This window comes from Aquitalea sp. (assembly GCF_030150775.1).
Taxonomy (GTDB): domain Bacteria; phylum Pseudomonadota; class Gammaproteobacteria; order Burkholderiales; family Chromobacteriaceae; genus Aquitalea; species Aquitalea denitrificans.
This window is the reverse complement of record NZ_JASLFG010000013.1, coordinates 114,904-172,574: the sequence shown is the minus strand read 5'-3', so window position 1 is coordinate 172,574 and position 57,671 is coordinate 114,904. Positions and strand designations below refer to the sequence as shown.

General features: G+C 58.9%; 46 protein-coding genes and 2 tRNA genes (1 of these 48 running past the window's edge). 32 read left to right on the top strand and 16 right to left on the bottom strand.

What is annotated here, in order from left to right:
• The first annotated feature begins 246 nt into the window (after positions 1-246).
• Positions 247-1,212, top strand: coding sequence for a LysR family transcriptional regulator (locus tag QVF59_RS04950; protein ID WP_159874844.1), 966 nt, complete (start codon positions 247-249; stop codon positions 1,210-1,212).
• Positions 1,213-1,282: 70 nt separating this feature from the next.
• On the opposite strand, the gene ubiT is transcribed toward QVF59_RS04950, so the two are convergent.
• The 4 genes from ubiT to QVF59_RS04930 form a co-directional block, all read right to left on the bottom strand.
• Entirely contained in the window at positions 1,283-1,717 is a 435-nt protein-coding gene (gene ubiT, locus QVF59_RS04945; protein ID WP_287877725.1) for a ubiquinone anaerobic biosynthesis accessory factor UbiT, read from the bottom strand.
• Positions 1,704-2,633, bottom strand: coding sequence for a U32 family peptidase (locus tag QVF59_RS04940; RefSeq protein ID WP_287877723.1), 930 nt, complete (start codon positions 2,631-2,633; stop codon positions 1,704-1,706). Before QVF59_RS04940 ends, ubiT begins: the two co-directional genes overlap by 14 nt.
• A gap of 51 nt (positions 2,634-2,684) precedes the next feature.
• Positions 2,685-3,701 (bottom strand): ubiquinone anaerobic biosynthesis protein UbiU, encoded by a 1,017-nt coding sequence (gene ubiU / locus QVF59_RS04935; RefSeq protein ID WP_287877721.1) that lies wholly within the window; start codon positions 3,699-3,701, stop codon positions 2,685-2,687.
• A 161-nt stretch (positions 3,702-3,862) separates the two neighbouring features.
• A complete protein-coding gene (locus tag QVF59_RS04930; protein WP_287877719.1) occupies positions 3,863-4,246 on the bottom strand; it encodes a SirB2 family protein in 384 nt (127 codons plus the stop codon).
• Positions 4,247-4,338: 92 nt separating this feature from the next.
• Here QVF59_RS04930 and recC point away from each other — a divergent pair, with 92 nt between their 5' ends.
• From recC to QVF59_RS04875, 11 genes are all read left to right on the top strand, one after another.
• On the top strand, positions 4,339-7,533 hold the full coding sequence (recC, locus tag QVF59_RS04925) for an exodeoxyribonuclease V subunit gamma (RefSeq protein WP_287877717.1): 3,195 nt from the start codon (positions 4,339-4,341) through the stop codon (positions 7,531-7,533).
• Complete coding sequence (gene recB / locus QVF59_RS04920) at positions 7,530-11,093, top strand: exodeoxyribonuclease V subunit beta (RefSeq protein ID WP_287877716.1); 3,564 nt, start codon at positions 7,530-7,532, stop codon at positions 11,091-11,093. The genes recC and recB overlap by 4 nt, the downstream gene beginning before the upstream one ends.
• 108 nt (positions 11,094-11,201) lie before the next feature.
• Complete coding sequence (gene pap / locus QVF59_RS04915; RefSeq protein WP_159874851.1) at positions 11,202-12,686, top strand: polyphosphate:AMP phosphotransferase; 1,485 nt, start codon at positions 11,202-11,204, stop codon at positions 12,684-12,686.
• Positions 12,676-13,407, top strand: a complete 732-nt coding sequence (locus tag QVF59_RS04910; protein WP_502866794.1) for a substrate-binding periplasmic protein — start codon at positions 12,676-12,678, stop codon at positions 13,405-13,407. The genes pap and QVF59_RS04910 overlap by 11 nt, the downstream gene beginning before the upstream one ends.
• Positions 13,404-15,119 (top strand): exodeoxyribonuclease V subunit alpha, encoded by a 1,716-nt coding sequence (gene recD / locus QVF59_RS04905; protein WP_287877714.1) that lies wholly within the window; start codon positions 13,404-13,406, stop codon positions 15,117-15,119. Before QVF59_RS04910 ends, recD begins: the two co-directional genes overlap by 4 nt.
• A 126-nt stretch (positions 15,120-15,245) precedes the next feature.
• Positions 15,246-16,127 (top strand): NUDIX hydrolase, encoded by an 882-nt coding sequence (locus QVF59_RS04900; protein WP_287877712.1) that lies wholly within the window; start codon positions 15,246-15,248, stop codon positions 16,125-16,127.
• A 140-nt stretch (positions 16,128-16,267) separates the two neighbouring features.
• Complete coding sequence (locus QVF59_RS04895; protein WP_159874855.1) at positions 16,268-16,459, top strand: hypothetical protein; 192 nt, start codon at positions 16,268-16,270, stop codon at positions 16,457-16,459.
• Positions 16,460-16,794: 335 nt separating this feature from the next.
• A complete protein-coding gene (locus QVF59_RS04890) occupies positions 16,795-20,430 on the top strand; it encodes an ATP-binding protein (protein WP_287877711.1) in 3,636 nt (1,211 codons plus the stop codon).
• Between the two features lie 286 nt (positions 20,431-20,716).
• Positions 20,717-21,187: a bacterioferritin gene (gene bfr, locus QVF59_RS04885; protein ID WP_159874858.1), complete on the top strand. Its 471-nt coding sequence runs from the start codon at positions 20,717-20,719 to the stop codon at positions 21,185-21,187.
• A 9-nt stretch (positions 21,188-21,196) separates the two neighbouring features.
• On the top strand, positions 21,197-21,670 hold the full coding sequence (gene bfr, locus QVF59_RS04880; protein ID WP_159874859.1) for a bacterioferritin: 474 nt from the start codon (positions 21,197-21,199) through the stop codon (positions 21,668-21,670).
• Positions 21,671-21,743: 73 nt separating this feature from the next.
• Positions 21,744-22,439 carry an MFS transporter gene (locus tag QVF59_RS04875; protein WP_287877710.1) on the top strand — a complete coding sequence of 232 codons (696 nt, stop codon included), beginning with the start codon at positions 21,744-21,746 and terminating at the stop codon, positions 22,437-22,439.
• A gap of 71 nt (positions 22,440-22,510) precedes the next feature.
• Here QVF59_RS04875 and acnA read toward each other — a convergent pair whose 3' ends face one another.
• The 4 genes from acnA to QVF59_RS04855 form a co-directional block, all read right to left on the bottom strand.
• A complete protein-coding gene (acnA, locus tag QVF59_RS04870; RefSeq protein WP_287877709.1) occupies positions 22,511-25,204 on the bottom strand; it encodes an aconitate hydratase AcnA in 2,694 nt (897 codons plus the stop codon).
• A 117-nt stretch (positions 25,205-25,321) separates the two neighbouring features.
• A complete protein-coding gene (gene fumC / locus QVF59_RS04865; protein WP_159874862.1) occupies positions 25,322-26,707 on the bottom strand; it encodes a class II fumarate hydratase in 1,386 nt (461 codons plus the stop codon).
• Positions 26,708-26,903: 196 nt separating this feature from the next.
• On the bottom strand, positions 26,904-27,104 hold the full coding sequence (locus tag QVF59_RS04860) for a hypothetical protein (protein WP_287877707.1): 201 nt from the start codon (positions 27,102-27,104) through the stop codon (positions 26,904-26,906).
• Positions 27,105-27,247: 143 nt separating this feature from the next.
• On the bottom strand, positions 27,248-27,904 hold the full coding sequence (locus QVF59_RS04855; RefSeq protein ID WP_159874864.1) for a BON domain-containing protein: 657 nt from the start codon (positions 27,902-27,904) through the stop codon (positions 27,248-27,250).
• A gap of 196 nt (positions 27,905-28,100) precedes the next feature.
• On the opposite strand from QVF59_RS04855, the gene QVF59_RS04850 reads away from it, so the two are divergent.
• Positions 28,101-28,814, top strand: coding sequence for a Crp/Fnr family transcriptional regulator (locus QVF59_RS04850; protein WP_287877706.1), 714 nt, complete (start codon positions 28,101-28,103; stop codon positions 28,812-28,814).
• A 62-nt stretch (positions 28,815-28,876) separates the two neighbouring features.
• Here QVF59_RS04850 and QVF59_RS04845 read toward each other — a convergent pair whose 3' ends face one another.
• Positions 28,877-29,269, bottom strand: coding sequence for a hypothetical protein (locus QVF59_RS04845; RefSeq protein WP_287877704.1), 393 nt, complete (start codon positions 29,267-29,269; stop codon positions 28,877-28,879).
• A gap of 289 nt (positions 29,270-29,558) precedes the next feature.
• Here QVF59_RS04845 and QVF59_RS04840 point away from each other — a divergent pair, with 289 nt between their 5' ends.
• The 4 genes from QVF59_RS04840 to QVF59_RS04825 all read left to right on the top strand — a co-directional run bounded on the left by QVF59_RS04840 (position 29,559) and on the right by QVF59_RS04825 (position 35,509).
• Positions 29,559-30,305 carry a Crp/Fnr family transcriptional regulator gene (locus tag QVF59_RS04840; protein WP_287877702.1) on the top strand — a complete coding sequence of 249 codons (747 nt, stop codon included), beginning with the start codon at positions 29,559-29,561 and terminating at the stop codon, positions 30,303-30,305.
• 197 nt (positions 30,306-30,502) lie between these two features.
• Positions 30,503-33,046, top strand: coding sequence for a chemotaxis protein CheB (locus QVF59_RS04835; RefSeq protein WP_287877701.1), 2,544 nt, complete (start codon positions 30,503-30,505; stop codon positions 33,044-33,046).
• A 131-nt stretch (positions 33,047-33,177) separates the two neighbouring features.
• Positions 33,178-34,950, top strand: a complete 1,773-nt coding sequence (locus tag QVF59_RS04830) for a putative bifunctional diguanylate cyclase/phosphodiesterase (RefSeq protein ID WP_287877699.1) — start codon at positions 33,178-33,180, stop codon at positions 34,948-34,950.
• A 241-nt stretch (positions 34,951-35,191) separates the two neighbouring features.
• Positions 35,192-35,509, top strand: coding sequence for a hypothetical protein (locus tag QVF59_RS04825; protein ID WP_287877698.1), 318 nt, complete (start codon positions 35,192-35,194; stop codon positions 35,507-35,509).
• 397 nt (positions 35,510-35,906) lie between these two features.
• On the opposite strand, the gene QVF59_RS04820 is transcribed toward QVF59_RS04825, so the two are convergent.
• Positions 35,907-36,689, bottom strand: a complete 783-nt coding sequence (locus QVF59_RS04820; RefSeq protein WP_287877696.1) for an AraC family transcriptional regulator — start codon at positions 36,687-36,689, stop codon at positions 35,907-35,909.
• 101 nt (positions 36,690-36,790) lie between these two features.
• Here QVF59_RS04820 and QVF59_RS04815 point away from each other — a divergent pair, with 101 nt between their 5' ends.
• Entirely contained in the window at positions 36,791-37,549 is a 759-nt protein-coding gene (locus QVF59_RS04815) for an alpha/beta fold hydrolase (RefSeq protein ID WP_287877694.1), read from the top strand.
• 322 nt (positions 37,550-37,871) lie between these two features.
• Here the strand turns inward: QVF59_RS04815 and QVF59_RS04810 are convergent.
• Positions 37,872-37,948 (bottom strand) — tRNA-Arg (locus QVF59_RS04810).
• Positions 37,949-38,088: 140 nt separating this feature from the next.
• Here QVF59_RS04810 and QVF59_RS04805 point away from each other — a divergent pair.
• The gene (locus QVF59_RS04805; protein ID WP_287877692.1) at positions 38,089-38,829 is read left to right on the top strand and encodes a c-type cytochrome; all 741 of its coding nucleotides are present in this window, start codon (positions 38,089-38,091) and stop codon (positions 38,827-38,829) included.
• A gap of 78 nt (positions 38,830-38,907) precedes the next feature.
• On the opposite strand, the gene QVF59_RS04800 is transcribed toward QVF59_RS04805, so the two are convergent.
• Positions 38,908-40,926 (bottom strand): UvrD-helicase domain-containing protein, encoded by a 2,019-nt coding sequence (locus QVF59_RS04800; protein WP_159874873.1) that lies wholly within the window; start codon positions 40,924-40,926, stop codon positions 38,908-38,910.
• Positions 40,927-41,085: 159 nt separating this feature from the next.
• Between QVF59_RS04800 and QVF59_RS04795 the strand changes: the two genes are divergently transcribed.
• A complete protein-coding gene (locus QVF59_RS04795; protein ID WP_159874874.1) occupies positions 41,086-41,907 on the top strand; it encodes a symmetrical bis(5'-nucleosyl)-tetraphosphatase in 822 nt (273 codons plus the stop codon).
• On the opposite strand, the gene QVF59_RS04790 is transcribed toward QVF59_RS04795, so the two are convergent.
• Both QVF59_RS04790 and mutM read right to left on the bottom strand, forming a co-directional pair.
• Positions 41,834-42,664, bottom strand: coding sequence for a lysophospholipid acyltransferase family protein (locus tag QVF59_RS04790; protein ID WP_159874875.1), 831 nt, complete (start codon positions 42,662-42,664; stop codon positions 41,834-41,836). The genes QVF59_RS04795 and QVF59_RS04790 overlap by 74 nt on opposite strands.
• A gap of 42 nt (positions 42,665-42,706) precedes the next feature.
• Positions 42,707-43,522, bottom strand: a complete 816-nt coding sequence (mutM, locus tag QVF59_RS04785; protein ID WP_287877690.1) for a bifunctional DNA-formamidopyrimidine glycosylase/DNA-(apurinic or apyrimidinic site) lyase — start codon at positions 43,520-43,522, stop codon at positions 42,707-42,709.
• 87 nt (positions 43,523-43,609) lie between these two features.
• Between mutM and QVF59_RS04780 the strand changes: the two genes are divergently transcribed.
• The 8 genes from QVF59_RS04780 (at position 43,610) to ychF (ending at position 50,405) form a co-directional block, all read left to right on the top strand.
• Positions 43,610-45,364, top strand: coding sequence for a tetratricopeptide repeat protein (locus QVF59_RS04780; RefSeq protein WP_287877688.1), 1,755 nt, complete (start codon positions 43,610-43,612; stop codon positions 45,362-45,364).
• Positions 45,361-45,912 carry a lipoprotein insertase outer membrane protein LolB gene (gene lolB / locus QVF59_RS04775; RefSeq protein ID WP_159874878.1) on the top strand — a complete coding sequence of 184 codons (552 nt, stop codon included), beginning with the start codon at positions 45,361-45,363 and terminating at the stop codon, positions 45,910-45,912. Before QVF59_RS04780 ends, lolB begins: the two co-directional genes overlap by 4 nt.
• Before the next feature lie 42 nt (positions 45,913-45,954).
• Positions 45,955-46,806, top strand: coding sequence for a 4-(cytidine 5'-diphospho)-2-C-methyl-D-erythritol kinase (gene ispE / locus QVF59_RS04770; RefSeq protein ID WP_159874879.1), 852 nt, complete (start codon positions 45,955-45,957; stop codon positions 46,804-46,806).
• A gap of 8 nt (positions 46,807-46,814) precedes the next feature.
• Positions 46,815-46,889: transfer RNA gene (locus tag QVF59_RS04765), tRNA-Gln, on the top strand.
• A gap of 88 nt (positions 46,890-46,977) precedes the next feature.
• On the top strand, positions 46,978-47,961 hold the full coding sequence (locus tag QVF59_RS04760; RefSeq protein WP_045846690.1) for a ribose-phosphate pyrophosphokinase: 984 nt from the start codon (positions 46,978-46,980) through the stop codon (positions 47,959-47,961).
• 60 nt (positions 47,962-48,021) lie between these two features.
• A complete protein-coding gene (locus QVF59_RS04755; protein WP_159874880.1) occupies positions 48,022-48,582 on the top strand; it encodes a 50S ribosomal protein L25/general stress protein Ctc in 561 nt (186 codons plus the stop codon).
• Between the two features lie 88 nt (positions 48,583-48,670).
• Complete coding sequence (pth, locus tag QVF59_RS04750; protein ID WP_197715605.1) at positions 48,671-49,255, top strand: aminoacyl-tRNA hydrolase; 585 nt, start codon at positions 48,671-48,673, stop codon at positions 49,253-49,255.
• 58 nt (positions 49,256-49,313) lie between these two features.
• A complete protein-coding gene (ychF, locus tag QVF59_RS04745; protein WP_159874881.1) occupies positions 49,314-50,405 on the top strand; it encodes a redox-regulated ATPase YchF in 1,092 nt (363 codons plus the stop codon).
• A gap of 72 nt (positions 50,406-50,477) precedes the next feature.
• Here ychF and QVF59_RS04740 read toward each other — a convergent pair whose 3' ends face one another.
• Entirely contained in the window at positions 50,478-52,145 is a 1,668-nt protein-coding gene (locus QVF59_RS04740; protein WP_287877683.1) for a DUF945 family protein, read from the bottom strand.
• Positions 52,146-52,349: 204 nt separating this feature from the next.
• Between QVF59_RS04740 and QVF59_RS04735 the strand changes: the two genes are divergently transcribed.
• The 3 genes from QVF59_RS04735 to QVF59_RS04725 all read left to right on the top strand — a co-directional run bounded on the left by QVF59_RS04735 (position 52,350) and on the right by QVF59_RS04725 (position 54,795).
• Positions 52,350-53,126: a sulfite exporter TauE/SafE family protein gene (locus QVF59_RS04735; RefSeq protein WP_287877682.1), complete on the top strand. Its 777-nt coding sequence runs from the start codon at positions 52,350-52,352 to the stop codon at positions 53,124-53,126.
• A 113-nt stretch (positions 53,127-53,239) separates the two neighbouring features.
• A complete protein-coding gene (locus QVF59_RS04730; protein WP_287877681.1) occupies positions 53,240-54,022 on the top strand; it encodes a transporter substrate-binding domain-containing protein in 783 nt (260 codons plus the stop codon).
• 113 nt (positions 54,023-54,135) lie between these two features.
• Complete coding sequence (locus tag QVF59_RS04725; RefSeq protein WP_287877680.1) at positions 54,136-54,795, top strand: amino acid ABC transporter permease; 660 nt, start codon at positions 54,136-54,138, stop codon at positions 54,793-54,795.
• A gap of 63 nt (positions 54,796-54,858) precedes the next feature.
• On the opposite strand, the gene QVF59_RS04720 is transcribed toward QVF59_RS04725, so the two are convergent.
• On the bottom strand, positions 54,859-56,613 hold the full coding sequence (locus tag QVF59_RS04720; protein ID WP_287877678.1) for an AMP-dependent synthetase/ligase: 1,755 nt from the start codon (positions 56,611-56,613) through the stop codon (positions 54,859-54,861).
• 221 nt (positions 56,614-56,834) lie between these two features.
• Here QVF59_RS04720 and QVF59_RS04715 point away from each other — a divergent pair, with 221 nt between their 5' ends.
• On the top strand, positions 56,835-57,671 hold the 5' portion of the coding sequence (locus QVF59_RS04715) for a trans-sulfuration enzyme family protein (RefSeq protein ID WP_287877676.1). The gene runs 309 nt beyond the window's last position; 837 of the gene's 1,146 nt are visible here — the first part of the coding sequence; the start codon lies at positions 56,835-56,837; its stop codon lies off the right edge, out of view.

Genomic DNA, 57,671 nt, shown 5'->3' with positions numbered 1-57,671 from the left:
TTCGGAAATGAATGGTTTTTTTGTCTTGTACAGATAGTGGCGGCACCGGTTTGTGAAATTTGAAACAGATTGCTGGTATTTAAGGCCAGAAACATAAGTCAAACTTCATTATTCACTGGAACTGGTGTACGCTTTTTAAAGAAGATCTACTTAATAATGAAGCTGGCAAATCGTGTGGCTGGGGCGGGGATGTCCTACATCAAGTCAGCTGCATGGGTTTAATGCCGCTCAGGGAACGTTTCAGCTATGGATACTTTAAAAGCCTTGATGGTCTTCATGACCACCGCCGAGAATGGCAGTTTCTCGGATGCTGCAAGAAAACTGGGGGTGTCTCCGGCGGCTATCAGTCAAAGCATTGCCCGACTGGAGCAGGAGCTGGAAGTGCGCCTGTTCAACCGCACCACCCGGCAGCTGACGCTGACTGAGGATGGGCGCCGTTTTTATGCCCAGTGCCGCGGACCGGTGAACAATCTGGACTCGGCCATCAACCAGCTCAAGGCCAGTCGTGACGAACCGGCCGGGCATCTGCGTGTGAGCATGCCCAATTCCTTTGGTCGGCGTTTCATCCTGCCCATCATGGGTGAGTTCTGCGAACGTTATCCCAAGGTACGTGTGTTCTTTGGCCTGGATGACCATTTCAGCGACCTGATCGAGGACGGCTACGATGTCGGTGTGCGTATCGGCATGATGCCGGACAGTCGCATGGTGGCTCGCAATCTGGCGCAGATTCCGCAATATGTGGTGGCATCGCCGGACTACTGGGACAAGAATGGCCGCCCGGAAACCACGGAAGAGCTGAGCAATCATGATTGCATCAACTTCCAGTTTCCGACTTCCGGTCGTTTGTACAAATGGGAATTCGACCGTCGCGGCGAGCGTATCCCGCTGGAAGTGACCGGCACCTATACCCTGAACGAGATGGAGGCCGTGTGCGAACTGGCGCGTCTGGGCATGGGTGTGGCGCAGCTGCCGGGGCACGAGGTGGTGCACCTGATCCGCAGTGGCGAGCTGGAGCCGGTACTGACCGATGTGGTGTCGCTGGAGCGCTCCATTTACATCTGCTTCCCGCACCGCGACCATATTGCCCCGCGAACCCGCGTGTTCGTGGATTTTGTGGTGGAAAAACTGGCGGATCACCCGGATATCATGGCGGATCTGCCGGGGCTAGATCTGTCGGCCAAGCGCAAGGCTGCTGCCCAGCTCATGAGCTGAGGTTCAGCCGCTACTGCATGTAAAAGCCCGGCCAGATGCCGGGCTTTTTGCTTGCCGGTGCGGGGGCGGTTTATACCGCCATGAAGCGTTGTAGCGGAGTAGTGCTCCAGTCCACGCTGTCCAGCAGGTTTTTCACGATCAGCCCCAGCTCGGTATCACCTTCGATAATCAGCTTGCGATTGAAGAACAGGGTGTCCGGGTCTTCTTCGCGCAGCATCATGCGGGCAAAGTCGGCCAGATTGGCGCTCAGGCGCAGATCAGGCTCCCCCGTTGTGCTGCCTACGCTGAAGCGTTCCGTGTCAGCAACAAAATGCAGACGCATGTCGGCATCCAGAATGTGTACCTCGAAGCTGTGCCCGGCCAGCAGGCTCATGTCCACCGGCAGGATCTCGCGCTTTTTCAGCTGGTTCAGGGTGGTAACCAGTGCCCAGCAAGGTGGCGAGCTGGGCAGCTTGCCCAGGACGCTGGCAAGGCTGGGGGGCAGGGTAAGGTCAGGAATGCGCATGGTGGGTTTCTCCTATGGCGGCAATGCCGGCAGTGCCGCGCCAGTAGCCGTCAACCAGCCGGCTGTCGGAATACGGACTCAGGTCCACCACCGGTTCTTGCCGGGCGGTAATGGCGTCGATGGCCTGCCGGTAGCCGCTGACTACATTGGCGGTGTGCTGCCATTGCGGGCTGATGCGCAGGGCGCTTATGCCCATGGCGCTGATGTCGGCCAGGTGCGGCAGCAAGGAGTGGCAACCATCGGACATGGTCTGGATGCCGTTGATGGTGAGGAAAGCCTGTTGCTCGCGCGTGTTCAGGCGCAGCCCGTCCGGGTGTTCCATGCAGCGGAACTGGCAGTCGTCCTTGGACAGATTGTAGTGGCGGGCGGTAAAGCAGCGGGCAGACAGGGCCAGTGGCAGCCGGCCCCAGGCAAACAGTTCGGTTTCGATCTGCACGCCATTGGCGCTGGCCTGTGCCAGTACCGCAGACAGGGTGTCGCGGTCCATTTCAACCGGCGGAATCCAGCGCCGCGCGCCCAGCGACTGTAACAGTGCCAGGGTGTCGGCATTGTAGATGTTGAGGTGATGGCCGGCGACAAAGGACTGGCCTTGCTGATGGGCCAGCCGGGCCGCGCCCAGATCGTTGGCTTCCAGCTGTAGCTCGCCGTTTTCCACCAGCTTGCGCAGCCGGCGCAGATCGGATTCGCTCTCGATCAATGCCTGACTGGACAGCACCACCTGGCGGCCGTTCTGGGCCAGCTCCTGTCCCAGGCTGATCCAGTCCTGTCCGCGCAGTTGCTGGCGGCGCGAACAGACGGCTTCGCCCAGATAGATGGTTTCCAGCGGCCAGTCGGCGGCTTCGCTGTAAAAACGCAGGATATCGTCACGGGACCAGTAGAACAGCACCGGGCCCAGCGTCAGTTGCAATGTTTTCATATCAGGCCTGCTTGTGGGGCCGGCAAGGCAGGCCTGCCGGCGCACGGTATGTCATTTCCAGGGCCGGTTGTAGGCACCCAGCGTCTGTTGCTGGCCTTCCGCCAGTTTGGACAGCGCCTGGGTCCAGGCCGGTTTTACGGCAAAGCGCTGGTGTTCCCTGCCGGCAGCATCCAGTGCCTCGCGAAGGGTGCGGGTAACCTGTGCCACGTAGGCCGGGCTGCGCTGGCGGCCTTCTACCTTGATGGCGGCCACACCAATGTCGATGATCTGCGGCAGCATGCTCATCACATTGAGGCTGGTGGGTTCTTCCAGGGCGTAATAGGTATCGCCTTCCACTTCAAAGCGACCCTTGCACAGGGTGGGGTAGCCAGCGGGTTCACCTTGCTGGTATTCGTCGATCAGAATGCCGCCCAGGCGCGCGCCCAGTGCCTGCGGACCATGTTCCCAGCGTACGTATTTGGCCGGGGAGCATACGCCGTGGCTGTTGGGCGATTCGCCGGTGGCATAGCTGGACAGCAGACAGCGGCCTTCCACCATCACGCACAGGCTGCCAAAGCCGAATACCTCGATTTCCACATTGGTATGGTCGATGACCTGCTTGACCTGGTCCAGCGTTAGCACCCGTGGCAGCACGGCGCGGCGGATGTCGAACATTTCCTGCGCCAGATTGATGGCTTCGTAATTGGTGGCAGAGCTTTGCACCGACATGTGCAGGCGCAGGTCCGGGTAGTGGTCGCGCGCGTATTTCATCAGGCCGATATCAGCCAGGATGATGGCATCCACCCCCAGTGCTGCGCCTTCGTCGATGGCGCGGTGCCAGCGGCTGATGTCACCACCCTGGGCATAGGTGTTGATGGCCAGCAGCACCTTGCGGCCATGCTGGTGCGCGTAGTTGATGCCGTCGCGCGCAGTGCGGTCATCAAAGTTCAGCCCGGCAAAGTTGCGGGCATTGGTGTCGTTTTTCAGGCCGAGGTAGACGGTGTCGGCACCGTTGTCAACGGCTGCCTTGAGGGCAGGCAGGCTGCCGGCCGGACAAACCAGCTCCGGCAGGGGGCGTGTGGCAGGCATGATGGCATGTTGTCAGCAATTGAAACCGCCAGACATTAGCAGAGCAGGGCAACGCTGGACTTGTTCTGGGTCAAGCGGCTGGATGGGGGGACGAGGGACGGGGAGTGGGGAGTGGGGAGTCGCCGGGACGGCGCAGGCCGTCCCTCATCCGGGAATCCGGGTCAGAAAGGCAGCACCAGCTTGGTCTTGGCCACCAGCACGATATACGCCACCACCAGCAAGGCCGCCAGCAGAGCAATACTGCGTATCTGTTTGGTTCGGCCCCGCTTTAGTGCAATGGTGCCCAGCGCCACATAGGCCAGCAGGCCGGCTATCTTGGCCAGCAGCCACGGCGTTTGCAGCAGCGGCCAGCCGCCCAGCACCACCAGGGTGATGCCCAGTGCCAGCAATGCGGTATCGATGGTATGCGGCAGGATGCGCAGCAGCTTGCTGGCCAGCAGTTTCTGCTTGTCGGCCAGCATCAGCCCGCCACGCAGGGCGAACAGGGTAATGGTGAGATAGGCCATACCCATGTGGGCATGTTTGAGAATCTGATAGGTGCTCATGCATTTTCCTAGCGGTTATGCTTTCAGCATCGGGTGCTGGCGCTCAAGGGCTGATGGTACACTGAAGCCTTCGTTTCATCAGCGTTCCTGCCATGCTTTTTCTCTATCAGTCCAATCGTCTGGAGCAACTGGGTCAGCTGTATGCCGCCATGCTGCAGGCACAGCCGCTGAGCGACCCCTTTGCCGCCGAAACAGTCATTGTGCAAAGCCGGGGCATGGGACGCTGGATGACGCTGGACCTGGCGCAGCAATGCGGCATTGCCGCCAATATCGATTTTGTGCTGCCGGCTGCCTTTGCCTGGCGGCTGATGCAGCGGGTGATGCCGGAACTGCCGCGCAAATCCTCCTTCAGTCCTGAAGTGCTGAGCTGGCGGCTGCTGGAATTGCTGCCCACCCTGCAAGGCGAGGTGTTTGCGCCCCTGCAGCGCTATGCCGCCGGCGGCGAGGCCGCCGCCTTCGAGCTGGCCGGCAAGGTGGCCGACATCTTCGACCAGTACCTGGTGTTCCGCCCGGACTGGATTCGTGCCTGGGAGGCAGGAGAGCGGCTGGAGCTGGGGGAGGACGAAGCCTGGCAGGCGGCGCTGTGGCAGCAACTGGCAGCGCAGGACCCCAGCCGCCACCGCGTGCGCATGCTGGACGAATTCTTTGCCGAACTGCAACCGCAACATCTGCCGGAGCGCATTACCCTGTTCGGCATCGCCAGCCTGGCACCGATGTATCTGGCGCTGATCAAGCGCCTGGCCGAACTCACCGATGTCTGCCTGTTCACCCTCAACCCCTGTGAAGCCTACTGGGGCGACATCGTCGATAACCGCCGCAAGCTCAAGCTGCGTGAGAAGGGCGATCTGTTTGCCACCGAGGGCCATCCGCTGCTGGCTTCGCTGGGCAAGCAGGGACGTGACTTTTTTGAATTGATTGCCGCCGATGCCGAGCTGGATGCCCGCCCGCTGTTTGCCGCGCCGACAGGCGACACGCTGCTGGCCCGCCTGCAGCGCGACATCCTGCAATTGCAGATGCCGGGTGAGGATGGCCAGTGGCTTGCGCCAGATGATTGTTCGGTGGAACTGCATGCAACCCACGGCCCGATGCGCGAGCTGGAGGTGCTGAAGGACCGGCTGCTGGCCATGCTGGCTGACAACCCCGCGCTCAGTAGCGCCGACATTGCAGTGCTGACGCCGGACATCAACAGTTACGCACCGTATATCGACGCGGTATTTGGCAAGCGGGATGATGCCCCCAGCCTGCCGTATGCCATTGCCGACCGGCAGGTAGAGCGTGAAGAACCGCTGCTGGCGGCCATCAGCACCTTGCTGCAGCTACTGGATTCACGTTTTTCCGCCGATCAGGTACTGGCCTTGCTGGACAGTCCGGCGCTATTGCAACGCTTTGGCTTGCAAGCAGAAGACCTGCCTTTCATCCAGGACTGGGTCAGACAAAGCGGCATCCGCTGGGGCCGCGATGCCGCCCACAAGGCAGCGCTGGGCCTGCCCGCCGATCCCTTGTTTACCTGGCGCTGGGGGCTGGACCGGCTGTTGTTGGGCAGCATCCTGCCTCCGGCGATGGCCGGGGACGATAGCGGCCTGTTTGCCGGCCTGCTGCCACAGGGCGGGGCCGGCGGACAACTGGGCGAGGTGCTGGCGCGCTTTGCCAGCTGCTATGCGGTGCTGGACGCGCTGGCCACTGGCTGGGCCATCCCCACCGATGCCGCTGGCTGGGCGGCACGCCTGCTGGAAGGCATCGACCAGCTGTTTGAGGTGGATGATGAGGCGGAACTGGCGCTGGATGTGGTGCGCGACGCCCTGCAGGAACTGGTGGATGATGCCGCCATGGCCGGTTTCACCCAGCCCTTCAGCCTGCAGGTGCTGCGCGACTGGCTGCAGCGCAAGCTCACCGTGGCCTCACCGCTAGGTTTTTTGTCTGGCGGCATCACCTTCTGCGCCATGGTGCCGATGCGTTCCATCCCCTTCAAGGTGCTGTGCCTGATCGGCATGAACGATGGTGCGTATCCACGCGATGAGCGTCCGGTCAGCTTCGACCTGGTGGCACGTCACCCGCGCCGGGGCGACCGTTCGCGCCGCTTTGACGACCGCTACCTGTTCCTGGAAGCCATTCTGTCAGCCCGCCAGCGGCTGTATCTGTCTTATGTCGGCCTGTCTGCGCGCAATAACGAGCCGTTGCCGCCATCTGCACTGATTGCCGAACTGCTGGATTGCTTCCAGGCCATGTGTGGCGATGAGGCCGCGGGGCAACTGCTGGTACGCCATCCCTTGCAGCCCTTTTCACCGCGCAGCTATGACGGCAAGGATACGCAGCTGGCCAGTTTCGACCCCAGCTTTGCCTCCGCCCTGGCGGCACCGCCTGCTCAGCCGCAGCCGTTTGCCGGTGTCTTGCCGCTGGCTCAGACCAGCAGTGTGGTGCATGTAAATGACTTTATCCGTTTCTGGAAAAACCCACCGCGTGCCTGGCTGGCCGAGCGCCTGGCCATACGCCTGCATGGTGAGGCAGAAGAGCTGCCGGTGCGCGAACCCTTCAGTGTGGACCGGGACGCCAGCCGCACCATCCGTACCCAGTTGGTGGAACGCATGCTGGCTGGCAAGCCGGTAGTTCCTGTCCGGCAGCGGCTGGTCGGTGCCGGCTTGTTGCCACCGGCACAACTGGGGCTGGCCTGGCTGGACAGTGAAACCGCCAGCTCAGCGAGACTGGCGCACCGCCTGCCCGCGGTGCTGACCGAAACTACCCTGCCACCGGTGCCAGTCAGCCTTACCTTGCATGGCACCACGCTGGCTGGTGAGCTGGGTGGCCTGCGGCCGGAAGGGCAGATCCGGCTGGTGATCGGCAAGATGAATGCAGCCGAGCGACTGGAATGGTGGCTTGTGCACCTGCTGTTGTGCGCAACGCGCCCGGCTGGCATCGCCTGCCAATCAATATTGTATGACGACAGCGGCCACTATCATCTGGATGATGAGCCGGATGCCACCATGCTGCTGGAAGCCTGGGTGGTGCGCTGGCAGCAGGGGCAGCAGCAGCCACTGCCATTTTTTGGCCGTACCAGCTGGGCTTATGCCGAGCAGCTATACAAGCAGGAGGATGCCCCGCAACTGGCGCTGGAAAAGGCGCTGGACAAGTGGGACCCTAGCTTCGTCGCTGACTTTGCCACCCCGCAGGGTGAAGAACCGGTTAATCGGCTGGTGTTCCGTCATCTGGACCCGCTGGCAGATCCGCTGTTTGCCCAGCTGGCACAAACCCTGTTGCTGCCGCTGGTAGCTAGGCTGGAGGGGCAGGCATGAGTCTGCAAGCACTGGACGCACTCAACTGCCCGCTGGCGGGCGTCAACCTGATCGAAGCCTCTGCCGGTACCGGCAAAACCTGGACCATCGCCGCGCTTTATCTGCGCCTATTGTTGGAGGACGTGGACAACGAAGCACCGCCCGGCATCGACAGCCTGCTGGTGGTGACCTACACCAAGGCTGCCACCGCCGAACTGCGCGAGCGCCTGCGTCAGCAACTGAGTGACTTTCTTGCCGTGCTGCAGGGCGAGCCCACTTCCAACCCATTCCTGCAGGCCCTGGCCGCCCGTTTTGTGCCGGGCAGCGGGCGTGATCTGGCGGTACAGCGGCTGCAGGCGGCCATCAGCGGCTTTGACGCCGCCGCCATCTACACCATCCATGGTTTCTGTCAGCGCGTGCTGACCGATGCCGCCTTTGAAAGCGGCCAAACCTTTGCTGCCGAGTTGGTCAGCGACGACGACCGCCTGCTGGTGGAGGTGGTGGATGATTTCTGGCGGCAACGGGTGGTAACCAGCCCCTTGCTGTCGCAGGTACTGGCCGAAGCTGGTGAAACGCCGGATGGCTGGCTGGCGGAGATCCGCCCCTGGCTGGCCAAGCCCTATTTGCAGCTGGTGCAGCCCTCTGCTCACGATCTGCAGCAGGCACTGCAGCTGGTGCAACAGCATTGGCACAGCCTGGCCGGCGATGCCCTCACCATCCAGACCGGTTGTGAGCTGCTGTTGGCGACGGAGGGCTTCAAGGCCACCAGCCACAGCCCGGCCCAGCTTGAGCGCAGTCTGGCCGAGCTGCAGCAGTGGCTGGCCGAGCCGGACAGCCTGCCCATTGTCGGCAAGGACGCACTCAAGCAACTGACACGGCTGACCCCGGCCGCACTGGCCAAGGGCATGAAGAAAGGTTTTGTCGCGCCGGAACATGCGCTGTTCCAGCGCATCGGTGACTGGCTGGAGGCCTGGGACGGCTATCTGGCGCAGCTGCAATTGTCGCTGGCCGGGCTCAAGCTGGAGCTGATTGACTGGGTCAACCAGGAACTGGCCCGCCGCCGCAGCCAGGAACGGGTGCGCAGCTTTGACGATCTGCTCACCGAACTGGGCAATGCGCTGGCCGACCCGGTTGGCGGGGCGCAACTGGCGGCCGCCGTGGCGCGCAGCTTCCGCGTGGCGCTGATCGACGAATTCCAGGATACCGACCCCATCCAGTACGACATCTTCCGCCACTGCTTTGCCCTGCAACAGCGGCCACTGTTTCTGGTGGGCGACCCCAAGCAGGCCATTTACAGCTTCCGTGGTGCCGACATTTTTGCTTATCTGGATGCACGTGGCGATGCCCCGGCTGCACAGCAGTACTCACTGGACACCAATCGCCGTTCCGATGCGCCGCTGGTGGCTGCCGTCAACCAGCTGTTCAGCCGCAGCCGGCCATTCCTGCTGGATGATATCGGCTACCAGCCGGTACATGCTGCACCCAGCTCCGGTGCAGTGCTGGAGGTGGACGACGACGACGCAGCCTTCACCGTACTGTGGCAAGCGCCTGAGAGTGAAAAACCGCTGAACAAGGACAGTGCCGCCCGCGCCAGCGCCCAGGGCTGCGCCCATGAAATTGCCCGCCTGCTGACGCTGGCCGCACAGGACCGGGCGGCCATCATCAAGACCGAACAGCGCCGCCCCTTGCGCGGGGGCGATATTGCCGTGCTGGTATCCACCCACCGTCAGGGCGACCAGATGCGCCAGGCATTGGCCGAGCGCGGAGTGCCCAGCGTGGCACTCACCCAGGAAAGCGTGTTTGCCAGCCGGGAAGCCGGCGAGATGCTGGCCCTGCTGCGCGCCTGGGCCGAACCGGCCAGCGAAAGCCGCCTGCGTATTGCGCTGGTTACCGAACTGTACGGCCTGGATGCAGCCCGGCTACTGGGCGATGTAGAAGACGAAGCCCGCTGGGAAGCCCGGCTGCTGGCCAATGCTGCCGACCACCAGTATTGGCTGGAACATGGCTTCATGCGTGCCTGGCGGCAGTTCATGGCGCGCGAGCAGCTTGCCCTGCGCCTGCTGCCCTTGCCTGATGGCGAACGGCGGCTGACCAATCTGTCGCATCTGGCCGAGCTGCTGCAAAGCGAAAGTGACAGCCGCCACGGCATGGCCCCCTTGCTGGCCTGGCTGGAAGCCAGGGTTGCCCGCCCGGCAGGAGGCGAGGACGCCATGCTGCGGCTGGAGAGCGATGCCGCGCTGGTGAAAATCGTCACCATCCACACCTCCAAGGGTCTGCAATACCCGGTGGTGTTCTGCCCCTATCTGTGGGATGGCGCACTGGAGCGCCGTAATACCAGCTTCTGGCGCTATCGTGCTGAAGACAGGGCCATGCTGGCTCCAGACGTACTGGCTGATGCCGCAGTGCGCCAGCAGGCCGGCAGTGAAATGCTGGCGGAAAAACTACGCCTGCTGTATGTGGCGCTGACGCGTGCCCAGCATAGGCAGTACCTGGCCTGGGGCTGGGTCAAGGACATGCAGACCGCAGCACTGTCCTGGTTGCTGCATGCGCAGGACTGTCCCGATCTGCCTGCCTTGCGTGAGCTGGATTTCAATGCCGCCCAGCTGGAAAGCCAATTGGCACAATGGCAGCAATCCCTGCCACCGGCGCTGACAGTGCGGGCGCTGCAGCAAAGCGTGAATCCACTGCCTCTGGCGCAGGAGGCAGAGCAGGACTATAGTGCGCGCCTGTTCTTGCGGACGGTTTACAGCCCGTGGCGTGTTGCCAGCTTTACCTCACTCACCCATGGGCAGGCCAGCAAGGCCACGGAACGGCCAGACCATGACCGTAGCCAGATGGCATTGGCGGAGGAACAGGATGAGGTACCGCCGGCCGACAGCCCGTTTGCCTTTCCGCGTGGTGCACGGGCCGGTACTTGCCTGCATGCCATGTTCGAGAACATCGACTTCGGCATGAGCGATGCGGAACTGCAGGCCCCGGTGGCCGAACAATTGCGCCGGCACGGCTTTGCCGAGCAATGGCAAGCAGCGGCCATGCAATTGCTGCGCCAGACGCTGGATGCCGAGCTTGACCCTGGCGTTCGCCTGTCCGCAGTAAGGCCGGGGCAACGGCTGGTGGAGATGGAATTCACCCTGCCGGTGCAGCAGCTGGATGTGGCCCGCCTGCGCGCGGTGCTGGCCGATCCCGCCTACGGCCTGGCCGAGCCCTTGCGCCAAGCGGCTGCCGGGCTGGATTTCTACACGGTGCATGGCTACCTCAAGGGTTTTATCGACCTGGTATTCGAAGCCAGCGGCCAGTTTTATCTGGCGGATTACAAGTCCAATCATCTGGGTAACCATGCAGAGGACTACGCCCCGGCAGCGCTGCTGCAGTCGGTTGCGCGTGAGCATTACTATTTGCAATACCTGATTTACTGCGTGGCCCTGCAGCGTTATTTCACCGCCCGTGGTCAGGATTTTGCCAGTCGCTTTGCCGGTGTGCGCTATCTCTATCTACGTGGCATGGGTCAGCCAGGCATGGGGGTGTGGCACGACCGCCCCTCGGCCGGTTTGCTGGCAGCGCTGGATGCTTTGCTGTGTTGAGGATGCTGGGCATTGCCTTGCCATTGGCATAGAGTAGACTGCTAAAGATCAGACCTGCCCGGCGTGGCAGGATTGCATAATGGCTGCGGGTCAGCCCAGGAGACAGGAATGTTTGAATCGGCAGAAATCGGCCATGCCATCGATAAGGACAGCTACCGCGAACAGGTACCGGTATTGCGTGAGGCGCTGCTGGATGTGCAGTACGACCTGAAAGAAAAGGCCGATTTTCCGGTGTTGATCCTGATCCACGGTTTTGACGGTGCTGGTCGTGGCGAAACCATGAACTTGATCAACGAGTGGCTGGACCCGCGCCTGATCGACACCGTGGCCTTTTCCACGGCCAACGACGAAGAACGCGCCCGGCCCTGGATGTGGCGCTATTGGCAGAAACTGCCGGCCAAGGGGCGTATCGGCATGTTTTTTGGCTCTTACTACTCGGATGCCCTGTTCGACCGGGTGTACGAGCAGATCGACCACGACGCCTTCGACCGTGAAATCTTCGACATCATGCGACTGGAACGCATGATCAGCCAGGATGGCGCGCTGATTCTCAAGTTCTGGTTCCACCTGACCAAGGACAAGCAGCGCAAGCGCCTGAAGGAGCTGGAAAAAGACCCGGCCACCCGCTGGCGCGTGACGGCCGACGACAAGGCCAATATGGAGCGCTACGACACCATACGCAAATATGGCGAGCACATGATCCGCCTGACCAACACGGCCTATGCGCCGTGGATCGTGGTGGATGGCGAGGATGCCAATTTCCGCAGCCTGACCGTGGGTCAGACCATCCTCAAGGCCATCCGCAACCGCATGAGCCAGAACGGCCATACGGCGGATGCCTCCGAAGCGCCGCCGCTGCTGGCACCGATCGACGACAAGGTGATTCTGGACACGCTGCAGCTGGACCAGAAAATGGACAAGGTCGAGTACAAGAAGCGGCTGGCGGAACTGCAAGGCAGGCTAAACAGCCTGACTCGGGACGAGCGCTTTCGCAATCACTCGCTGGTGCTGGCCTTTGAGGGCAATGATGCCGCTGGCAAAGGGGGCACCATCCGCCGCATTACCCAGGCACTGGATGCCCGTAGCTACCGGGTGATTCCGGTTGCCGCCCCCACGGAGGAAGAGCGTGCCAAGCCCTGGTTGTGGCGTTTTTGGCGCCAGGTACCGGGCAAGGGCGGCATCACCATCTTCGACCGCACCTGGTATGGCCGCGTGCTGGTGGAGCGGGTGGAAGGTTTTGCCCGCGAACCGGACTGGATGCGTGCCTATTATGAAATCAATGACTTCGAGCACCAGCTCAGTGAAAACGGTGCCATCGTGCTCAAGTTCTGGTTGGCCATCAGTAATGAAGAACAGATGGCCCGCTTCAAATTGCGCGAAGAAACCGGTTTCAAGCGCTTCAAGATTACCGAGGAAGACTGGCGCAACCGTGAAAAATGGGATGCCTACAAACTGGCGGTCAGCGACATGGTGGATCGCACCAGCACCAGCAAGGTGCCGTGGACGCTGGTGGAAGCCAACAACAAATATTACGCCCGCATCAAGGTGCTCAGCACCATCTGCGCCGCGCTGGAGGCCAGGCTTGGTGCGTAGTTTCCTGCTGCTGTGCAGCCTGCTGCTGTCCCCGGCGCAGGCCGCCGAGGTGAATTTGCGGGCAGGCGTGGTCGTGGACAATGCCGGTCCCTACAATTTCACGCCGGACAGCCCGATGGCTGGCATCTACCGCGAAGCGCTGGAGCAGATCGGCAAGCTCAGCGGCGTGCGTTTCGAGATCGAATACTATCCGGCGCTGCGTATCCAGCAGCTGTTTGAAATCGCAAGGCTGGATGTGGAGGTAGGGGTCAATCCCGCCTGGCGCAGTCTGTCGCCGGTGGGCGGTTTTTATACCCAGCCCATCGGTACGCTGGACTACCAGCTGTGCACCCGCGCCGGCAGTAGCCGTGCCGCGCGCACGCTGGAGGATATGCATGGTCAGACAATTGGCCTGCTGCAAGGGCAGCCCTTGGTGGCATTCGAGCCCGACCTGCAGCGTAATGGTGTGCGCTACGAACTGTCGCAGGGTGAAAACGAGGCGCTGGGCAAGTTGCGGCTGGGCCGCTTGCAGGCCGTGGTGCTGGAGCGGCGGCAGATTGAACGGCTTGGCATGCTGCCGGAAGAGTTGCGCTGCGAACCGGGTGGCATGATCAGCGTGCAAGCGGTGATGCTACGGGTTCACCCGCAATATCGCCACTGGGTGCCGGCCCTTAACCGGGCCATTAGCCAGTTACAAGCCAATGGCAAGCTCAAGGCCATTTTCCAAAAGCCGCGCGGATGAACCAGCCAGCCAGCGAACCATTGCTCCCATCCCAGCTGGCACAGCTGTTTTTGCGGCTGGATCCGTCACTGGATGACAATACCCTGGCTCTGGTGAGCGAACTGACAGCAGCCAACCAGTCCGGCCATGTCTGTCTGCCCATCGGCCACCGTCCGGAGCGGCGGAACCTGCAAGCCTCGCCCTTGCTGGGTGCGCCGGGCAGTTATGCCCCGCTCATCCTGGATGCGGCTGGCCGTCTGTACTTTGCCCATCACTGGTTTGACGAACAAAACCTGGCCCGCCGCCTGGTTCAGCTGGCCTCAGCCACTTTGCCACAGGATGCCACCAAGGTCGGGCAGGTGCTCGATACCTTATTTCCTGCCAGTCAAAACCTGCAGCCAGACCGGCAGAAACAGGCCGCGGCACTGGCAGCCCGGCAAAGGCTGCTGGTGGTATCTGGCGGACCGGGAACCGGCAAGACCACCACCGTGGTGCGCTTGCTGGCCATGCTGGCCACGCTGGCTGAACGCCCGCTGGTGATGGCCATGGCAGCGCCCACCGGCAAGGCTGCCGCACGTATGAGTGAGTCGGTTCGCAGCGCGCGTGACACACTGCCTGTGGCCGATACCGTCCGCAGCCAGCTGCCGCAGCAGGCACAAACCCTGCATCGCCTGCTGGGCCTGCGGCCTGGTGCGGCACAGGCCCGTTTCCATGCCGGCCAGCCCTTGCCACTGGATGTACTGGTGGTGGATGAGGCTTCGATGATAGATCTGGCCATGATGGCGCGTCTGCTCGAGGCCCTGCCGTCACAGGCCAGGCTGATTTTGCTGGGCGATCGCGACCAGTTGGCCTCGGTGGATGCCGGTGCGGTGCTGGGAGATCTGTGCAGCCAGCTGGCCTACCTGCCGGCAACACGGGCCTGGATGGAGCAGGCTGGTGCCGGTACGCTGCCGCCTGATGAAGGGCAAGTTGCTGCACTGGCCGATAGTGTTGTGTTACTAACGCACAGCCACCGCTTCCGTGCTGATTCCGGCATCGGTGCGCTGGCCGGCCTGGTCAACCGAGGTGCCGCTTTACCCGCTTTGCAGTTGCTACAGGCTGGCCAATATACAGATATCTCGCAGCTGCAGGAGCTGGCAGAGCATGCCTTGTGGCAGCAGTATCGGCCTTATCTGGATGCCATTGCGGCAGACAGGCCGCTGGATGAAGTGCAGGCTGCGTTTTCCCGCTTCATGCTGCTGGCAGCCGAGCGCAGTCAGGTGGCACAGGTGAACCTGTGCATGGAAACCCAGCTGGAACAGCAAGGACGCAAGCAGGCCGGGCGCGACTGGTATGCCGGCCGACCGGTGATGATTACTGCCAATGATTACGGTGTCGGCCTGTTCAACGGCGATATCGGTTTTGTGGTGGAACGTACCCAGGGCCTGCGGGTGGCTTTTCCTGCCGCAGATGGCAGCTGGCGCGAGTTTGCTCCCGGTCGTCTGCCACAGCATGAAACCGTGTTTGCCATGACCGTGCACAAAAGCCAGGGCTCGGAGTTTGATACCGTGTGGCTGCAATTGCCGGCCAGCCCCGCGCCGGTACTTAACCGGGCACTGGTTTACACCGCCATTACCCGCGCGCGCAGCCGCTTTGCCGTAGCAGGCAGCGATGCGGTCTGGACCCATGCCGTGCAGCTGGCGCCGGAGCGTCATTCCGGGCTGGCAGATTTGCTGGGTGCAGTGCGCAGGTGAATTTCTGCAACACTTCCAAATGGAATATCCGTTTTCAGCACGCAAGATGCTGAAAAAGTTGGGCAAAACCGGTTCTGCATCCTATGATGGCGCCTTCCCGCAATAGGCAGTCTGTTCGGAGTCATCATGCAAGTGGATGGAGTTCTGGGGTATCTGGCCAAGATCACCCGTTTCGATCGCAGCGCATTCACCCCGTTGTTTATCGCAGGCCAGCATATGGGCTGTGTCAACCAGGTCTGGCTGGCGCGTTTGCTGGAAAGCGAAGCCGATTTGTTCGGTTTGCAGCCCGAAGGACTCGTCTGCAAGGTGGCTGGTGACTATGCCGCCATCAGCATCCAGTTGAACCAGGCCGCACGGCGCTGGCAGGCTGCCGGCTGGCTCAATGGCTGGCGTAATGAAAACTTCACCGCCTTCCTGCCGGATTCCACCCCCCTGTTTGAACTGGAGCGCGCCGCTTTTCGTCCGCTGGGGCTAACCAGCCGGGCCGTGCATCTGAATGGCCTCACCCGCACCGCTGCCGGTGAGGTGAAAATGTGGGTGGGACGCCGCAGCCCGGACAAGGCGGTTGACCCCAACCGCATGGACAATCTGATGGGCGGCGGAATTGCCGCAGGCGAATCGATTGAACTGGCATTGGAGCGCGAAGGCTGGGAAGAAGCCGGCATTCCGGCAGATAGGCTGGAACTGCTGCCGCAAACCGGTTTGCTGCTGGCGGAAAGACCGGTACAACGTGGCCTGCATCGCGAATGGCTGCATGTCTACGACTTGTGGCTTTCCGGCAGCGAACAGCCCTGTAATCAGGATGGCGAAGTGGCCGAGCATGTTTGCCTGTCTCTGGCGGAGGTCGAAGATCTGCTGGTGGCTGAGCGTTTCATGATCGATGCTGCCCTGGTGGCGATTGACTGTCTGCTGCGGCTGGGTTACTGGGCTGGGCGTGAAAGCGAGATTGCCGCGGCAATAGCTGCGGTCCGTTTCCCGCTGAACCATTCCATCCACGTGCAGAGCTGACTGAATCCTTGTGGCAGATATGACCAGAAAGCCGGCATTGCCGGCTTTTTCTTTGGCGTTTTCCCGCGTGGCAGGGGTTTTCTGGCATCATGCAATCAAATGCACGCATGAATACGTAAAGTTGAGTAAACGGAGGCAAAATGTATCGATTGCGCCTGATTTCACCGGAATTCGGCGTTGATGACAGCGGGCCATGGCATACCACGCACGACCAGGCTCGCAAGGCAGCAAAGCTGATGTATCTGTTGTACAAGAAAGAAATCCGGGTAGAAATTCACCGGGTAGTGGATATCCGAACCCGCAAAATGGAAAAAGTTGAGGATCTGCAGTAAGGCTGTTGTCGTATCCTGTAAGAATCATTTCTTGATTCTGCCTTTGCCCTCTTGAAGTTGCTCCCGCACCTGACGCCTCCCACGGCAGTACCGACCCCATCTCGCTGTCAAAATGCAACTGTCTAAAAGTCATACTTAGTGTTTTTGGGAAATTTCACCAATACTCTCCAGAAGATGTTTGCTAGAAAAATACTAGCGTCCACGTATCTTTTGCAGGAAGGCCAGATTGCCTCTATCTGGTCTTCCCGATCGCAGAGCCCCGGGCTTTATGGGCACTACACACGGATGAATAAAAACAGACGGGGGCATTCCAACCCCTAGGCAGCGGGAAATTCATGCACTTATTTTTACGCGGGTTTATCGTGTGGTGTTGTCTGCTGGCCATTCCTGCCATGGCCGCTGCAGTGCTTGCGCCGCAGTCATTGTCATTGCAGGCCCAGCCACTGAATATTCCTGGCAACCTGAGCCTGACTGTGGAAGATGAGCAATGGCTGCAGTCGCGGCCAAGCTTGCGACTGGGTGTTGCCAGGGATTTGCCGCCCCTGGATATCAGCAGCTCGAGTGGCACATTTCAGGGTGTCAGTGCGGATGTTTTCGGCTATCTCACCCGCACACTCAAGCTGAAGCCGCAGGTGCTCCACTACGCCAGCCGTCAGCAAGCTCTGGAGGCGCTTGCCCGCGGGGAAATTGACCTGGTCAGTGCAGTTACGCCCTTCGAGTTGCAGCTTCACAAAATGCACCTGAGCAAACCTTATCTGCGCGATATGCCGATCATGGTGGGGTATGAGGAACCTAACCCGCACAAGGTACGCATTGGCATGCGGCCGCTATACCATTCCCCAACGCTTGTGCGGGAGATTTATCCCGAAGCGGACCTGGCCTATTTCGACTCGGTAGCCAAAGGATTGGCCGCACTGCAGGCACACCAGATCGACCTGTTCATGGGTGATGCCACCGGTGTCAACTATGAAGCCAACCAGAACCTGGTGGATGACTTGCGCATCATCCGGCGTGCACGCTGGGACAGCAATTGGTCGTTTGCCATGCCGGAGGGCCAAGGCCGGCTGCAAAGCGTGGTGGACAAGGTGTTGGGGCAATTGGGCGAGCAGCAACAGCAGCAGTTGATCCAGCGCTGGAGCGGTGGGGCCATGTTCTTGCAGCCTTACGCGTTTCCCATCGCCTTCACCGCAGAAGAGCGGGAGTGGCTGAAACAACATCCGGTCTTGCGGGTGGCCGCCAGTCATACGCTGGCACCGATTTCGTTTTTTGATGATCAGGGCGTATGGCGCGGGGCGACAGCCGAACTGCTGGATCTGATTGCGCCGCGTATCGGAGTGCGTCTGGAAGTAAAGAAATCCCATTCGCTGGAGAATACCCTGGAGTTGATGCTGCATAACCAGGCTGACCTGGCGATTGTGTCCGTCCATGGTAGTGGCAGCCGCAATAACTTGTTGCTGTCCGAGCCGGTAACGCCGCTTTCATACAATCTGGTGGTCCGGGTAAATACCGATGCCCCCAGAGATGTATCTGACCTGCGCAACAAGGTTATCGCAGTAAGCCGGGGGCTGATTGCCAGCCTGGATTGGGAGAAGGTTCTGCCGGGTGCCGTTTTCAAGGAAGTGAACAATCCGGTTTCTGCTTTTGACATGGTGGAAAACGGTAAGGCAGACATGGCGCTGGTGGCCACCATGAACAGCCGCTACTACCTGCCCTTGTTGTTCAATGGCAAATTGCGTGAGGTAAACATCACCGGTCTGCCCACCAATGTCTTGTCACTGGCCATGCAGACGGACGAGGTCATTCTGCGTTCCATCATCAACAAGGCCCTGTTCAGCATTGGCCCGGAAAATCTGGATAACCTGTTCAACGAACGCTGGCGTACCAATGTTGGTGCCAGCAATCAGAGCTGGTATGACTACAGCCTGGGACTGATCTATCTGGTCATCGCCGTGGCCAGTATTCTGCTGCTGGTTTCACTGGTATGGAATAACCGTTTACGCAAGCAGATTGCCAAGCGGCAGACTGCGGAAAAGGCCCTGAACGACCAGCTCAACTTCATGACCACGCTGATTGATGTCACGCCCTATCCCGTTTATGTGCTGGACCGGAAAGGCCAGTTGCTAAGCTGTAACGAACACTATCTGCAAGCGCTGGCCCTGACGCGGGAAGAGGCCATGAGCCATCGCGACAATATTGGCGGCCTTATCGATATTGACGACAAGACCCGCACCACGCTGGCACAGGATTATCAACTAGCGATCGAGTACGGAGTGCCGATCCAGCGTGACCGGGAGGTAATGCTTAACAGGCAGCATGTGTCGGCCTTTCACTGGATACAACCATTCCGGGATACCGAAGGGGTGATCCGTGGTGTCATCTGCGGCTGGATAGACATCAGCGAGCGTCGCCAGCTGATTGAAGAACTGCAAGCCGCCAAAGAGCAGGCGGACAAGGCCAGCCAGGCCAAAACCACCTTTCTTGCCACCATGAGCCATGAAATCCGTACGCCGATGAGCGCCGTGATCGGCATGCTGGAACTGGCCCTGCGTCAGGCCGACCATGGCGTGGTAGATCAGCGCTCGCTGCAGGTGGCTTATGATTCGGCGCAGGGCTTGCTGGGGCTGATCGGCGATATTCTGGACATTGTCCGCATCGAGTCCGGGCACCTGAGCCTGAATCCCGAGCCATGCAATCTGCTGGAGCAGGCCAACTCGGTGGTGCGCATCTTTGATGGTCTGGCACGGCAAAAGCAGCTGGGCCTGTTTCTGGATGTCGATCCGGCTACGCCGGTTCAGTGGCAGGTCATGCTCGATCCACTGCGCTTCAAGCAGATTCTGTCCAATCTGCTCAGCAATGCCATCAAATTTACCTCCCAGGGCAGCGTGACGGTACGAGTCCGCCAGAGCGTGCTGCCGGATCAGCAGCTGCTGGTGCAGATCCGGGTTACTGATACTGGTATCGGTATTTCCGAGGAAGATCAGCAGCGTCTGTTCCTGCCCTTCGGCCAGGCGCGCGGTGTGGCGCGCGATGTCCACAGCGGTACCGGGCTGGGACTGGTCATCAGCCGTACGCTGTGCGAAATGATGCAAGGATCGCTTACGCTTAGCAGCCGACCCTATGATGGAACCCGGCTGGATATCGAATTGCGCTTGCCGGTATCTGATCATCCCTATGTCGAACCGGTCGCTCCGGATGCCGGAGTCGCCCAATCGCAGGCCGACAAGCTCAGGCTGCGTATCCTGGTGGTGGACGACAATGCCGCAAACCGTCTGCTGCTATCCCAGCAGCTGCGCTACCTTGGGCATCAGACCGCGGTCGCACCGCATGGCAGGGAAGGGCTGATGATGTGGCAACAGGGTAGCTTCGACGTGATATTCACCGACTGCAACATGCCAGAGATGAACGGCTACCAGCTGGCGCAGGCAATTCGCCAGCAAGAGGAACAGGAACAGCGTTCGCCTGTTTTGTTGCTTGGCTTTACTGCCAATGCCCTGCCTGACGAAAAGGAACGCTGCCGCGCTGCCGGCATGGATGACTGCCTGTTCAAGCCCATCAGCCTCTCCGGTCTGCGTGCCTGTCTGCAGCAGCATATGCTCGGGCGCGACAATAAAGTGGCTGGGGATGGCAGCATCAGCTATAGCCTGGATGAATTGTCCTTTATGGAGGACGAGCAGCTGCAGCAGTTGCTGGAGCACCTGCTGCAGGGCCTGCGCGATGATATGGAGTCATTGCAGTCCCTGGTATTGCTGGGCAATGCCGCCGGTGTTGCGCGTGTGGCGCATCAGATAAAGGGTGCGGCCCGCATTATCAACGCCGGCCAGCTTATAAACAGCTGCCAGGCACTGGAGGATTATTGCCGTCAGCATGAGGACATCAGCGAGCAGCACCCGCTGGTTCAGGCACTTTGCACGGCAGTTTCCGAGCTGCAGACCGCGTTGATTCGCCTGATGGGCAGTCCACGGTTATCCTGAGCGGCTGCGCATGGCGGATGCCTGCGTGGTAAAACCCTGCGAAAATGGCTTACTTTCCAGTATTTCCCGGCTAGGCTGACAGGGTAAAACCACCCGGCAAATATCGGTAAATACTGGCATGCAAAATTGATCATGTAGCGGCCATGCACAGCGCGCTGTCATCGCCGCTACAATTCATCTTGACGCATCAAGGCCGGGAAGAGGCCAGCCGACCGGGCTGTGATGCCGGACCCAGCCCTGCCACTTCGCGGTGCTGTCATATACAACTATTGGAAGGATTGTTCACATGCAAGGCAAACAAGACATTATTGATCTGCTCAATACCCTGCTGGCAGGGGAGTTGACTGCCGTCGATCAGTACCTGCTGCATGGAGAGATGTATGCCGACATGGGCTTGCAGAAGCTGGCTGAGAAAGCACTGCACGAATCCGCCCACGAGCGCGAACATGCCCAGGCCATCATCCAGCGTATTCTCTTTCTGGAAGGCAAGCCGGATCTGAGCAAGCGTGAAGCCCTGCAAATCGGCAGTACTGTGCCAGAAATGCTCAAGTCCGACCTGGCGGTGGAGTACAAGGTAACGCGCGAACTGAAAAAAGCCATTGCCCAGTGCGAGCAGGCCGAAGACTATGTCAGCCGAGAAATGCTGGTGGTCCAGCTGGATGATACCGAAATGGATCATGCCTATTTCCTGGAAAAACAGCTGCGACTGATCGAGCTGACCGGCCTCCCCAACTACCTGCAAAGCCAGATGGCGTAAGGAATATCCATGAAAGCAGACAAAACCGTCATCAAACTGCTCAACCATGTGCTGCGTAACGAGTTGACCGCCATCAACCAGTATTTCCTGCATGCGCGCATGTTCCGTAACTGGGGCTTGGAGCGGCTCAACGACTATCAGTACAAGCAGTCGATCCGGGTGATGAAAGAAGCCGACGAGCTGATAGAACGCATTCTGTTTCTGGAAGGGCTGCCCAATCTGCAGGATCTGGGCAAGCTGCACATCGGTGAAACCGTGGAAGAATGCCTGCGCAGTGATTTACGCTACGAAGAAGAAGTACAGCGCCCGCAACTGGTGGATGGCATTGCCCATTGTGAACAGAAGCAGGATTACGTCAGCCGCGAACTGCTACAGGAACTGCTGGAACACTGCGAAGAAACCATAGACTGGCTAGAGACTCAGCTTAGCCTGATCAAGGATGTCAGCCTGGCCAACTATCTGCAAAGCCAGATTCAGTCCTGATACGGCGCACGAATGCGCTGACAGGGTTTTGTTGCACATATCAGGGCTTGCGTCCAATCGGTAGAATAACCGCATGAGCAAGCCCCTCCCTCCTTCCCAAGTATCAAACCATCCACTGGCAGGCCTGCAGCCAGTCCTTCTGCGTCAACTTTCGATTACCCACCCATGGTGGTTTGTATGCCTGGGCACTGGAGAGGGACGGCCATGCAGTCAAGGTGCATGTCAGTGGGCAGCTCATGTTGATCTGCAGCAATTGCGCCACCGTCGACTACTGGGCTATGCCGGAACAAGGGCTTGCTTCTATGGCTGCATTTTTGCCTACATTACCGGCTATGGCATCTCGCCACCGTTGTATGGCCTACTATTCGGCATAGCGATGATCGACATCATGCTGACCAATCAAATCAACGCGCGATTGCTCAGTCGGATTGGCAGCGACCGGCTGATGTTGCAAGGAGCCATGGTGGCCGCCGTAGCCGTGCTGGCCATTGATGCGAAAACCGGCCGGGGAGCATTGCCTGGCCTGGTTATTCCGCTTTTTCTGATCATTTCTTCAACAGGCTTTATTGTGGCCAATGCGATTGCCGGTGCACTGGGTATTTACCCTGAGCAGGCTGGTACTGTGTCCGTACTGACTGGCTCTATCCAGTATGGTGCTGGAACCATTGGATCGGCGCTGGTGGGCATCTGTGCTGATCAAACACATGGCCAATGGGAGCCATCATCGCGACTTGCACAATCGTTAGCATGCAGTGCGCCCGCTCTGTGACCAGACTGGTTGTTATCAATAGCACCGCCGGTAAGGCGGATGCACTCCTGCGCGCTTGGATCTGCGCGACTTCATGCATTCAGCAATTGATGCAGTACATAAGGCAATACCCCGCCATGCAGGCAGTAGTCGACTTCGGTCGGCGTATCAACACGTAATTGCAAGCTACAGACCCGGTGGCGACCATCAGGGTAGTCGATATGCAGTTGCACCGGCTGTGCAGGGGTCAGCTGATCCTCCAGCCCTTCAAGCGTGAATAATTCACGGCCAGTCAGACCGAGGGAGCTGATGCTGTCGTCTTCCCGAAATTGCAGTGGCAAGACGCCCATGCCAACCAGATTGGCGCGGTGAATGCGTTCGAAGCTTTCGGCAATGACAGCACGTACTCCCAGCAGGGCGGTGCCTTTGGCTGCCCAGTCACGGCTTGATCCGCTGCCGTATTCCTTGCCGGCAATCACCAGCAGTGGCACGCCTTCTGTCTGATAGCGTTGGGCCACGTCGTAAATGAAACCTTGTATGCCATCAGGCTGATGCAGGGTATAGCCACCGGTGATCGGCCTGCCGTCTGCATCTGGGGGTAACATCAGGTTGAGAATCCGGATATTGGCAAAGGTGCCGCGCACCATGACTTCGTGGTTGCCCCGACGCGATCCGTAGCTGTTGAACAAGCGGGGCGTGATACCCAGTTGTTGCAGATAGCCTCCCGCACAGGAGTCAGGAGCAATGCTGCCGGCTGGGCTGATGTGATCGGTGGTGACTGAGTCGCCCAGCAGCGCCAGGGCTCTGGCTTGCCGTATCGGTGGCAAGGGTGGAAGGCGGTGTAGCGTGACATCATCCAGAAATGGAGGGCGGACAATATAACTGGAGCGTGGCCAGTTATATGTCTGCTGTGTCTCAAGCGGCAGGTCCTGCCATAAGGGGTCATCCGCTATCTGGTACAGGCGTGGGTAGCTGGTCGGATTTTCCGCCGCGTGAACGGCCCGGTCTATTTCCTGCGGACTTGGCCACAGCATGGACAGATAGACTGCATTGCCCTGTTTATCCTGACCGAGTGGCTCACGAGTCAGATCTATGTCTATCCGCCCGGCCAGCGCAAAGGCCACGACCAACGGTGGGCTCATCAGGAAGTTGGCGCGTAGTGCCGGATGAATGCGCGCTTCAAAATTGCGATTGCCGGACAGGACGGAAGCGCAGATGAGATCACCCTCGGCAATTTGTTGCTCCAAGGCCAGATCCAGCGGTCCCGAATTGCCAATGCAGGTGGTGCAGCCATAGGCGACCAGGCGAAAGCCAAGCTGTGCCAGTGGCTCCAGCAGCCCTGCACCTTGCAGGTAGTCGCGCACCACTTGCGAACCGGGGGCCAGCGAGGTTTTGATATGGGATGGCACCGCCAGTCCCAATGCCACCGCCTTGCGGGCCAGCAAACCCGCAGTCAGCATGCTGCCCGGATGCGAAGTGTTGGTACAGGAGGTAATGGCGGCAATCACGATGTCGCCATGAGTCAGTTGCTTGTCTGCCGCCGATCCGGCTGGCCGGACCGGGGCTGCAGCGCCCTTGCCGAAGCCGCCACGCTCGGTGGGTGCGGACAGGGTGGTGATGAAACTTTGCTTCAACGCGTCCAGTGGAATGCGATCCTGCGGCCGGCGCGGGCCGGCCACGCAGGGCTTGATGTCTGCCAGGTTTACATTGATGACGCGACTGTAGTCGATCTCTCCCAGTCGTGGCATGCCAAACATTTGCTGCGCCTGGAAGTAGGCCTGAAACGCGGCCACCTGTTCGCCATCCCGGCCCGTGGCCGTCAGGTAGGCCACCGTCTGGTGGTCGGGAGGAAAATAAGCCACGGTGGCTCCGTATTCCGGAGCCATGTTGGCAATGGTGGCGCGGTCCGGAACGGTGAGCCGGGCGGCCCCGTTGCCAAAGAATTCGACAAAATCCCCCACCACATCTGACTTGCGCAGCAATTCGGTCAGGGTGAGGACAACATCGGTGGCGGTAACTCCCGTGGACAAGTGCCCGTGCAGGTGTACGCCAAGCACATCCGGCTGCAGCAGGAATACCGGCAAACCCAGCATGGCTGATTCCGCCTCAATGCCGCCCACTCCCCAGCCCAGCACACCCAGGCCATTGATCATGGTGGTATGCGAATCGGTCCCAACCAGGGTGTCGGGACAGTAGATTTTGCCTTGTCGGGTCAGGCCGGGTGCCAGGTACTCCAGATTGACCTGGTGGACAATGCCCTGCCCCGGCGGGGTGACGTGCAGATTGGCAAAAGCGTGCTGGCCCCATTTGATGAAACGGTAGCGCTCGGCATTGCGTTCGTATTCCAGTTGCAGATTGCGCTGCAAGGCATCGGGCTCACGGAAAAAGTCCACCTGCACCGAGTGATCCACTACCAGATGCACCGGAGTTTTCGGTGTGATCAGCGCCGGGTCCCGGCCCAGACGAATGGTGGCATCGCGCATGGCGGCCAGATCGCATAGCAGGGGCACACCGGTGAAGTCCTGCAGCAGAATGCGCGCCACCACAAAGGGAATTTCCGTCTCGCGTGGTGCTTGTGGCTGCCAGCTGGCGAGCTGGCGCAAATGGGCCTCGCTGACATATTGGCCACCCACATGCCGCAGCAGAGACTCCAGCATGATGCGCAAGGAAACCGGTAGTCTGGAGATGGCACCGAAGCCCTGCTGTTCCAGCAAGGGCAGTGCGTAATACAAACCGATCTGCCCGTTGCCAAAGGAGAATTCACGTAAATAACTGGCGCTGCGCATGGTGTGGCCTCCTGCAGATGGGGCTTGCCGTTCCGAACATGGAAAACAATCTTGGCAACGGCAGTGCGGATGTACTGTGCGCAAGCGCACATTCGGCACGATAGTGTTACCAAGCACTTACACCATATTGCCAGGCTGCACCCAGCTATCGAATTGGGCCTCACTGATGCTGGCCAGTTCCAGCGCTGCCTGCTTCAGCGTACAGCCGGTCTGTTGTGCGTGGCGGGCAATACGGGCCGCCTGGTCATAGCCGATGTGAGGGCTGAGGGCGGTGACCAGCATCAGTGAGCGCTCCAGCAACTGGGCGATGCGTTCGCGGTCGGGCTGCATGCCGGCAATGCAGTGTTCACCCAGGCTGTCCATGCCATCACTCAACAGACGCAGGCTTTGCAGAAAATTGTAGGCAATCAGTGGCTTGAAGACATTGAGTTCAAAATTTCCCGAAGCGGCACCGATAGACAGCGCCACATCGTTGCCCATCACCTGGCAGCACAGCATGGTGACAGCCTCGCACTGGGTGGGGTTTACCTTGCCCGGCATGATGGAGCTGCCGGCTTCATTGGCCGGCAGGATCAGCTCCCCCAGCCCGCAGCGCGGGCCGGAAGCCAGCCAGCGGATATCGTTGGCGATTTTCATCAGCGTCGTGGCCAACATTTTCATCGCACCATGCGTCATCACCATGGCATCGTGTCCAGCCAGTGCGGCAAACTTGTTGTCTGCGCTGCAAAGTGGCAGGCCGGTTTGCGCTGCCAGGATGGCAGCCACCCGGTCACCAAACTGAGGATGTGTGTTCAGACCGGTTCCTACCGCAGTCCCGCCGATTGCCAGTTGGCACAATGCGGGCAGGCTGCCCTGCAAGGCTTGTTCGGCATGGTGTAACTGGGCGACCCAGCCTGATATCTCCTGGCCCAGCGTCAGGGGGGTGGCATCTTGCAGGTGGGTACGGCCAATTTTGATCACCCCGGCAAAGGCCTGCGATTTGGCAAGCAGCTGTTGTTGCAGCCTGCCCAGTGCCGGCAGCAGTTGGTGGCGGATGCCTTGTGCCGCGGCCAGATGCATGGCGGTGGGGAAGACATCGTTGGAGGACTGCCCCATATTGATTTCATCATGTGGGTGCAATAGCGCCTGCTGGCCAGGATGGCCACCAAGCAAAACGCTTGCCCGGTTGGCCAGCACTTCATTCATGTTCATATGGCTTTGCGTGCCCGAGCCGGTTTGCCAGACTGACAGCGGAAACTGCCGCTCATGCTGGCCAGCGGCTATTTCATCACAGGCCTGCACAATGGCCTCTCCCTTGGTGGCATCCAGCAAGCCCAGCTCCATATTTGCCTGGGCCGCCGCCCGCTTGACGCTGGCTAGCGCGTGGATCAGTGCTAGCGGCATCGGCTCGTTTGAAATGGCGAAATGTTGCAGTGCACGCTGGGTCTCGGCTCCCCACAGTGCATCGTCCGCTACGGCGATGCTGCCAAAACTGTCGCTTTCCATGCGTTGGGACGTGATCATCAAGCGGACTCCATCCGGGTTGGTTGACGGCAGGTGTGCTCACCATGCCCGTTCATCATGCAAAATGCCCATCAACTCGAAGCGAATTGACAGGCAACACATCAACGCCAGGCTGCTGCCGCAAGGCAGTCCAAGGTGTTTCGGGGGGAAGGCCCTGCCGTAAAGGAAGGCTTGCCTGCTGGTCCGCTGCGGCTATTCAGGACTTGGCTTGGTCCGTGGTCTTGTCCTGCATGCTTCCGGGTGTCTTGTCTGCCGGGTCCTTTACGGCGTCCTTGGTCGCTCCAACGTTATTGCCCTTCTGGCTGAAGACCGGGCCGGTGCTGGTGATGCCGGCATTTGCCTTGCTGTTGCTGTCTTCCGGTTTTGCGGTGTCATGCTTTTCAGTGATTGCAGTCATTGCGTTTACCTCTGGTCTTGCTGATTGCGTCGGGTGGATTCACTCGACATCAATCACACGATGCGCGCTGCTCCCCGCCGCGTCTGTGCGTTAACCGGCATAGTGCAATTTAATTTCCGAGGGTGGACTGGCGGCCAGCCTGTTCAGGCGATGACGGAAATCTTGTCGATGACATCGCGCACGCCGGGCATGCCGGCAGCAGCATGGTTGGCCAAGGCGCGCTCGGACCAGCTATGGACGCTGCCGGAGAGAATCACGTCCGGGCCATCAATGTTGACGGTAATGCTGTTGATGTCGCTTATGGCCCGGCGTTTGAGTGCCGCTTCCACTTCTTCCTTGATGGCGTGGCTGACCAGCTTGCTGCGCAGCGTGATCTGGTTGCTGATACCGGTAACACCAGAGAGATGGCGTAGCAGACTGATGGCCGTCTTGCGCTGGAAGTCCCACTCGACATCGCCTGTCAAGGTGATCCAGCCGTGCTCGACCATGACTTTGATATTGTGGTCTTTGAGCACGGGTATCATTTGCAAGGCGTTGGCTGCTGCGGCCGAAATCTCACTATCACCACGCTGTTCCTGCCAGGGCAGGGCCACTGTTAATTCGATAGCAAGGGCCTGCACGCCACCGACCCGCAAGGCGGCCCGTTCTGCTGCCCACTTTTGCGTAAAGTCGGCCACCTGCCCGCTGAGAGTGATGACGCCGTCCTTGGCCTGCACGCCGATATGGCTGGCATAGATCTGCGGATCCCATGCCAACTCTGCCATGACATCTGACTGCAGTGTGGTATCGGTTTTTAGCATGATGCGACTCCTTGTAGTCTGGATCGCCATGATCTGTCACCACTGGCACGGCGTCTGTCTGTTGGGACACACAACGATGACCAGACCGCAATGCATACAGGTACACCGCATTTGTTCTCAGTGTACATACACCAGCAAATTTATGGTTTATGTTAATAGAGATTGAATCAATTGATTTAATATTGGGAGGTGATACATGGTCGAAGTATGCCCAGCCAATGGTCTGCTCTCAGCCTTGCCGGAGGCAGATTGGTTGCAAATCAGGCCCTTTCTCGAACAGGTGGAATTGCCGCTGGGCAAGACGCTTTACGAGTCAGGACACAAACTCAGCCACGTCTATTTTCCCGTGACGGCCATCGTATCGTTGCTGTACGTCATGGAGAACGGCGACTCTGCCGAGATTGCAGTGGTTGGCAATGAAGGCATTGTCGGCATCGCCCTGTTCATGGGAGGGGAGTCCACCCCAAGCCGGGGAGTAGTCCAAAGTGGTGGCTACGGTTACCGCCTGCCGGCACACGTGATCAAGCAGGCGTTCGAGCGTTCGCTACCGTTCATGCATCTGTTGTTGCGTTACACCCAGGCGCTGATTACCCAGATGTCACAGACAGCGGTATGCAACAGGCATCACTCGCTGGATCAGCAGCTATGTCGCTGGCTGTTGCTCAGCCTGGATCGGTTGCAAGGCAGCGAGCTGTGCATGACGCAGGAGCTGATTGCCAACATGCTGGGCGTGCGGCGCGAAGGGGTGACCAATGCAGCATTGAATTTGCAGCGTGAGGGCATTATCAGCTATGCCCGCGGGCACATTCGGGTACTGGACCGTCCGGCACTGGAAGCGCGCACCTGTGAGTGCTATGCCGTGGTGAAAAAGGAGTATCAGCGGCTGTTGCCGCCTTTCCGGGCGAAGTGAACAGGTCCCGAGTCCTTGCGAAGCCCGGAACAGGATGAACCGGGCGGCGTATTGTGAAGCGATTACGGCGTGGTGCCGGCTGCTTTCCTTTTGCTCTCCTCAGTGACAGTCTGGTCGGACAATGCGGTGTGCAAAATGCCGAAGTGCTGCTCTGTCAGAGAGCGCAGGTTTTCATGGTTTTTTGACAGGTCGTTGCACAGCTCGTTGGAGCAGTGCATCAGTTTGCTGGATGCATGACTGGCTATGTGGTTGATCTTGCTGATTGCGTCCCCCGGTGTGGTGGCAGCCATCAGTTCTTTTACCGACAAGGCGCAAGTATCCAGCCCTGCCTGGCCCAATGCCAGGTTGAAATGGACGATTTTTTCAGCGCAATCCAGAGACAGTGCCATGAGCTTGATGCCCAGTCGCAAAATCGGCTGGCTTTGTGCTGACAACTCCTGATGTGCAGTATTCATGTTTGCTCTCCGCGACAAGTCATGTGTAAGGGCCGGAAAGGAAGACTGACCTCCTGCCGGGCCGTTCAAACCGGGTCGTACTTCTATCCGGACGCATCAACCGCAACCGCTAAAGCCGGCTGGCCAGACGGAAAAGTGTCTCCGCCAGCGGCATCTTCCGATAGCCGCCATACTTCCGTATGTGCGTTGGCAAACATAGTCGCTACTCGCCACAGGCCATGTATGCCGTGTTACGTCGCTAAGCGCGTTAACACACAGTCAAGGCTTGCTGTAATGGAGCAGGGTGGCAGTGGCACTCTATATCGGGCTGCCTGATGACTACCGGGTGGGGAGTGGATATATGAAGCAGCCGCACAATTGCATTCTGCAGCGTTTGCCGTCAGCCGATCGCCATCAACTGCTGGCGCGATGCGAACAAACAGCTTTGCCGCTGGCTGCCCGCCTGGACGGCCCCGGACAAGGTGGCCATCAGGTTTACTTCCCCCTGTCCGGGCTGGTGGTGCTGCAGTCAGGCAGCGGCAATCATATTGTTTCGGCCGGCATGCTTGGCAATGAGGGTATGCTGGGGGCTGGCTTGGTGCTGGGGCTGGCCCGGTCGCCCTTGCAGGCCACGGTACTGGAAGCCGGACAGGCCCTGCGAGTTGATTATCTTGGTTTCTGGCATGCATTGCGGCATAGCCAATCCTTGACACGGCTGAGTCGGCATTATTTTTATTCCACCCATGAACAACTCGCCCTGTCTGCAGCGTGTGCCCATTTTCATGACATCATTCCACGGCTGGCGTGCTGGTTGCTGATGGCTCACGACCGCCTGCAACTTGATGAAATGCATTTCACCCAGCAGGATATGGCCGGCATTCTTGGCGTACGACGCGTCGGCATTACCCGCGCAGCAGGCTGGCTGCAAGGCCAGGGGCTGATTTGCTATCACCGTGGAGCGATCAGCATCCTGGATCGGCCAGGTTTACAACAGACGGCATGCAGCTGTTATGTATTGTTTGCTCGCAATCATGCACTGCTGGTTTGTCACCCCTGAACCGACTTTCCGGCCTGGATGCGGTGGCGGATAGGGCGGTGGTGGTCAAACTGCTTGGGCCGGCAGATGGACCATCCTGATGTTGCAGTGCAGTAAATTCTTGTAGTCAGCGCAATAGCATGTAGGGTACAAGTCACAGTCTGGCATCATCTTGTCCGGGACTGTCTGGCGTGCAGAGCACTGCACAGAAAAGCGTGATGAAAAATACTCCTCCTGATATGCACAAACATGCGGAATCAGCACGCTCGGATCATGCCGGTTTGCCGTCAGCCATTGTTGGCATTGGTTGCTCTGCCGGTGGGCTGGAAGCGCTGGAGGCATTTGTGGCGGGCATTACACCAGGCCTTGGCGTGTCGCTGGTGATTGTCCAGCATCTGGCACCCGACTTCGCCAGTATCCTGCCGGAATTGCTGGCCAGCCATACCCGGCTGGCTGTGCATGAGGCCCGGCACGGTACGCCGATTCTGCCCGATTGTATTTATGTGATTCCACCCAACAAGACTTTAAGCTTTGATCGTGGCTGCCTGTATCTTTCCACACCTCCTGCGGGGCTGCGCTTACCCGTCGATCACCTGTTTCACACGCTGGCCCATGGGCTGGGAAAGCGTAGCATCGGTGTCATCCTGTCCGGCATGGGGGAGGATGGCATGCTGGGTGTGCAGGAAATGAAGGCCTGTGGGGGGCGGACGTATGCGCAGGACCCGCTGACCGCACGTGCGGACAGTATGCCGCGCAGTGCAATAGAACGTGGTGTGATCGATTTCATTGCCAGCCCGGAACGTCTGGCAAGACTTGTGCTTGAGCAATGTACACAGCAGGAGGATGAGCGCCAGTCAGCAGCGCTGGCCGAGCCTGCCCAGCAAGAGGCCATGCGGGAAATCATTGCCTTGCTGCAACAACATACGGGCAATGACTTTTCGCATTACAAGCCCAATACCCTGAATCGCCGCATCGAGCGGCGCATGGCGCTGCTGCGACTGGACAGCATGCAAGCCTATGCCGAACATTTCCGCAGCAATCTGCAAGAGCGCGACTGGTTGCTCAAGGAATTGCTGATTGGCGTCACCCGGTTTTTCCGCGACACCGCCATGTGGGACTACTTGCGTGACATTGCCATGCCGGCGCTGTTTGCACAGTATCCGGCAGGCAAGGCATTACGCGCCTGGGTGCCTGCCTGCTCCAGTGGAGAGGAGGCCTATTCACTGGCCATCCTGTTTCGTGAGTCGCTGCTGTTGCATCAGCCCGCCGGACAATTCAGCCTGAAAATCTATGCCACGGATCTGGATGGCGACGCCATCCAGCATGCACGGCGTGGCGTCTACTCGTGCAGCATTGCACCAGAAGTGGGGGAGGCGCGGCTGGAGCAGTATTTTGTGTACGAGGAAGATCAGTTCCGGGTGAGCAAGGATATCCGCGACATGGTGGTATTTGCCACACAGAACATCATTTCGGATCCGCCGTTTACCCGGCTGGACATCCTGTCATGTCGCAATCTGATGATTTATCTGGACTCCGTATTACAGGAAAAACTGCTTCCCCTGTTTCATTACGCACTCTGTAGCGGTGGAATTCTGGTGCTGGGCAGTGCGGAAACCATCGGCCGGTTTTCTACCCTGTTTGTACCGCTCGACAAGAAAAACCGTATCTTTTCCCGTGGAAACGAAGCAAGCAGCAGTCGCGCCCTGGAAATAGCACTGCGAACAGAGACGCGCTTGTTGCCGCAGATTGAAGAAACAATGCCAGATTATCGAAAAAGCCTTGAGTACCAGACTGATCAACTCATTCAGCAAAATTATGCGCCAGCAGGGGTATTGATAAATAACGACGGGGATATTCTCTATATCAGCGGCCGGGTGGGGAAATATCTGGAGCCGGCAGCCGGCAAGGTCAATGTGAACATCCATGCCATGGCACGCGAAGGTTTGGCTAGCGCACTGCATTCGGCGATCCAGCAAGTGCTGTCCGGAGAGGAAAGGGTGCAACTGAATGATTTACAGGTTGATGTCTTTGGAACGCCACAGCGCTTTCATCTAACCGTTCAGCACATTCGGCAGCCTGCGGAGCTGCAGGGCCGACTGCTGGTGGTGTTTACCGAGGCACCACCACCCAAGGCCCGATCACGGCGCCGCATTCCTGCCAGCGAGCGTGAGCTGATGCTGGAGGATGAACTGGAACAAAGCCGCAAGCTGCTGCGCTCGATGCAGGAAGACATGCAGATTGCCCTGGAAGAAATGAATTCCGGCAATGAAGAGCTGCAGGCCACCAACGAGGAACTGACGACTTCGCGCGAAGAGCTGCAATCGTTGAACGAAGAGCTGCAAACCATCAACGTCGAACTGCAGGCCAAGCTGGACGACCTGACCTGGGAACGCAATGACATGAACAACCTGCTGAACAGCACGGAGATTGCCACCGTATTCCTGGATGGTGACATGCGCTTGCGGCGTTTTACCCGCCATGCCACCACCCTGTTCAAGCTCATTCCCGGCGATATCGGCCGACCTTTGTCCGACATCCGCAGCGAACTGGAATATCCTCAGCTGCTTAACGATGCGACCAAGGTGTTGCAAACCCTTGTCTTTGAAGAAAAACGCGTACATAGCCACAACGGAAGGTGGTACCGCGTACGCATCATGCCTTACAGACGGCTGGACAACGTTATTGACGGTATCGTGATCACTTTCATCGACACGACGGAGATTGCCAGCCTGGAAGCGCGGCTGCAACAGCATATGGAGTAAGGCTGATGGTCAAGTCCCATGCAAGACGAAATGCTGCTAGCTTGCGCCAGCGTGCCGAGCAAAGGCTCAAAGCCATGCCGGTGCATTTGCCAGGGATGCCTGACCCACACCGTATGCTCCATGAGCTGCAAGTGCATCAGATTGAACTGGAAATGCAAAATGAAGAACTGAAGCTTTCCAATGAAGCACTGCGGCTGGCTTCCTGCGTTTTCAGTCACAGCCACGAAGGCATTGTCATTACCGATGGTGCCATGCGCATTGTCGACATCAATTCCGCATTTACAACGATTACCGGTTTTTCTGCGCAGGACAGCATTGGCCAGACGCCGGCCATGCTGGTGTGCAAAGGAGAAGACGGCCTGCAACTCAGGGTTGTGCTGCGTGCACTGTACCGCTATGGCAGCTGGTGCGGGGAGTTGAACTGCCTGAGGCGCGATGGGACCTCTTATCCAGTACGCCTGTTTCTGGCCTTGTTGCGTGGGCCAGCAGGTGCAGGGCGGGTGGAGCGGCACTATCTCGGCTTTTTTTCCGATATCAGTCAGATACGGTTGCACGAAGACGAACTGAATCGTATGGCCAACTACGATTTGCTCACCAGCCTGCCTAACCGACGATTGCTGACCGAGTGGCTGAATCTGGCCATCCATCGGGCGCAACGCACCGGCAAGCGCCTGGCCTTGTGTTATCTGGATCTGGATGGCTTCAAGGCGGTCAACGACAATCTCGGACACGAGGCCGGAGACCAATTGTTAGTGGATATAGCCGACCGTTTGCGGCTGGCCCTGCGCGTCAACGATATCATCGCCCGGCTTGGCGGCGATGAGTTCGTGTTGCTGCTGACCGATCTGGCTGATGACGAGGAGTACCGGCAGGTGCTGGATCGCGTGCTGGAAACCGTGGCCACACCACTGCTGCTCGCAGGCAGTCTGGTCCAGGTTTCGGCCAGCATCGGCGTCACGGTTTATCCGCATGATGGCGCTGACACTGACACCCTGTTGCGCCATGCCGATCAAGCCATGTATCTGGCCAAACAGTCCGGTAAAAACCGCTACCATTATTACGACTTGGCCCAGGACAAGCTGATGCGTGAATACCACGATCAGCTATCGCGGCTGACCAATGCGCTGGAGCAAGGAGAACTGCTGCTGGTCTATCAGCCCAAGGTCGATCTGCGCGATGGCAAGGTGATCGGACTGGAGGCCTTGTTGCGTTGGCAGCATCCCGAGCTGGGTTTGCTGCTGCCGGAAAGTTTCCTGAAAGTGCTGGAAGGCAGCATGACCGAGCTGGGGCTGGGCAACTGGGTGGCCAACCAGGTATTGCAGCAAATGGAAAGCTGGCGGCAACAAGGCTGGGTGCTGGATGTCAGCATCAACATCAGCGCCAGCCAGTTGCAGCAGCCGGATTTTGCCGACAACTTGCTGCAGCAGTTGGCGCAGTTTCCACAACTGTTACCGGCACAGCTCGGGCTGGAGTTGTTGGAGACTGCGGCCCTGGAGAACATCGTTCAGTCGATTCAGACACTGCTGATCTGTCGCGCGCATGGCATCAGTTTTGCACTGGATGATTTTGGAACCGGCTACTCCTCACTAGCCTACTTCCGCAATCTGCCCGTCGACATGCTCAAGATCGACCAGAGTTTTGTCAGCAACATGCTCAATAGCCCGGAAGATCGCAATATCGTCGACAGCATCATACGACTGGCCCGCGCCTTCAACCGCGAAGTCATCGCCGAAGGCGTAGAAAGCCTGGCACATGGTGCCATGCTGTTGCAGCTGGGCTGCCATTACTGCCAGGGCTACGCCATTGCCCGCCCTATGCCGGCAGCATCCATCATTGCTTGGATGCAACGCTGGGAGCACGAGCGGGCATGGGAACACCTGCCCTCACTCGCCTCTACCTCATAACTGTCCGGCCCGGAATTCCGCCAGCCGCTATGTATGCTGCTGCACCGACGACAGATACAGCCTGAGGGATGATGTGTCATGGGCTTGGCATGGACATACAGCGTCATTTGTCATGATTTTTCTTTGCTGTTTTGGCGAAGCAAGGGTCATCCCGAGTACCTGCCTTGCTCCCGTTGCCGACGCCTTGCCTGCATCGGAATGTCTGCAAAGCGGGGTTGTTGACAGAAAGAATGGTGTCATCATGACTGAAAAGGAAATTCTGGCACGAATCGTGAGCATGAACGGCAGCCGCGACGGTGCCATTCTTGCGGGGTTCTGGTTACTGATGGGGTCTCGTCATGATATCCGTCTGTTTACCCTTGGCGACCTGCGCATGCTGTCCGGAGATAGCCGCTCCTTGTTTCATGCCATTAACCAAGCCTACAGCAGCCAACGTTTTACTGCATTGAGCCCGGCAATGGCAACCAGACTGATGAGTATTCTGGTCGATTATGAGCATGAACACGCCAGAAAAAAACCGTTTGTGGACGCGACTGTTTCTGGGCTGGATACAGGGTAATGCATCGGCATCCGGCAGTGCTTCATCCACGGCTTGCGGGTAGATCAAGCTTGCTGTCGGTTGTTTTTTCGCTGCTGTCTACTCTGAGTGATGCGGCCTATCAACTAGCATAATTGCGTAACTAGGGTATGGATATGAGTATCATCGTTCCCCCCAGTCTGAAGGTGTCACAACCCGTCTGGCGATTCACGCGCTGTGCAGCAGGCTGACATGGATAGTTGAATCGCTCCGCCTTTTTAGATGGCATCCCCACCCGCAGGAACAGTCGCAGTGACCCAGCTTAGCCATCATCTGTTTCGGCCGAACTGCGGCAGACCTGGTTAGTGCATGACCTAATGGTTGGTTGCCACCACCTGTCCGCGCGGTGGAGAGCCCCGGCCCGTTTGTTTTTGCACTATCAGTTGGCCTGCATTCTGACGTAAGCCTGTGGGCTCATCCCCAGTGTTTTACGAAACAGGGCAGTGAACGCCGAGGGGCTACCGTAGCCCAGGTCCAGAGCCACCGTTGTGACGCTTTGCCCTGCTTCAAGCCGGGCAATGGCGGCAAGCAAGCATGCCTGTTGCCGCCATTGCATAAAACTGATGCCGGTTTCTTTCCTGAAAAAGCGGGTAAAGGTGCTACGGCTCATGGCCATGCGTTTGGCCATGTCATCGGTATCCATCTGCAGCGTCGGGGCGGCAAGCAATGTCCTGCACAGGTCGGCAAGGTCTTCATTCATTGGCAGCGGTGCATGCAAGGGCAAGACGGTGGCCATTGGGATTTCGGCCAGTAGCAAGTTCATCAGATGATGGCTGCGGCCCACTGTCGGGTACGCAAGGGGCAGATCCACCGCTTGCAGCAATAGCTGGTACAGCAGTGGACTGACAGCACAAACCTGGCAGTGCTTCGCCAATCCAATTTCTTCTGCTGCGTCCGTACTCACGAAGGTATTCAGCATGGTAACCGGGCCCAGCATCTGCATTTCATGTTTGATGCCGGCTGGAACCCAGACGGCCCGCCCTGGCGGGACAAGCCAATGCCCGAAAAGGGTCATCACACTGATACAACCTCGCTTGGCATAAGCCAGTTGCCCCCGCTCGTGACAGTGTGTCGGGTAGCGGCTGCCAGCGGGGAACTGGCGCTCTATCACCACCACATCTCTAGGTATCTGGCCTAAGCGCTCAAGCTCGGTATCTCTCATGCCCCAAACTCTATGTCAATTGACCTTGCAATGAAAGCAGGTCAACCGCTTAATGCCTACCCTGTGTGCTTCACACCATGCACTGCACACAGGGGAAAGCAATGCCAAATTCGTATCATCGCGTGGGGAGCGGTCCACACCACGTCATTGTTCTGCACGGCTGGTTTGGTGATCGCCATTCTTTTGCACCACTGGAAGGCATGCTGAATCAGCAGGCATTCAGCTATCTGTTCATGGACTATCGGGGTTATGGTGATATGCAGTGCAGTACGGGCAGTTTCACTATTGATGAAATTGCCCGCGATGCTCTGGAACTGGCCGACACGCTGCAACTGGATCGCTTCAGCCTGATCGGTCACTCGATGGGTGGAATGGTAATCGAGCGTATAGCCAGCCTGCAGCCGCAGCGGGTGATTTCGATGGTGGGGATTGCCCCTGTTCCCTGCGGCGGAGTAGCTCTGGACGATTTGGCCATCAGTCAGTTGTACGCTGCAGTGGATAGTCTGGAGGGGAGACAAGCCATCATCGACCGCAGTACTGGCCATCGCTTACCCAGAAAGTGGCTGGAATGGAAAGCGGTATACTCCTGGCAGCATTCCATACCACAAGCATTCAAGGCTTATCTTGCTGCGTGGTTGCACACCGATTTCAGCGAAGAAGTCATTGGCAGGACAACTCCTTTTAAATTGATTACCGGTGCACACGACCCGGTGTTCAACGGTGCACTCATGCAGTCAACCACCATGCAGCGCTACCCAAATGCCATTCATGAGGTGCAGGCCAATGCAGGCCACTATCCGATGAATGAAACACCGCTGTCGCTGCTTATCAGTATGGAAACGTTCTTGCATGAGGCATAAAGCGAGAGGCCGAGCGAACTAGCCAAGTGCCTCGGTCAGAGCTCAGTATCTTAGCCATTTACCTTCGATGAACAGGGGAAGCGTAGCAAGACACATTGCGTTGTTACAGTTGCGCCACGCTTTTCTATCTTGGTGATGTAGCTGGAAGAGCGCGGTGACAGTCAGGCTCACTGAAAAAATACGAGGACTTAATTTAAGTCGGTAGGCATATGACTGTGTGGGGGGAGAAGAGCAGTATGTTGAAAAGTTGTCCCGCGAGAGGGGTAGCGGGATATTTTCAGAAAGTACTTACCATGGAGTTGCAGTAAGTCCTTGATATTATTGGCGCACCCGACAGGGATCGAACCTGTGACCTTCAGCTTCGGAAACTGACACTCTATCCAACTGAGCTACGGGTGCGCTGTGCTGTTGCGGTAAAGCAGGGCGGATCATAGCGCAAAGGGCATGTCCGAGTCCAGTGTATGGTTTTTGCCTTGCTTCGCGGCTTACCGTATAATCCCATCCCATCTTAATTGTCATTTTTTTCAGGCGAGGCTCGAATGAGTAATGAGAACGGAATGGCTCCCGGTCAGATCATCAAGGTCCTGGTTGGCGTCGTTGTTGGTCTGGTAGTGGCGATCTGGTTGCTGGCCAAGCTGGCGACCGGTGGTTACAACGTTGATGCCGAAGTCATGACCAAGGAGGCTATTGCTGCTCGTCTGAAACCGGTGGGTGAAGCCAAGGTTAGCGATGCACCTCCGGGAATGCGTACTGGCGAGCAGGTGTTCAAGGCCATCTGTATTTCCTGTCACGGTCAGGGGCTGGCCGGTTCGCCCAAGTTTGGTGATGCTGGTGCCTGGGGTCCCCGTATTGCCAAGGGTTGGGACATGCTGACTGACCACGCGCTGCACGGCTTCAATGCCATGCCGGCCAAGGGCGGTGCGGCTGATCTGACCGACGACGAAGTAAAACGTGCCGTTGCCTATATGGGTAATGCCGGTGGTGCCAAATTCACCGAGCCTCCGGTGGGTGGTGCCGCTGCTGGTGCTGCGGCTGATCCGGCTGTTGTCGGCAAGAAAATCTACGAAAGCGTGTGCGTTGCCTGCCACGGTAGCGGTGCTGCCGGTGCACCGAAGTTTGGCGACAAGGCTGCCTGGGCTGACCGTACCAAGGTTGGTATGGATGAAGTGGTCAAGATTGCCACCAAGGGCCTGAACGCGATGCCGCCCAAGGGTGGTTTCGGTGGTAGCGATGCGGAATTCCGTGCTGCCATCGAATACATGGTTAACAGCTCCAAGTAAGTCTGGACTGTTTTCACAGAAAAACGCGCTGCTTGCAGCGCGTTTTTTTATTGCCGCACGCGGTGTCGCGTGAGCGGTTTAATCTTCGGAGGGCTTGGTGGTTTTTTCTGCCAGCATGGCCGTCAGGCTGGCCAGCCGCGATTTGCCCTCGCTCTTGCTGACCACCGGTTCTGCGCCCGGTCGACCGAAGTGGCGCAGATCACTGCCGTCTATTTCTGCGATGAAGCGTGACGGTTCGACAAACTGCCATTCTCCGGCGCGGCGGCGTTTTACGCAGTAGCTCAGCGTGAGCATGCGCTGGGCGCGGGTGATGCCCACATACATCAGCCGTCTTTCCTCTTCCACCATACCGTTATCTACCGATTCGCTGTGCGGCAGAATGCCTTCCTCGGTGCCCACCAGGAAAACATAGGGGTATTCCAGGCCCTTGGATGCGTGCAGGGTGGACATTTTCACCGCATCCACTTCGCCTTCGTCGCGGCCTTCCAGCATGGTGATCAGGGCGATGGTTTGCGACAGCTCGATCAGGTTCTTGCCATCGGCCTCGCCCTTCTTGGCCAGCCAGGCCACCAGCTCCAGCACATTCTTCCACTTGGTTTCGGCAATGCGCGGGCTGTCCTCGCTGTCATACAGCCAGGCTTCGTAGCCAATGGCCTTGACCAGCTCCATCGCCAGTTCGCCGGCAGCTTCGCGGATGACGCGATATTGCAGGCGGTTGATGAACTCGCAGAACTGGCTGAGCGGTTCCAGTTGGGCAGTTTGCACCTGCACCCGGAAGCCGGGCTCGACGGCGCTGGCAAACAGGCTTTTGCCGCATTGTCCGGCCCAGCCGCCCAGTTTTTCCAGCGTCCCGGCCCCCACGCCGCGCTTGGGCGTGGTGACGGCGCGGATAAAGGCCGGGTCGTCATCCGGATTGGTCAGCAGCCGCAGGTAGGCCAGCACGTCCTTGATTTCCGGCTTGTCGAAGAAGCTTTGTCCGCCAGCCATCTGGTAGGGGATGCGCTGGTTGCGTAGTGCCTGTTCGAAAATACGGGCCTGGTAATTGCCGCGATAGAGGATGGCGTAGTCTTTGAACTCGGTACGATATTCAAACTTGTGCGCCATCAGCCGCTGTACCACCAGCTCGGCTTCGTGCTCTTCGTCCTTGCATTGCACCACATGGATGGGCTCGCCCAGGCCCAGTTCACTCCATAGCTGTTTCTCGAACAGCTTGGGATTATTGGAAATCACCGAGTTGGCCGCGCGCAGGATACGCGCGGTGGAGCGGTAGTTCTGTTCCAGCTTGATGATGCGCAGCTGCGGGTAGTCCTGTTGCAGCAGGCGCAGGTTTTCCATATTGGCCCCGCGCCAGGCGTAGATGGACTGGTCGTCATCCCCCACCGCAGTGAATTGTCCGCGTACGCCGGCCAGCAGCTTCACCAACTGGTACTGGCAGGTGTTGGTGTCCTGGTATTCATCGATCAGCAGGTAATGCAGCTTGCCCTGCCACTTGAGCAGCACTTCCGGGTGGGTTTTGAACAGCTGTACCGGCAGGCGGATCAGGTCGTCAAAATCCACCGCCTGATACGCCGTCAGCGTGTCCTGATAGGCCAGATAGGTGCGGGCGCAGATGCTTTCCCATTCGCCTTCTGCCTCCACCAGCATCTGGTCCGGGCCTTTCAGGTCGTTTTTCCATAGCGAAATCTGGCTTTGCACCTTGCGCACTTCGTCCTTGTGCGTGCTTTTCAGGATGTCGGCGATGATCTTGCCGGCATCAAACGCGTCCAGGATGGAAAACTGGGGCTTATAGCCCAGGTGTGTGGCTTCCTGGCGCAGGATCTGCATGCCCAGCGAGTGAAAGGTGGAAACGGTAATGCCGCGGATTTCCTGTGCCGTGAGCAACTTGCCCACTCGTTCCAGCATTTCGCGGGCAGCCTTGTTGGTAAAGGTAATGGCTGCGATATGGCGTGCCGGGATATTGCCGTGGCGGATCAGATGGGTGATCTTGAAGGTAATGACGCGGGTTTTGCCGGAGCCGGCTCCCGCCAGCACCAGCAGTGGGCCGTCAAGGTGATGGATTGCTTCGCGTTGCGGTGGGTTGAGCTGTGGTGCGGACATGGATGGAGTTCCGGCGGTGAGGCTGGGCCGTCGCGGTGCGCAGGGCTGATCCGGGCGGCGTAGCATCGTGGTAACCAAGGCCGTGCATTGTAGCATGCGGTATCATGAGACTATCCGCGGCCGGACGAAACATGGCCTGCCGCATTGTCAGAGGTGAAGATGGCAACATACGCAATCGGCGATATCCAGGGCTGTTTCGGCCCATTCCAGCAACTGCTGCACATGATCGATTTCAATCCCGGCAAAGACACCTTGTGGCTGACTGGCGACCTGGTCAATCGCGGACCAGAATCCTTGCAGGTGTTGCGCTGGGTGTTTCAGCAGCAGGACCGGGTACAGATTGTGCTGGGTAATCACGACCTGCACCTGCTGGCGGTGTCGGAAGGTTTTGGCAAGCTGCATCGCAGTGACACCGTAGATGACATTCTCAATGCGGCGGATGGCAAGGTGTTGCTGGACTGGCTGCGCTGTCAGCCCTTGATGATTGCCGAGCACGGTCATGCCATGGTGCATGCCGGACTGCTGCCAGAGTGGAGCATCGACCGGGCTCTGCGCCTGGCGGAAGAGGTGGAGAATGGCTTGTCCGGCCCCTACTACCGCGAATTCCTGTCACGGCTGTATGGCAACAAGCCGGTCAGATGGTCTGATGAACTCAAGGGCGCTGAGCGGCTGCGCGTCATCGTCAATGCCATGACCCGCATGCGCTTCATCACGCGGGACGGAGAGATCGATCTGGCCTACAAGGGCGAGCGCGATGGTGCGCCAGCCAACCTGATTCCCTGGTTCGAGGCCAAGGGCCGGCGCAGCAGCCATACCCCCATTATCTGTGGCCATTGGTCGGCGCTGGGCCTGTACCTGACTGAAGATATTCTGGCCATCGACAGCGGCTGCCTGTGGGGTGGGAGTCTTACTGCACTTCGGCTGGAGGACAGGCAGGCATTTTCTCTGCCGTGTCCGGCGTATCGGGAAGTGGCAGCCTGAGGCCCAGACACACTTCACGGAATGCACGTTCCGACAGGGCGAAGCGGGAAGTCAACTCGCCTTCGCCCGCTTTCAGCGGCTGGCCGTAGGTCAGCGCCACTTCCATCGCTGGCTGTGCCAGGATCAGCTTGATGCTCTGCCAGAAAGTGGTGTCGCCGGCATAGGCCGGTGCCGTGGTCAGGCTGCCGTCCGGCAACTGATAGCGCATGGAAACGGGCTGTACCGTGCTGCGTGAGGGCAGGGCGGCTTCAAACAGCGATGCCTTGAAGGGCAGGATGCCACTGCCATCCGAGGTGGTGGCTTCCGGAAAGACTGCCATGCAGCTGCCCTTGCCCAAGGCATCGGCCAGCAGCTGATTCACCCGACTGGCATCGCGGCGATTGCTGCGGTCTATGAACAAGGTACCGCCGGCATTCACCACCCAGCCTATCAGCGGCCAGGAGCGAATCTCCCGTTTGGCAACAAAGCGCGACACCGTGCAGCTACTGAGTACGAATATATCCAGCCAGGAAACATGGTTGGCCACCAGCAGGGTATTGGGCGGATAGAAGCCGGGATTCACGCCCTCCACCCGCACCGTGATGCCGAGAATCTTCAGCAGATGACCGGACCAGCGGCGCGTTACCACGGCACGCTCGGCCTGGGCCAGATGCGGATAGCGGGTGGCAACGATAAAAATGCCCAGGGCAATGTGGCTGACCAGGCGCAGCAAGCGGCTGGCGCGGGTAAGAAAAGACGTAGTGGCAGATGACTTCAAGATACGCGGCGCTTCATGTGCGGGTTTGAATGATTTGCCACTCTAGCATGGCTGGCATAGTGGACAATAGTAGGAACTTCGCTGTCCCTGTCGTATCTGTCGTATCGGGCTGCTGCAGATGCGACAGGCTTCCTCTTGCCGATCATAAACATAGTAGTCCTGCTGGAAGTAGCCAGACTTGCCATCCGTATTGACAAAGTCGCGTAGCGTGCTGCCGCCGGCTTCGATGGCTAGTCCCAGAACCCGCCTGATTTCCGCTGCCAAGCGCCGACAGTCGGCCAGGCTCAGGTCGCGGGCGGCGCGGGTCGGATTGATACCGGCATGGAATAAGGATTCATTGGCGTAGATATTGCCCACGCCCACCACCACATGATTGTCCATGATGGCCAGCTTGATGGCCGATCCGCGCTTGGCAATGGCGGCATGCAGGATGTCGCCATCGAAACCATCGGAAAGCGGCTCCGGTCCAAGGTCTTTCAGTAGCGGGTGAAATTCCAGCGGGCCCACATGCCACAGCATGGCGCCGAAGCGGCGCGGGTCACGATAGCGCAGCACGTGGCTACCCAGCTTCAGGTCAATGTGATCATGTTTTTGCACCGGGGTGTCGGCAGGTACGTAACGCAGGCTGCCGGACATCCCCAGGTGGATCAGCAGGGTTCCGCTATCAAAATGAACCAGCAGGTACTTGGCACGGCGCGTGACTGCGCGTACTGTCAGACCGGCAAGGATGGCGTCCAGTTGTGGGGGGACTGGCCAGCGCAAGCGGCCTTCGCGCACAATTGCACCTTGCAGGGTGGCTCCATCCAGATAAGGCGCAACACCGCGACGGGTTGTTTCCACTTCGGGCAGTTCGGGCATGCTGCTTTCGCTTTCAGGACAAGATTGACTAGATCAAATAACCGAGCGTGCTATTCTACGCGTTCAACCGGCACAGACTCCATGCGAATGAAACCGCTGAATCGATCCCTTTCCCTGTTGCTGGTGCTGCTGTTGTCAGCCTGCACCAGCATGAAGACCCCCTTGCTTGCCAAGCAGCCGGCCACCAGTACCGAGCAAGCTGCTGATGATGAAACCGCTGCCGCAGCCGAGGATAATCCCAATCTGCCCCGACTGGAGCTGACGCCGCAAATCGTCTATGGCGTACTGGCCAGCGAAATTGCCGCCCAGCGTGGTGCTGCTGGTTCATCTGCCGCAACCTATCTGGACCTTGCCCGCCAGACCAGAGACCCACGGCTGGCGCAGCGCGCTGCCGAATTCGCCCTGTTCACCGGCCAGCTCAAGGATGCTGCCGATGCGCTGGCGCTATGGATGGAGCTGGATCCCAGCTCGCAGATCCCGCGCGAACAGCTGTTCATCACCATGCTGCGTTCGGGCAAACTGGCGGAAAGCCAGCCCTTGGTGGAGGACCTGCTCAAGCGCGAGCCGCAACGTGCACCAGACATCTTTGTGCAGCTGGCCCGCCTGACTGCGCGTCAGAACGACAAGCAGGCGGCCTATGCGCTGGTCAATCGCCTGGCCAGTCAGTATCCGGATTTGCCGGAAGCCCGTTTTGCCGTGATCGCGGTGGCCGCCGAAGTGAATGACGATGCCTCCATCCAGCGCGAATTCGACCGGCTGGCGCAAATCGCCCCCAAGTGGGATTTGCCCGTTGCCTGGCAGACCGACCGTCTGCGTCGTATCCGCCTAGGGCAAGCAATTGACTTCCTGCAGCAGGAGCTGGCACGTCGACCGGATGCCGGGCTGGAGCTGCGCATGGCCTATCCGCGCTTGCTGGTGGGGGCCAAACGCTTCCCGGAAGCACGTACGGCCTTTGAAGCGCTGCTGCGGCAGAATCCGGATAACGCAGAACTGCTTTATGCATCCGGTCTGCTGGCCTACCAGCTGCGCGACCTGGCTGCTGCCGATCAGCGCCTGACCGCTGCCTTGCAGCAGAAACATCCGGAAACCGACTTCATCCGCTTCACACTGGGACAAGTGGCGGAAGATCGCCAGGACAAGACCCAGGCGCGACAATGGTATGAAAGCGTGGGGGCCGGACAGCAGTTTTTGCAGGCCCAGGCGCGGCTGGCGGCGCTGGATGCCGAAGCAGGCCGGCTAGACCAGGCCTTGCAACGCCTGGCCCCGCTGGGGCAGGGCGAGCAGGAAAAAGTGCAGTTGGCCATGCAACAGGCCGAGCTGGCGCGCCATGCCAAGCGCTATGACCTTTCCTTCCGTATTCTGAGTCAGGCGCTGGAAAACTGGCCGCGCTCGCCCGAGCTGCTGTACGACCGTGCGCTGGTGTCGGATCAGCTGGGTAATCTGGGTGATGCCGAACGCGATCTGAAAACCCTGCTCAAGGAAAAACCGGATGACCCGCAGGCACTAAACGCCTTGGGCTATACCCTGGCTAATCGCAGCAATCGGCATCAGGAAGCGCTGGCTTATATCGAAAAGGCACTGAAAGCCGATCCGGATAATCCGATGATTCTGGACAGCATGGGCTGGGTACTGTTCAAGCTGGGGCGCAACGAGGCTGCACTCAAATACCTGGAGCGCTCTTATTCCGCCATGCAGGACAGCGAGGTAGCCGCTCATCTGGGTGAAGTGATGTGGAAGCTGGGTCGCAAACAGGATGCACTCAGTCTGTGGCGTCAGGCACTGGCCAAAGACCCGGACAATGAAACACTGCAGGATGCGCTCAAGCGCTTTCATCTGCCATGAAGCAGGGTATTGCCATCGCATGGCTGGCCAGCAGCCTGTTGCTGGCCGGCTGTGCCAGCGAAACCGTGTTTCGGCCATCTGCTGCGAGTAGTGCGGCCAGACAGGACCAGCCGTTCAATGTCAGTGGCCGCATTTCGGTCAATATGGACGGCAAGGGCTCGGTTGGCCAGTTTGAGTGGATGCACCGGCTGAATGACGACCTGCTGTCGGTCAACAGTCCGCTGGGTACTACAGTGGCGCGCCTGCAACGGGATGCTGCTGGTGTCAGCCTGCAGGCCGATGGCAAAACCTGGCAGGCGGATGATGTTGAATCCCTGACGCAGGATGTGCTGGGCTGGACGCTGCCGCTGGGCAACCTGGTGTGGTGGATACGCGGCCTGCCGGCACCTGATGCGCCTTATCAGTTTGCCGAGGACGGCAGTCTGACCCAGCAAGGCTGGACCATCCGCTTCGTCAGCGATGCCGATACGCCCTCTCCCTATCCCAAGCGGGTGGACATGCAGCGCGACAGGCTTACCTTGCGCCTGCTGCCGCAAAACTGGCATTAAACCCCCGCTGTTCTCCAGATACTTATCCGGATTCATTGCTGCATGACTTCACATTTCCATTCCTATCCTGCCCCGGCCAAGCTCAATCTGCTACTGCACATCGTGGGCAAGCGTGCCGATGGCTACCATCTGCTGGAAACCGTGTTCCGCTTTATCAACTACAGCGATACGGTAGAACTGGCCGTGCGTGACGATGGCCAGATCGTATTGCTCAACCCGATAGAGGGCGTTGAACCCGAGCGGGATCTCACCGTTCGCGCTGCGCGCTTGCTGCAACAGCGCAGTGCTTGCACGCAGGGTGTCAGCATTCGCCTGAGCAAACGTATCCCGATGGGGGGCGGATTGGGCGGTGGCAGTTCGGATGCCGCCACGGTTTTGTTGGCACTGAATCATTTGTGGCAGACAAATTATTCGCGCGAACAATTGATGGAAATGGGTTTGCAACTGGGAGCAGACGTTCCGGTGTTTATTTTTGGCAAAAATGCGCTGGCCACCGGAATCGGTGAAAAACTCAATGAAATCAATTTGCAACCGGCGTGGTATGTTGTAATTCACCCCGGTGTTCATGTACCAACTGCAGAAATATTTAAGAAATTTGCAGGAAGGGTGTTGACAGAGGAAGGTCGCATCAGCATAATGCGAATCCTCGAAACAACGCAGCAACGACGAAACGCGCTGCAGCAGGTTGTTTCAGAGCTGTACCCGGCGGTGAATGAAGTACTGAGCGAGTTGAAAAAATATGGTTCGCCGCTGATGACTGGTTCCGGAGCATGTGTGTTCCTTGAGTGCCAGTCAAAGGAAGAAGCCGATAAAGTTTATCAGGCAATGTCCGTAAAGTATAAGGGATTTGTTGCGGAAGGGCTGAATAGCCACCCCTTGTTGGACATTGTTTAAAAGTTTATTGGGGAGTCGCCAAGTGGTAAGGCACCGGATTTTGATTCCGGCATTCGTAGGTTCGATCCCTACCTCCCCAGCCAAGACTTTCTCTCAATAGAGAGAGCATGAAAAAAGCGTGTAAGAATCCCTTACACGCTTTTTCTTTATCCTGCTAAGGCAAATGGAATCATGGCGTCATACGACAGTTTGATGGTATTTACCGGGACCGCTAACCCGGAACTCGCTCAAAACGTGGTCAAGCATCTGGATATCTCCTTGGGCCGTGCCGATGTCGGCAAGTTCAGCGATGGCGAAGTCGCCGTTGAACTGCTGGAGAATGTCCGCGGTCGCGACGTTTTCATCCTGCAGTCCACCTGTGCCCCCACCAATGACAACCTGATGGAAATCCTGACCATGGCCGACGCGCTCAAGCGTGCTTCCGCCGGCCGGATTACCGCAGCCATTCCGTATTTTGGCTACGCCCGTCAGGACCGTCGTCCGCGTTCTGCCCGTGTGCCGATCTCCGCCAAGCTGGTAGCCAATATGCTGACCAGCGCCGGTATCGATCGTGTATTGACCGTCGATCTGCATGCCGACCAGATTCAGGGCTTCTTTGATATCCCGGTGGATAACGTTTATGCCACCCCGGTACTGCTCAAGGACATCCGTTCCCAGCGCATTGACGATCTGATCGTGGTGAGCCCCGATGTTGGCGGTGTGGTACGTGCCCGCGCCATGGCCAAGGCACTGAACACTGATCTGGCCATCATCGACAAGCGTCGTCCCAAGGCCAATGTGGCCGAGGTGATGAACATCATCGGTGATGTATCCGGTCGTACCTGTCTGATCGTGGATGACATGATCGACACCGCCAATACCCTGTGCAAGGCCGCTTCTGCGCTGAAAGAGCGCGGTGCCCAGCGCGTGCTGGCTTATGCTACCCATGCGATTTTCTCCGGTCAGGCCGTGGATCGCATCAAGAATTCCGACATCGACATGGTCGTTGTCACCGACACCATTCCGTTGACTGCTCAGGCCCTGGCCTGCCCGAACATCCGGGTTGCCAGCATTGCCGGCCTGCTGGCCGAAACGCTGCGCCGCATCAACAACGAGGAATCGGTGTCCTACCTCTTCAATGAGGAACTGGTTTCGTCGGGCGCTTGCCTGCCGTAACATCAGGCCCGCTGGTCGCGGCGGGGCTGGTGCCTTCAACTTGAAATACTGGAGCTTTACATGTCTTATGAACTGATCGCCGCCAAGCGCGAAGAGATGGGTACTGGTGCGAGCCGCCGCCTGCGTCACGCTGGCAAACTGCCGGCCGTGGTATACGGCAATGGCGCTGCTGAGTCCATCGTTCTGGACCACAACACCATTTTTTACGCACTGAAGGAAGAGGCTTTCCACTCTGCGATCCTGGATCTGGTTATCGACGGCCAGAAGCAAGCAGTTATCCTGCGTGACTTCCAGAACCACCCGTACAAACAGCAAGTGATGCACATTGATTTCCAACGTGTTGACCTGAGCCAAAAAGTACACGTGAAGATTCAATTGCACTTCGTTAACGCCGACCAATCGGACGCCGTTAAGCTGCAAGGTGCCAAGATCAGCCACATCATCAATGAAGTGGAAGTTCGCGCTCTGCCGGGCGACCTGCCGAAGTTCATCGACGTTGACCTGTCCGCCATCAAGGTAGGTGAAGCTGTACACCTGTCCGACCTGAAACTGCCGGCCGGCGTTGAAATCGCTGCCCTGGTACGTGGCGAAGACGCAGCCATTGCTCTGGCCAACGCCTAAGCATTAGTGCTTGTTTGACAAGGGCTCGTTGTCAGGCTTTAGCCTGCAGCGAGCTTTTTTATTGCAAGCTCATTTACTGGAAGTGTCGATCATGTCCTCCATTCGCATGATTGTTGGCCTGGGCAATCCCGGGCCAGAGTATGAAAAGACCCGTCATAATGCCGGTTTCTGGCTGCTGGACGAGCTGTGCTGGAAATACAAGGGCAACTGGCGTACCGAAGGCAAGTTCCATGGCGATATCGCCCGGGTGGCGATTGAAGGCCAGGATATCTGGCTGCTCAAGCCGATGACCTTCATGAACCTGTCTGGTCAGGCGGTGCTGGCGCTGGCGCATTTTTACAAGATTCTGCCGGATGAAATCCTGGTGGTGCATGACGAGCTCGACCTGCCACCCGGAACCGCCCGCCTCAAGCAAGGCGGTGGTCACGGCGGCCATAACGGTCTGAAAGACATTGCGGCGCGCTTGAGTTCGCCCGCTTTCTGGCGTTTGCGCCTGGGTATCGGTCACCCGGGAGATCGTAATGAAGTGGCGAATTTTGTGCTGAAAAAGCCGCGTGCCGAAGAACAAAGCGCCATTGACGATGCCGTGCTCAAGGCGCAGACCTACCTGCCGCTGGCCATTGCCGGCAACATGGCGATGGCCATGAAAGAGCTGCATACTGCAGCCAAGTGATTGCACAGGCCGGCAATGCCGGCCTGCAAGATTGTGAACCTTATCAAGGAATGCTGACATGAGTCTGAAGTGCGGTATTGTTGGCCTGCCCAATGTTGGCAAGTCCACCCTGTTCAATGCGCTGACCAAGGCCGGTATCGAGGCCGCCAACTATCCCTTCTGCACCATCGAGCCCAATGTTGGCATCGTGGAAGTGCCGGACCCGCGTCTGGCCGAACTGGCCAAGATCATCAACCCGCAAAAAATCCAGCCGGCCATCGTTGAATTCGTCGACATTGCCGGCCTGGTGGCCGGTGCCTCCAAGGGCGAAGGCCTGGGTAACCAGTTTCTGGCCAACATTCGCGAAACCGACGCCATCGTCAATGTGGTGCGCTGCTTTGACGACGACAACATCGTGCACGTGGCCGGCAAGGTAGACCCGATTGCCGACATCGAAACCATTGGCACCGAACTGGCGCTGGCCGACCTCTCCTCGGTCGAAAAAGCCATGCAGCGCGAAGGCAAGAAAGCCAAGTCCGGTGACAAGGACGCCCGCGCACTGATCGCCGTGCTGGAAAAGCTGGTGCCGCATCTGGACCAGGGCCAGCCGGTGCGCTCGCTGGATCTGTCCGATGAAGAAAAAGCCATCCTCAAGCCCTTGTGCCTGCTCACCATCAAGCCGGCCATGTATGTGGCCAATGTGGCGGAAGACGGCTTCAAGAACAATGCCTACCTGGACAAGCTGCAGGCACTGGGCGAGCGCGAAGGCGCACCGGTTGTTGCCCTGTGCGCTGCTATCGAGAGTGAAATCGCCGATCTGGAGGATGCGGACAAGGCTGAGTTCCTGGCCGAAATGGGCCTGGAAGAGCCGGGCCTGGACCGCCTGATCCGTGCCGGCTACACGCTGCTGGGCCTGCAAACCTACTTCACCGCCGGGGTGAAGGAAGTACGCGCCTGGACCATCCATGTGGGTGACACCGCACCGCAGGCTGCCGGTGTGATCCACACCGACTTCGAACGCGGCTTCATCCGTGCGCAAACCATTGCCTACAACGACTTCATCACCCTGGGTGGCGAAGCCAAGGCCAAGGAAGCCGGCAAGATGCGCTCGGAAGGTAAGGAGTATGTGGTACAGGATGGCGATGTGATGAACTTCCTGTTCAACGTCTGATCCGCCATACCCGCTGCCCAATGAAAAACGCCCCCGGATGTAAAGTCCGAGGGCGTTTTGCTTGGCTGGCGTCTAACGGCCGCGGTTGGCGCAGCGGATGATGGCCAGCTCGCTGTGCTGGCGCAGGCAGTAGCGCAGGTCAAGCTGGGGGCCGGGCAGGCGCATGTGGCCTTGGCCTGTTTTGGCTTCCGGTGACGATGCCGGTGCCGCCGTGGCAGCAGGGGCAGCAGGGGCAACAGCAGGGGCTGGTGCTGTGCTGGCAGGAGGCATGCTTGCGGCCGGGCTTGTTGCCTTGCTGGCCGGTGCAGGTGCTGTGCTGGCCTGCTGCTCGGCCGCTGTCGGCATGGCGGGCGCTGCCTCAGGCGCTGGTGCACTTGGCGCGGGCCTGCTGTTCATCCCCGACATGAAACCCGGCAGGTTCAGTGGCTGGCCATTGGCTTTTACCCCGTTGCGATCGATCAGCAGGCTGCTGCTGATGACCTTGCCATCGTTCTTGATCAGCCCCTGCGTTTGCCATTGGGTCAGCATCATTTCGGCTTGTGCCTTGGCCTGCGTAGAGGGGGCCAGCGTGTCCAGCAAGGTGCGATCGACGGCCAGGCTGGCTTTCAGCGTGCTGCGCTGCTGGGCTTGCGCGGCCAGCCAGGGCAGGGTGATGTCGGCAGCCTTGACGCCGCTGCCATCAAAGCCGATGGAGAAACTACCCTGGATAGTGCCCTTGGGCATGTGCATGGACAGGCGTTGCAGATTGAAGGACGGGGATTGTGCCAGGAAGGCCCCCATGTGCTTGTAGACCAGGGCCATGGATGCCTGTTGCATGGCGGCCGGATTGTTGCGCAGGTCGGCACGGCTGGCCAGTGCCACGGTGTCGGCCTGCCAGGCAATCAACGCCTGCTTGTTGAGGTTGTTGTAGCTGAAGTCGAGGTCGATATTGTCCTGCTCCTGTGCGGGCAGGCCGGGAGGCGATAGCTTGAGGCTGTCCAGATGCGTTTGGTAGCTGATGTCGAAATTGCCACCCTTGTCATCCAGCTTGATATCCATGCGGCCAGCGCCCAGCTGGGCCAACGGCGTGGCACCTACCTGCAGGCTGGCGCCGCCCAGCTGCTGCTTCATTTGCGAGGCCCAGGCGGCATCGGGCTTATTGAAGGCGCTCAACTGGCCATTGAGCTTAAGATCGTTCAGCCGCAGCATCAGGCCATTGCTGCCGCTGCTGGCCGCCTGGAAGCTAAAGTTGGGCAGCGTGAGGTCGTAGCTGACTGCCTCTCCCTCCTTGGTGTGCGTCTTGCCGTCAATGCTGAAGGTAAAGGTGCCGGCTACCGTGTTAACGATGACGTCGTGGCCGGAAATATGGCTGTCATTGCTGCCATCGGTATTGCGTATGCTGTAGAGCGCCAGTGGCAGCGGAACGCCGGGCTTGCCTTGTTCGTCCAGTGGTGTGAAGGTGATGTCGGTGCGCGACCAGCGCATGAAGGGGAGCGGCAACTGCTTGATCTTGTAATCCAGCTGCAGTAGCTGTACCTGGCTCCCGATGGGGAGCTTTAGTTGCACCCTGGCAGTGGAGGTGAACCAGCCGCGGTCGAATTGCTGCAGGCTGAGCATGGAGCCGCCAGCCTTGTCTGCCATGGTGGCAAAGTCGCTGCGCATTTTTTCTTCGTAGCGCATGCCGACAATGCCGGGGGCGATACCACACCATCCCACCACCGCCAGGCCCAGTAGTGCCGCGCTTATCTTGATTGCCTTCATTGCTTCTCCCTGTGGCGCTAAATGACATACGCCTATTGCTGACATGCTGCCAGACTAGCAGGGGAAACAGGGCTGCACCAGCCCGCTTTTGCGCTGCAGGCAAGCGATGGCTGGGGAAAACCCGGGTGTCTTTCTGTGGCATTCCGGGCAAAATGGAGCGCTTGTTCCAGCCTGCCCCCCAGCCGACCCATCATGGAGCCGTTTATGTTTCATTTTTCGCAGCCTTTACCGCTGCCCTTGCTGGCACTCATCGCGGCCGCCGGCCTATACGCCGGCATCCAGAATGCACTGGCCGGAGGAGGCTCCTTCATTACCTTTCCCGCCTTGCTGCTGGCCGGGCTCAACCCGCTGGCCGCCAATATGAGCAGCACCATTGCGCTGTTTCCCAGCCAGATCACCTCGGCGCTGGCTGGGCGCAAGCTGGTGGGCGGCGTGGGGCCGGTGCCGTTTCGTCATCTGTTTGCCGTCAGCCTGATCGGCGGTGTGCTGGGGGCCTTGCTGCTGCTCTCCACCCCGGTCAGCATCTTTACCCGGCTGGTGCCGTGGCTGGTGCTGTTTGCCACCAGCGTGTTTGCCTGGGGCAGTTTCCGCCGCAAGCCGGTGGTGGACCCGGACGCGCCGCCGCGGCATTTGCCCACCCCGCTATTGCTGCTGATTCAGGGCGCGATTGCGGTGTATGGCGGTTATTTTGGTGGTGGCATCGGTTTTCTGATGCTGGCGGCGCTCACCATTGCCGGTCAGCAGGTACGTATGGCCACGGCCACCAAGAACGCATTGGCCATGACCATGAATGCGTCAGCGGTGGCGATTTTTGCTTTTTCCCCCCTGATTAACTGGGCTGCCGTACTGGCACTGGGTGCCGGCGGCATTGCCGGTGGCGTGGTGGGTGGCTGGCTGATGCACCGTCTGCCTGAGCGCCATTTGCGTGGCTTTGTGGTGGTGGTGGGAACCGCACTGACGATATGGCTGTTTATCCGCTGAGGCTGGAGTATGCTGGCGCATCGTGCTGCGATGTCAGCCGCTGCTGGCACAGCAATGCCTGTATTCCCGTGGTGGAATGTCTTTGTTTTCAAAATAACGATGGATGATCTGCGATGAAAAAAATCCTGCTCGCCTCTCTGATGGCCGCTTTTGCCGGCCATGCCCTTGCCGCTGACCTGCTGGATACCGTCAAGCAGCGCGGTACGCTGAAAATTGCCGTGGAAGGTACTTATCCGCCCTTTACCTTCAAGGATGCCAATCAAAAGCTCACCGGCTTTGATGTGGAAGTGGCCACCGAAGTGGCCAAGCGCCTGAAGGTGAAGCCGGAATTCACCACCGGCGAGTGGAGCGGTCTGCTGGCTGGCCTGCAGGCAGGCAAGTTTGATGTGGTGGTCAACCAGGTGGGCATTACCGACAAGCGCAAGGAAACCTTCGACTTTTCTCAGCCTTATACCTTCTCCAGCGCCCAACTGATTGTGCGCAAGAACGAAAGCCGCGTGTTCAAGTCGCTGGACGACCTGAAAGGCAAGAAGGTGGGCGTGGGTCAGGGCAGCAACTATGCCGACATGGTCAAGGCGGTAAACGGTATCGAGGTGAAGGTGTACCCGTCTGCTCCGGAGAACCTGCAAGACCTGGCCTCCGGCCGGATTGACGCGGCACTGAACGACAGCCTGCTGATTCCGTTTGCCATCAAGCAAGCCAAGCTGCCCTTGAAGGCCGGTCATCCGGTGGGCGATGTCACCACCATGGGCATTCCGTTTGCCAAGAACAACCCCAAGTTCAAGCAGGCGGTGGACAAGGCGCTTAATGACATGAAGGCGGATGGCAGCTTCAAGAAGATTTCGGTCAAGTGGTTCGGTATCGACGTGTCCAAGGCACCGACCGCCGCCAAGTAAGCGGCTCTGGCCCTTTGCGGCCATCGTGTTTTATCTTCAGTGCCATTAGAATGCACTGATTGCTGCGCCCCTGCCGGTCAGGGGCGCAGGTGTTTCAGAATGGGGAAGAAAACATGGAGTGGGCCGATCTGATTAGCGCAGCCTTGCCAGTCATGCTGAAGGGTGCGCTATATACGCTGATGTTTGCCGTGGTGGCCATGGTGCTGGGCTTGCTGCTGGGCTTTGTGGTGGCCCTGCTGCGGGTTGGCAAGGTGCCGGTGCTGTCGCAGCTGGTGGCCTTTTACGTCAGTGCCATGCGCGGTACGCCCTTGCTGGTGCAGATTTTTGTCATCTACTACGGCTTGCCCGGTATCGGCATCGAACTGGACCCGGTACCAGCCGGCATCATTGCCCTGACGCTGAATGTGGCGGCCTATCTGTCGGAAAGCCTGCGCGGCGGTATTGCCGGGGTGGATCGCGGCCAGTGGGATGCCGGGCTGTCGCTGGGCTTCAGCTGGTGGCAGACCATGCGCTATATCGTGGCACCGCAGGCGCTGCGGCTATCGGTGCCCAGCCTGTCCAATTCGCTGATCAGCCTGATCAAGGACACCTCGCTGGTGTCGGTCATTACCGTCACCGAGCTGATGCTGGCCACCAAGGAAGTGATTGCCCAGACCTTCCAGCCGCTGCCGCTCTATCTGGGTGCTGCGGCCTTGTACTGGATAATGAGTGCCAGCTTCGAGCGCCTGCAAAAGCGGGTGGAGCGCAAGCTGGAGATGGCGCATCAACGCTGAATCACCTGCTGGCCAATAAAAATCCCCGCTCATCGGCGGGGATTTTCATGACTAGCCTGTCACTCAGGCGTGGCGGTACATGCTTTCTATCAATGCTTGGCAGCGCTGACTGATCACCTTGCGCCGCAGCTTGAGCGTGGGGGCCAGTTCGCCGGCGTCCACGCACCAGGGCTTGTCCAGCAGGGCGAATTTCTTGATGTGTTCCCAACTGCCAAAGTGGCGGTTGAAGCGTTTGATCTCGCGTTCTATCAGCTCGACGATGCGTGGGTGCAGCCGCATCTCGCTATGGCTGGTATAGGCGATGCCCTGCTCTTGGCACCATTCCTGCAGCCGCTCGTAAAGCGGCACAATCAGCGCGGCAGCGAATTTCTGACCATCGCCCACCACCATGATCTGGTCGATATAGGCCGATTCCTTCAGCTTGTTTTCCAGTAGCTGCGGCGCGATGTACTTGCCATTGCTGGTCTTGAACATTTCCTTCTTGCGGTCGGTAATGCGCAGATAGCCCTGTTCCAGCACGCCGATGTCCCCGGTATGCAGCCAGCCCTGTTGCAGGGTTTCGGCTGTGAGTTCCGGCTCCTTGTAATAGCCCACCATCACATTGGGTCCACGCACCAGGATTTCGCCGTCTTCAGCCAGTTTCAGCTCTACACCGGGTAGGGCAATGCCGACACTACCAATCTGTACTGCATCGGCCTGGAAGGGATTGGCAGTAATCACCGGTGCAGTTTCACTCATGCCATAGCCTTCGGCCACGGCAATGCCACTGGCCCACAGCAGGCGCGCCAGACGCGGCTGCAGGGCGGCAGACCCCACATTCACCCAGCGTAACTCGCCACCCATGGCAGCGCGCCATTTGCGGTACACCAGACGGTCGGCAATCGCATGCTGGATAGCGGCCAAGCCGCGTGGTGGCTGCCGCGGCTCATAGGCTTCTGCCCGTGCCATGGCCCACAGGTACAGCCGACGTTGCCAGCCACTCAGGGTTTTAGCCCTGGCCAGCAGCTTTTCGTGGACTTTTTCCAGTACGCGCGGCACCGCGCTGAAAGTATGCGGGCGGACTTCGGCCAGGCTGCCGGACAGCGCCTCGACGCTGGAAAAATACACGCCGCTGCCGGTCAGCAGGTAATACAGCACGCCGGCGCGCTCGAAAATGTGCGACAGCGGTAAAAAGCTCAGCGCCCGGCACTGGCCAGCAGGCAGCCGGGTATGCTCTGCCGTGGCAATCACGGTGCTGACCACATTGCGATGCGACAGCATCACCCCCTTGGCCCGGCCAGTGGTGCCGGAGGTGTAGATGATGGTGAAGATGTCGTCCGCCTGTATGCTGTTACGCAGCAAGGCCAGTTGGCGCAGGCTGCCGCTGCGGCCGGCATCGCGCAGCACGGTCCAGGCGGGCAGGGTGTCCAGCGGGTTGAGCGCGTAGCAGGGACAAGGGCGGCCATCCAGTGCCTGCTCCAGTTTGCGTTGCAATGCACTGCTGCCAACAAAAGCCAGCTTGACCTCGGCATGGGCCAGGATATAGCGTGCATCTTCCAGGGTGCAGGTAGGGTAGAGCGGCACGCTGATGGCGCCGATCTGTTGCAAGGCCAGATCGACAATCACCCAGGCGGGGCAGTTGTCGGCGGCGATGGCCACCTTGTCGCCACGTACAATGCCTTGTTGCAGCAAGCCCAGGCTAACCGCATTGACGGCCTCCATCACCTCGGTGCTGCTCAGGGATTGCCACTGGCCACCCGTTTTGGCAGACAGGCAGTCCGTCCGAGGCAAGGTTTCCAGCTGGTGAAAGAGGATGTCAAAAGCGCGTTCTAGCTTCATTCGTACAGTTGTTTGATTCAGAAACGGCGCAAATTAGCCCCATTCCCTTTTGATGTAAAGAAAATTGCGGCTGAATTTTGGGAATGATCAATAAATTGCCGGCAAAATACCGGTTTTTGTATTGATCATGCGTTTATTAATGCCATCGGAATGGCCGGCAGCGCGACGGAATACCGCCGCTACCTTGCTTGACCGTGGCTTAGGGACAATCAGGAAACATCATGAAATTTGCCACCAAGACCATTCATTCCGGCTACGACAGCAGCCAGCACAGCAAGTCGGTGATGCCGCCCATCTATCAAACCTCGGTGTTTGAATTTGCCAAAGTGGGCGAGCAGCTACCTTTCTCCTATGCCCGCACCGGCACCCCCACCCGTGCTGCGCTGGAAACCTGCCTGGCCAGCCTGGAAAATGCCAGGCACGGCCTGGCTTTTGCCAGCGGCATGGCCGCCATTGATGCGGTACTGCGTGCCACGCTGAAGCCGGGTGACGAAGTGATTGCAGTGGCCGACCTGTACGGTGGTGCCTACCGCCTGCTGACCAAAATCATGGAGCCGGCTGGTATCACCGTCACCTTTGCCGATCTGACCGATGCCGCCAATCTGAGCGCAGCCATCAGTGATCGCACCAAGCTGGTATGGCTGGAATCTCCCACCAATCCGTTGCTCAACCTAGTGGACATCACCGCCTTGTCTGCCATTGCCCACCAGCATGGTGCGGTGGTGGCGGTGGACAGCACCTTTGCCACGCCGTATCTGCAGAACCCCATCGATCTGGGCGCGGACATCGTGGTGCATTCCGCCACCAAATACCTGGGCGGCCATTCTGATGTGCTGCTGGGTCTGGTGGCGGTCAGCGACGACAAGCTGTTTGCCGACATCAAGTTCATCCAGAACTCCGCCGGCGGCGTGCCGGGGCCGCAGGATTGCTTCCTCACCCTGCGCGGCATCAAGACCCTGCACCTGCGCATGGAACGCCACTGCGACAATGCCGAGCAGGTGGCCGCCTTCCTGCGCGACCATCCCAAGGTGGAAAAAGTGTTCTTCCCCGGCTTTGCC

Bases quoted from the DNA above. Each gene is read 5' to 3' on its own strand.
- QVF59_RS04760 (WP_045846690.1), top strand. From the start codon at position 46,978: ATGGCGTCATACGACAGTTTGATGGTATTTACCGGGACCGCTAACCCG.
- QVF59_RS04820 (WP_287877696.1), bottom strand. From the start codon at position 36,689: ATGAGAGATACCGAGCTTGAGCGCTTAGGCCAGATACCTAGAGATGTG.
- QVF59_RS04890 (WP_287877711.1), top strand. From the start codon at position 16,795: ATGCACTTATTTTTACGCGGGTTTATCGTGTGGTGTTGTCTGCTGGCC.
- QVF59_RS04725 (WP_287877680.1), top strand. From the start codon at position 54,136: ATGGAGTGGGCCGATCTGATTAGCGCAGCCTTGCCAGTCATGCTGAAG.
- QVF59_RS04720 (WP_287877678.1), bottom strand. From the start codon at position 56,613: ATGAAGCTAGAACGCGCTTTTGACATCCTCTTTCACCAGCTGGAAACC.
- pap (WP_159874851.1), top strand. From the start codon at position 11,202: ATGTTTGAATCGGCAGAAATCGGCCATGCCATCGATAAGGACAGCTAC.
- QVF59_RS04845 (WP_287877704.1), bottom strand. From the start codon at position 29,269: ATGAATACTGCACATCAGGAGTTGTCAGCACAAAGCCAGCCGATTTTG.
- QVF59_RS04755 (WP_159874880.1), top strand. From the start codon at position 48,022: ATGTCTTATGAACTGATCGCCGCCAAGCGCGAAGAGATGGGTACTGGT.
- fumC (WP_159874862.1), bottom strand. From the start codon at position 26,707: ATGATCACGTCCCAACGCATGGAAAGCGACAGTTTTGGCAGCATCGCC.
- QVF59_RS04735 (WP_287877682.1), top strand. From the start codon at position 52,350: ATGTTTCATTTTTCGCAGCCTTTACCGCTGCCCTTGCTGGCACTCATC.
- ubiU (WP_287877721.1), bottom strand. From the start codon at position 3,701: ATGCCTGCCACACGCCCCCTGCCGGAGCTGGTTTGTCCGGCCGGCAGC.
- QVF59_RS04805 (WP_287877692.1), top strand. From the start codon at position 38,089: ATGAGTAATGAGAACGGAATGGCTCCCGGTCAGATCATCAAGGTCCTG.
- QVF59_RS04730 (WP_287877681.1), top strand. From the start codon at position 53,240: ATGAAAAAAATCCTGCTCGCCTCTCTGATGGCCGCTTTTGCCGGCCAT.
- ubiT (WP_287877725.1), bottom strand. From the start codon at position 1,717: ATGCGCATTCCTGACCTTACCCTGCCCCCCAGCCTTGCCAGCGTCCTG.
- QVF59_RS04895 (WP_159874855.1), top strand. From the start codon at position 16,268: ATGTATCGATTGCGCCTGATTTCACCGGAATTCGGCGTTGATGACAGC.
- QVF59_RS04835 (WP_287877701.1), top strand. From the start codon at position 30,503: ATGAAAAATACTCCTCCTGATATGCACAAACATGCGGAATCAGCACGC.
- recD (WP_287877714.1), top strand. From the start codon at position 13,404: ATGAACCAGCCAGCCAGCGAACCATTGCTCCCATCCCAGCTGGCACAG.
- QVF59_RS04940 (WP_287877723.1), bottom strand. From the start codon at position 2,633: ATGAAAACATTGCAACTGACGCTGGGCCCGGTGCTGTTCTACTGGTCC.
- mutM (WP_287877690.1), bottom strand. From the start codon at position 43,522: ATGCCCGAACTGCCCGAAGTGGAAACAACCCGTCGCGGTGTTGCGCCT.
- QVF59_RS04815 (WP_287877694.1), top strand. From the start codon at position 36,791: ATGCCAAATTCGTATCATCGCGTGGGGAGCGGTCCACACCACGTCATT.
- QVF59_RS04795 (WP_159874874.1), top strand. From the start codon at position 41,086: ATGGCAACATACGCAATCGGCGATATCCAGGGCTGTTTCGGCCCATTC.
- QVF59_RS04875 (WP_287877710.1), top strand. From the start codon at position 21,744: ATGAGCAAGCCCCTCCCTCCTTCCCAAGTATCAAACCATCCACTGGCA.
- lolB (WP_159874878.1), top strand. From the start codon at position 45,361: ATGAAGCAGGGTATTGCCATCGCATGGCTGGCCAGCAGCCTGTTGCTG.
- ispE (WP_159874879.1), top strand. From the start codon at position 45,955: ATGACTTCACATTTCCATTCCTATCCTGCCCCGGCCAAGCTCAATCTG.
- QVF59_RS04930 (WP_287877719.1), bottom strand. From the start codon at position 4,246: ATGAGCACCTATCAGATTCTCAAACATGCCCACATGGGTATGGCCTAT.
- QVF59_RS04850 (WP_287877706.1), top strand. From the start codon at position 28,101: ATGGTCGAAGTATGCCCAGCCAATGGTCTGCTCTCAGCCTTGCCGGAG.
- QVF59_RS04900 (WP_287877712.1), top strand. From the start codon at position 15,246: ATGCAAGTGGATGGAGTTCTGGGGTATCTGGCCAAGATCACCCGTTTC.
- recB (WP_287877716.1), top strand. From the start codon at position 7,530: ATGAGTCTGCAAGCACTGGACGCACTCAACTGCCCGCTGGCGGGCGTC.
- QVF59_RS04780 (WP_287877688.1), top strand. From the start codon at position 43,610: ATGAAACCGCTGAATCGATCCCTTTCCCTGTTGCTGGTGCTGCTGTTG.
- recC (WP_287877717.1), top strand. From the start codon at position 4,339: ATGCTTTTTCTCTATCAGTCCAATCGTCTGGAGCAACTGGGTCAGCTG.
- QVF59_RS04740 (WP_287877683.1), bottom strand. From the start codon at position 52,145: ATGAAGGCAATCAAGATAAGCGCGGCACTACTGGGCCTGGCGGTGGTG.
- QVF59_RS04950 (WP_159874844.1), top strand. From the start codon at position 247: ATGGATACTTTAAAAGCCTTGATGGTCTTCATGACCACCGCCGAGAAT.
- acnA (WP_287877709.1), bottom strand. From the start codon at position 25,204: ATGCGCAGCGCCAGTTATTTACGTGAATTCTCCTTTGGCAACGGGCAG.
- ychF (WP_159874881.1), top strand. From the start codon at position 49,314: ATGAGTCTGAAGTGCGGTATTGTTGGCCTGCCCAATGTTGGCAAGTCC.
- bfr (WP_159874858.1), top strand. From the start codon at position 20,717: ATGCAAGGCAAACAAGACATTATTGATCTGCTCAATACCCTGCTGGCA.
- QVF59_RS04855 (WP_159874864.1), bottom strand. From the start codon at position 27,904: ATGCTAAAAACCGATACCACACTGCAGTCAGATGTCATGGCAGAGTTG.
- QVF59_RS04800 (WP_159874873.1), bottom strand. From the start codon at position 40,926: ATGTCCGCACCACAGCTCAACCCACCGCAACGCGAAGCAATCCATCAC.
- QVF59_RS04860 (WP_287877707.1), bottom strand. From the start codon at position 27,104: ATGACTGCAATCACTGAAAAGCATGACACCGCAAAACCGGAAGACAGC.
- bfr (WP_159874859.1), top strand. From the start codon at position 21,197: ATGAAAGCAGACAAAACCGTCATCAAACTGCTCAACCATGTGCTGCGT.
- QVF59_RS04825 (WP_287877698.1), top strand. From the start codon at position 35,192: ATGACTGAAAAGGAAATTCTGGCACGAATCGTGAGCATGAACGGCAGC.